52 protein-coding genes and 10 pseudogenes (1 of these 62 running past the window's edge) are annotated in these 57,671 nt (G+C 49.9%); 22 read left to right on the top strand and 40 right to left on the bottom strand.

From position 1 onward, the window contains the following. A protein-coding gene (locus DBR02_RS25580) for an MFS transporter (protein ID WP_001549953.1) crosses the window boundary here: on the top strand, nucleotides 1-432 show its end. The gene continues 765 nt to the left of window position 1, outside the view; 432 of the gene's 1,197 nt are visible here — the last part of the coding sequence; the start codon falls outside the window, past its left edge; the stop codon is at nucleotides 430-432. 71 nt (nucleotides 433-503) lie between these two features. Here the strand turns inward: DBR02_RS25580 and DBR02_RS25575 are convergent, their stop codons facing one another. Together DBR02_RS25575 and DBR02_RS25570 are read right to left on the bottom strand one after the other, a co-directional pair. Further along, nucleotides 504-1,331: a universal stress protein gene (locus tag DBR02_RS25575; RefSeq protein ID WP_004118529.1), complete on the bottom strand. Its 828-nt coding sequence runs from the start codon at nucleotides 1,329-1,331 to the stop codon at nucleotides 504-506. Between the two features lie 18 nt (nucleotides 1,332-1,349). Further along, nucleotides 1,350-2,828 carry a SulP family inorganic anion transporter gene (locus tag DBR02_RS25570; RefSeq protein ID WP_001549885.1) on the bottom strand — a complete coding sequence of 493 codons (1,479 nt, stop codon included), beginning with the start codon at nucleotides 2,826-2,828 and terminating at the stop codon, nucleotides 1,350-1,352. A gap of 483 nt (nucleotides 2,829-3,311) precedes the next feature. Here DBR02_RS25570 and DBR02_RS25565 point away from each other — a divergent pair, with 483 nt between their 5' ends. The 3 genes from DBR02_RS25565 (at nucleotide 3,312) to arsC (ending at nucleotide 5,522) form a co-directional block, all read left to right on the top strand. After that, the gene (locus tag DBR02_RS25565; RefSeq protein WP_001549886.1) at nucleotides 3,312-3,665 is read left to right on the top strand and encodes a metalloregulator ArsR/SmtB family transcription factor; all 354 of its coding nucleotides are present in this window, start codon (nucleotides 3,312-3,314) and stop codon (nucleotides 3,663-3,665) included. 95 nt (nucleotides 3,666-3,760) lie between these two features. Next, entirely contained in the window at nucleotides 3,761-5,044 is a 1,284-nt protein-coding gene (locus DBR02_RS25560) for an arsenic transporter (RefSeq protein WP_001549887.1), read from the top strand. Nucleotides 5,045-5,093: 49 nt separating this feature from the next. Then, nucleotides 5,094-5,522: a glutaredoxin-dependent arsenate reductase gene (gene arsC, locus DBR02_RS25555; protein WP_001549888.1), complete on the top strand. Its 429-nt coding sequence runs from the start codon at nucleotides 5,094-5,096 to the stop codon at nucleotides 5,520-5,522. A gap of 57 nt (nucleotides 5,523-5,579) precedes the next feature. Here arsC and arsH read toward each other — a convergent pair whose 3' ends face one another. From arsH to merT, 9 genes and pseudogenes are all read right to left on the bottom strand, one after another. Continuing rightward, on the bottom strand, nucleotides 5,580-6,293 hold the full coding sequence (gene arsH / locus DBR02_RS25550; RefSeq protein ID WP_025801347.1) for an arsenical resistance protein ArsH: 714 nt from the start codon (nucleotides 6,291-6,293) through the stop codon (nucleotides 5,580-5,582). 5 nt (nucleotides 6,294-6,298) lie between these two features. Further along, entirely contained in the window at nucleotides 6,299-6,631 is a 333-nt protein-coding gene (locus DBR02_RS25545; protein WP_001549890.1) for an ArsR/SmtB family transcription factor, read from the bottom strand. A gap of 334 nt (nucleotides 6,632-6,965) precedes the next feature. Further along, nucleotides 6,966-7,193: pseudogene (locus DBR02_RS25540) on the bottom strand (DUF3330 domain-containing protein); the annotation flags it as partial. Between the two features lie 50 nt (nucleotides 7,194-7,243). Then, on the bottom strand, nucleotides 7,244-7,480 hold the full coding sequence (gene merE / locus DBR02_RS25530; RefSeq protein WP_001087807.1) for a broad-spectrum mercury transporter MerE: 237 nt from the start codon (nucleotides 7,478-7,480) through the stop codon (nucleotides 7,244-7,246). Next, a complete protein-coding gene (gene merD / locus DBR02_RS25525; protein ID WP_001277466.1) occupies nucleotides 7,477-7,842 on the bottom strand; it encodes a mercury resistance co-regulator MerD in 366 nt (121 codons plus the stop codon). The genes merE and merD overlap by 4 nt, the downstream gene beginning before the upstream one ends. A 17-nt stretch (nucleotides 7,843-7,859) precedes the next feature. Then, complete coding sequence (gene merA / locus DBR02_RS25520) at nucleotides 7,860-9,545, bottom strand: mercury(II) reductase (protein ID WP_107535689.1); 1,686 nt, start codon at nucleotides 9,543-9,545, stop codon at nucleotides 7,860-7,862. Between the two features lie 38 nt (nucleotides 9,546-9,583). Continuing rightward, complete coding sequence (gene merC / locus DBR02_RS25515; RefSeq protein WP_000522996.1) at nucleotides 9,584-10,009, bottom strand: organomercurial transporter MerC; 426 nt, start codon at nucleotides 10,007-10,009, stop codon at nucleotides 9,584-9,586. Between the two features lie 27 nt (nucleotides 10,010-10,036). Further along, on the bottom strand, nucleotides 10,037-10,312 hold the full coding sequence (gene merP, locus DBR02_RS25510; protein WP_000732275.1) for a mercury resistance system periplasmic binding protein MerP: 276 nt from the start codon (nucleotides 10,310-10,312) through the stop codon (nucleotides 10,037-10,039). A 15-nt stretch (nucleotides 10,313-10,327) separates the two neighbouring features. Next, entirely contained in the window at nucleotides 10,328-10,723 is a 396-nt protein-coding gene (gene merT / locus DBR02_RS25505) for a mercuric ion transporter MerT (protein WP_001294653.1), read from the bottom strand. A gap of 71 nt (nucleotides 10,724-10,794) precedes the next feature. On the opposite strand from merT, the gene merR reads away from it, so the two are divergent. After that, a complete protein-coding gene (gene merR / locus DBR02_RS25500) occupies nucleotides 10,795-11,250 on the top strand; it encodes an Hg(II)-responsive transcriptional regulator (RefSeq protein ID WP_001166628.1) in 456 nt (151 codons plus the stop codon). A 32-nt stretch (nucleotides 11,251-11,282) separates the two neighbouring features. Here merR and DBR02_RS25495 read toward each other — a convergent pair. From DBR02_RS25495 to vapB, 7 genes and pseudogenes are all read right to left on the bottom strand, one after another. Beyond that, a pseudogene (locus DBR02_RS25495) lies at nucleotides 11,283-11,453 on the bottom strand (IS3 family transposase); the annotation flags it as partial. A gap of 16 nt (nucleotides 11,454-11,469) precedes the next feature. Further along, a complete protein-coding gene (locus DBR02_RS25490; protein ID WP_069219573.1) occupies nucleotides 11,470-12,552 on the bottom strand; it encodes an IS110 family transposase in 1,083 nt (360 codons plus the stop codon). 280 nt (nucleotides 12,553-12,832) lie between these two features. Beyond that, nucleotides 12,833-13,012: pseudogene (locus tag DBR02_RS25480) on the bottom strand (DDE-type integrase/transposase/recombinase); the annotation flags it as partial. Nucleotides 13,013-13,092: 80 nt separating this feature from the next. Beyond that, complete coding sequence (gene ltrA / locus DBR02_RS25475; protein WP_001189109.1) at nucleotides 13,093-14,601, bottom strand: group II intron reverse transcriptase/maturase; 1,509 nt, start codon at nucleotides 14,599-14,601, stop codon at nucleotides 13,093-13,095. Nucleotides 14,602-15,273: 672 nt separating this feature from the next. Then, nucleotides 15,274-15,959 (bottom strand): annotated as a pseudogene (locus DBR02_RS25465) (IS3 family transposase); the annotation flags it as partial. 203 nt (nucleotides 15,960-16,162) lie between these two features. Next, nucleotides 16,163-16,579, bottom strand: coding sequence for a type II toxin-antitoxin system VapC family toxin (locus DBR02_RS25460; protein ID WP_000754566.1), 417 nt, complete (start codon nucleotides 16,577-16,579; stop codon nucleotides 16,163-16,165). Next, a complete protein-coding gene (gene vapB / locus DBR02_RS25455) occupies nucleotides 16,576-16,806 on the bottom strand; it encodes a type II toxin-antitoxin system VapB family antitoxin (protein WP_001261276.1) in 231 nt (76 codons plus the stop codon). Before vapB ends, DBR02_RS25460 begins: the two co-directional genes overlap by 4 nt. Between vapB and DBR02_RS27075 the strand changes: the two are divergent. The 4 genes and pseudogenes from DBR02_RS27075 to DBR02_RS27070 all read left to right on the top strand — a co-directional run. Beyond that, nucleotides 16,763-17,017, top strand: a pseudogene (locus DBR02_RS27075) (hypothetical protein); the annotation flags it as partial. The gene vapB and the pseudogene DBR02_RS27075 overlap by 44 nt on opposite strands. A gap of 106 nt (nucleotides 17,018-17,123) precedes the next feature. Continuing rightward, nucleotides 17,124-17,303: a type II toxin-antitoxin system ParD family antitoxin gene (locus DBR02_RS25445; protein WP_004118349.1), complete on the top strand. Its 180-nt coding sequence runs from the start codon at nucleotides 17,124-17,126 to the stop codon at nucleotides 17,301-17,303. After that, nucleotides 17,269-17,388 carry a type II toxin-antitoxin system RelE/ParE family toxin gene (locus DBR02_RS27195; RefSeq protein WP_007374422.1) on the top strand — a complete coding sequence of 40 codons (120 nt, stop codon included), beginning with the start codon at nucleotides 17,269-17,271 and terminating at the stop codon, nucleotides 17,386-17,388. Before DBR02_RS25445 ends, DBR02_RS27195 begins: the two co-directional genes overlap by 35 nt. A 36-nt stretch (nucleotides 17,389-17,424) precedes the next feature. Continuing rightward, a pseudogene (locus DBR02_RS27070) lies at nucleotides 17,425-17,587 on the top strand (type II toxin-antitoxin system RelE/ParE family toxin). Nucleotides 17,588-17,765: 178 nt separating this feature from the next. Here the strand turns inward: DBR02_RS27070 and DBR02_RS25430 are convergent. The 7 genes from DBR02_RS25430 to pcoA form a co-directional block, all read right to left on the bottom strand. Continuing rightward, nucleotides 17,766-18,200, bottom strand: a complete 435-nt coding sequence (locus DBR02_RS25430) for a hypothetical protein (protein ID WP_004118347.1) — start codon at nucleotides 18,198-18,200, stop codon at nucleotides 17,766-17,768. 215 nt (nucleotides 18,201-18,415) lie between these two features. Next, complete coding sequence (gene pcoS, locus DBR02_RS25425; protein WP_004118346.1) at nucleotides 18,416-19,816, bottom strand: copper resistance membrane spanning protein PcoS; 1,401 nt, start codon at nucleotides 19,814-19,816, stop codon at nucleotides 18,416-18,418. After that, nucleotides 19,813-20,493: a copper response regulator transcription factor PcoR gene (gene pcoR, locus DBR02_RS25420; protein ID WP_001188930.1), complete on the bottom strand. Its 681-nt coding sequence runs from the start codon at nucleotides 20,491-20,493 to the stop codon at nucleotides 19,813-19,815. The genes pcoS and pcoR overlap by 4 nt, the downstream gene beginning before the upstream one ends. 54 nt (nucleotides 20,494-20,547) lie before the next feature. Continuing rightward, a complete protein-coding gene (pcoD, locus tag DBR02_RS25415) occupies nucleotides 20,548-21,426 on the bottom strand; it encodes a copper resistance inner membrane protein PcoD (protein WP_080821469.1) in 879 nt (292 codons plus the stop codon). A 55-nt stretch (nucleotides 21,427-21,481) separates the two neighbouring features. Then, entirely contained in the window at nucleotides 21,482-21,862 is a 381-nt protein-coding gene (gene pcoC / locus DBR02_RS25410; RefSeq protein WP_000025662.1) for a copper resistance system metallochaperone PcoC, read from the bottom strand. 39 nt (nucleotides 21,863-21,901) lie between these two features. After that, nucleotides 21,902-22,792: a copper resistance outer membrane transporter PcoB gene (pcoB, locus tag DBR02_RS25405; protein WP_001378118.1), complete on the bottom strand. Its 891-nt coding sequence runs from the start codon at nucleotides 22,790-22,792 to the stop codon at nucleotides 21,902-21,904. A gap of 5 nt (nucleotides 22,793-22,797) precedes the next feature. Next, complete coding sequence (pcoA, locus tag DBR02_RS25400; RefSeq protein ID WP_000925242.1) at nucleotides 22,798-24,615, bottom strand: multicopper oxidase PcoA; 1,818 nt, start codon at nucleotides 24,613-24,615, stop codon at nucleotides 22,798-22,800. Nucleotides 24,616-24,849: 234 nt separating this feature from the next. Between pcoA and DBR02_RS25395 the strand changes: the two genes are divergently transcribed. Together DBR02_RS25395 and DBR02_RS25390 are read left to right on the top strand one after the other, a co-directional pair. Next, entirely contained in the window at nucleotides 24,850-25,299 is a 450-nt protein-coding gene (locus tag DBR02_RS25395) for a hypothetical protein (protein WP_004118342.1), read from the top strand. Between the two features lie 288 nt (nucleotides 25,300-25,587). Then, entirely contained in the window at nucleotides 25,588-26,325 is a 738-nt protein-coding gene (locus tag DBR02_RS25390) for a peptidoglycan DD-metalloendopeptidase family protein (protein ID WP_004118340.1), read from the top strand. 33 nt (nucleotides 26,326-26,358) lie between these two features. On the opposite strand, the gene DBR02_RS25385 is transcribed toward DBR02_RS25390, so the two are convergent. The 7 genes from DBR02_RS25385 to silC all read right to left on the bottom strand — a co-directional run bounded on the left by DBR02_RS25385 (nucleotide 26,359) and on the right by silC (nucleotide 36,023). Next, complete coding sequence (locus tag DBR02_RS25385) at nucleotides 26,359-26,556, bottom strand: DUF2933 domain-containing protein (protein ID WP_000843497.1); 198 nt, start codon at nucleotides 26,554-26,556, stop codon at nucleotides 26,359-26,361. A gap of 40 nt (nucleotides 26,557-26,596) precedes the next feature. Beyond that, on the bottom strand, nucleotides 26,597-29,068 hold the full coding sequence (gene silP / locus DBR02_RS25380) for an Ag(+)-translocating P-type ATPase SilP (RefSeq protein ID WP_129244003.1): 2,472 nt from the start codon (nucleotides 29,066-29,068) through the stop codon (nucleotides 26,597-26,599). 97 nt (nucleotides 29,069-29,165) lie between these two features. Further along, nucleotides 29,166-29,606, bottom strand: a complete 441-nt coding sequence (locus DBR02_RS25375; RefSeq protein ID WP_002436620.1) for a DUF411 domain-containing protein — start codon at nucleotides 29,604-29,606, stop codon at nucleotides 29,166-29,168. A gap of 86 nt (nucleotides 29,607-29,692) precedes the next feature. Further along, a complete protein-coding gene (gene silA, locus DBR02_RS25370; RefSeq protein ID WP_070596103.1) occupies nucleotides 29,693-32,839 on the bottom strand; it encodes a Cu(+)/Ag(+) efflux RND transporter permease subunit SilA in 3,147 nt (1,048 codons plus the stop codon). A 10-nt stretch (nucleotides 32,840-32,849) separates the two neighbouring features. Next, the gene (gene silB / locus DBR02_RS25365) at nucleotides 32,850-34,142 is read right to left on the bottom strand and encodes a Cu(+)/Ag(+) efflux RND transporter periplasmic adaptor subunit SilB (RefSeq protein ID WP_107535703.1); all 1,293 of its coding nucleotides are present in this window, start codon (nucleotides 34,140-34,142) and stop codon (nucleotides 32,850-32,852) included. A 113-nt stretch (nucleotides 34,143-34,255) separates the two neighbouring features. After that, entirely contained in the window at nucleotides 34,256-34,609 is a 354-nt protein-coding gene (gene cusF, locus DBR02_RS25360; protein ID WP_004098961.1) for a cation efflux system protein CusF, read from the bottom strand. 28 nt (nucleotides 34,610-34,637) lie between these two features. Continuing rightward, the gene (gene silC / locus DBR02_RS25355) at nucleotides 34,638-36,023 is read right to left on the bottom strand and encodes a Cu(+)/Ag(+) efflux RND transporter outer membrane channel SilC (protein ID WP_000475515.1); all 1,386 of its coding nucleotides are present in this window, start codon (nucleotides 36,021-36,023) and stop codon (nucleotides 34,638-34,640) included. 189 nt (nucleotides 36,024-36,212) lie between these two features. On the opposite strand from silC, the gene silR reads away from it, so the two are divergent. The 4 genes from silR to copM all read left to right on the top strand — a co-directional run bounded on the left by silR (nucleotide 36,213) and on the right by copM (nucleotide 39,534). Next, nucleotides 36,213-36,893: a copper/silver response regulator transcription factor SilR gene (gene silR / locus DBR02_RS25350; RefSeq protein ID WP_004118020.1), complete on the top strand. Its 681-nt coding sequence runs from the start codon at nucleotides 36,213-36,215 to the stop codon at nucleotides 36,891-36,893. Continuing rightward, nucleotides 36,886-38,361 (top strand): copper/silver sensor histidine kinase SilS, encoded by a 1,476-nt coding sequence (silS, locus tag DBR02_RS25345; protein ID WP_070596105.1) that lies wholly within the window; start codon nucleotides 36,886-36,888, stop codon nucleotides 38,359-38,361. The genes silR and silS overlap by 8 nt, the downstream gene beginning before the upstream one ends. Nucleotides 38,362-38,606: 245 nt before the next feature. Continuing rightward, entirely contained in the window at nucleotides 38,607-39,038 is a 432-nt protein-coding gene (gene silE, locus DBR02_RS25340; RefSeq protein ID WP_007374411.1) for a silver-binding protein SilE, read from the top strand. Between the two features lie 145 nt (nucleotides 39,039-39,183). Then, on the top strand, nucleotides 39,184-39,534 hold the full coding sequence (copM, locus tag DBR02_RS25335) for a CopM family metallochaperone (protein ID WP_107535702.1): 351 nt from the start codon (nucleotides 39,184-39,186) through the stop codon (nucleotides 39,532-39,534). Between the two features lie 407 nt (nucleotides 39,535-39,941). Here the strand turns inward: copM and DBR02_RS25330 are convergent, their stop codons facing one another. From DBR02_RS25330 to DBR02_RS25320, 3 genes are all read right to left on the bottom strand, one after another. Next, nucleotides 39,942-40,850, bottom strand: a complete 909-nt coding sequence (locus DBR02_RS25330) for an HNH endonuclease (protein WP_107535757.1) — start codon at nucleotides 40,848-40,850, stop codon at nucleotides 39,942-39,944. A 552-nt stretch (nucleotides 40,851-41,402) separates the two neighbouring features. Continuing rightward, nucleotides 41,403-42,434 (bottom strand): Abi family protein, encoded by a 1,032-nt coding sequence (locus tag DBR02_RS25325; protein WP_004118274.1) that lies wholly within the window; start codon nucleotides 42,432-42,434, stop codon nucleotides 41,403-41,405. 147 nt (nucleotides 42,435-42,581) lie between these two features. Next, on the bottom strand, nucleotides 42,582-43,163 hold the full coding sequence (locus DBR02_RS25320) for a hypothetical protein (protein ID WP_004118277.1): 582 nt from the start codon (nucleotides 43,161-43,163) through the stop codon (nucleotides 42,582-42,584). Between the two features lie 1,157 nt (nucleotides 43,164-44,320). Between DBR02_RS25320 and relB the strand changes: the two genes are divergently transcribed. Beyond that, nucleotides 44,321-44,560 carry a type II toxin-antitoxin system antitoxin RelB gene (gene relB / locus DBR02_RS25310; protein WP_000534858.1) on the top strand — a complete coding sequence of 80 codons (240 nt, stop codon included), beginning with the start codon at nucleotides 44,321-44,323 and terminating at the stop codon, nucleotides 44,558-44,560. Beyond that, a complete protein-coding gene (relE, locus tag DBR02_RS25305; protein ID WP_107535700.1) occupies nucleotides 44,560-44,847 on the top strand; it encodes a type II toxin-antitoxin system mRNA interferase RelE in 288 nt (95 codons plus the stop codon). Before relB ends, relE begins: the two co-directional genes overlap by 1 nt. Nucleotides 44,848-45,037: 190 nt before the next feature. On the opposite strand, the gene DBR02_RS25300 is transcribed toward relE, so the two are convergent. Both DBR02_RS25300 and DBR02_RS25295 read right to left on the bottom strand, forming a co-directional pair. After that, on the bottom strand, nucleotides 45,038-46,027 hold the full coding sequence (locus tag DBR02_RS25300; protein ID WP_107535699.1) for a tyrosine-type recombinase/integrase: 990 nt from the start codon (nucleotides 46,025-46,027) through the stop codon (nucleotides 45,038-45,040). Nucleotides 46,028-46,209: 182 nt separating this feature from the next. Beyond that, nucleotides 46,210-50,073 (bottom strand): DUF4365 domain-containing protein, encoded by a 3,864-nt coding sequence (locus DBR02_RS25295; protein WP_107535698.1) that lies wholly within the window; start codon nucleotides 50,071-50,073, stop codon nucleotides 46,210-46,212. Between the two features lie 221 nt (nucleotides 50,074-50,294). Here DBR02_RS25295 and DBR02_RS25290 point away from each other — a divergent pair. From DBR02_RS25290 to DBR02_RS25270, 4 genes and pseudogenes are all read left to right on the top strand, one after another. Continuing rightward, nucleotides 50,295-51,442: pseudogene (locus tag DBR02_RS25290) on the top strand (IS3 family transposase). Between the two features lie 546 nt (nucleotides 51,443-51,988). Then, nucleotides 51,989-52,474, top strand: a complete 486-nt coding sequence (locus tag DBR02_RS25285) for an ImmA/IrrE family metallo-endopeptidase (RefSeq protein ID WP_107535697.1) — start codon at nucleotides 51,989-51,991, stop codon at nucleotides 52,472-52,474. Nucleotides 52,475-52,544: 70 nt separating this feature from the next. Continuing rightward, the gene (locus tag DBR02_RS26845) at nucleotides 52,545-53,162 is read left to right on the top strand and encodes a hypothetical protein (protein WP_233157832.1); all 618 of its coding nucleotides are present in this window, start codon (nucleotides 52,545-52,547) and stop codon (nucleotides 53,160-53,162) included. 44 nt (nucleotides 53,163-53,206) lie between these two features. After that, complete coding sequence (locus tag DBR02_RS25270; RefSeq protein WP_107535695.1) at nucleotides 53,207-54,121, top strand: hypothetical protein; 915 nt, start codon at nucleotides 53,207-53,209, stop codon at nucleotides 54,119-54,121. Nucleotides 54,122-55,256: 1,135 nt separating this feature from the next. Here the strand turns inward: DBR02_RS25270 and DBR02_RS25260 are convergent. Next, nucleotides 55,257-55,564, bottom strand: a pseudogene (locus DBR02_RS25260) (type II toxin-antitoxin system RelE family toxin). Further along, nucleotides 55,561-55,810 (bottom strand): annotated as a pseudogene (locus DBR02_RS25255) (type II toxin-antitoxin system Phd/YefM family antitoxin). Before DBR02_RS25255 ends, DBR02_RS25260 begins: the two co-directional pseudogenes overlap by 4 nt. 236 nt (nucleotides 55,811-56,046) lie before the next feature. Here DBR02_RS25255 and DBR02_RS27065 point away from each other — a divergent pair. Then, nucleotides 56,047-56,390: pseudogene (locus DBR02_RS27065) on the top strand (tyrosine-type recombinase/integrase); the annotation flags it as partial. A 303-nt stretch (nucleotides 56,391-56,693) separates the two neighbouring features. On the opposite strand, the gene DBR02_RS25245 reads toward DBR02_RS27065, so the two are convergent. Further along, nucleotides 56,694-57,671, bottom strand: a 978-nt coding sequence (locus DBR02_RS25245) for a RepB family plasmid replication initiator protein (RefSeq protein ID WP_254058673.1), incomplete at its 5' end; no start/stop codon positions are given.

The raw sequence follows: 57,671 nt of genomic DNA, 5'->3' as shown, positions 1-57,671 counted from the left end.
GTATGGTTTATTGCCTATGCCATTACCCAGGCGGTATCGCTGCTGTCGTTTGGCCCGCTGATTGACCGGCTCTCACCACGCAGGCTGCTGCCGTGGTTTCTGATGCCACAGGCCCTGGCCATGCTGGCGCTATGGCTCAGCAACGGTCAGTGGGTGACGCCTTTTTACCTGATTATGACCGGCGTATCGTCGGCCATTGCCTCAACGCTTGCCACCGCGCTCTGGGTACAGCTGTTTGGTCCGGCGCAGCTGGCCAGGGTGCGCTCGGCGGTTGAGGCAGGGACGGTGATTGCCAGCGGGGCATCCCCGGTAATCATGGGCGTGCTGATAGATAACCATGTCACCCTGCATCTTCAGGCCCTGTTCTGCCTGGTCTACATTCTTGGCGCCAGCCTGCTGGCCACCGGTATCAGGACGGATGCGCCGCAATAACGCGCCTTTACCTTCATACCCGTCATCCTCTTTCCCCTGTGAAGGCGGGCCTGATATCAGGCCCGCCTGTTTCATCGCAGCATCAGCAGGGGCTGACGGCTTTCAGACAGCATTTCCGTGGTGTGGCTGCCAATAAAGAATCGCCGTAACCGGGAGTGCCCGCAGGCCCCCATTACCGTGAGGTCGATATCATGGGCGTCCGCGTAGCGGCACAGCGCCCCGGTTACGGACTCGTCTTCCAGCAGGCGTGTCTCGGTCGTGATACCGGCTTCCTGAAGAACAGCCTGCGCATCCTGCAGGGCTGACATGTCACCGTTGACCATCACGATATGACAGCTCAGGCCGTGCAGCAGCGGGCTGACCGTCAGGCGCGTCAGGTTTTTACGGCTCTCACTGCTGCCGTCGTACGCAAACATCACCCGCGCCGGCGGCGTAAACGTCTCCGGCACAATCAGCACCGGGTTTTTCTGCAGGCGAATGACGCTTTCCAGATGGCTGCCTACCTGATTCTGCGTCCCGCGGCGCCCCAGCACCATCAGCCGGACTTCGCCCAGCTCCGCCAGGATTTCGTCCAGTGCGCCGTGCTTTTGCAGCAGCTGTGCGTCCGGCTGTCCGGTCTGCTTCAGGAGCTCCGCACAGCCGGCCAGCACGGCCTTGCCCTGCGCCATCAGCAGCCGGCTGCGCTCACCCTCGACGCGGACCAGCGCTTCGGTCAGCTGCTCCCGGCTGTCAATACCAATGCTCCCGGTCAGGTCAGACACGGCGGGAGTCTCACTCTTTTCGAGCACGTGCAGCAGCGCCAGCGGCGCGCCAAGTTTACCGGCTGCCCAGGCAGCATACTCACAGACCGGCCGGGTTGACGGCGAGCCGTCAACGCAGGCAATAACGGTGTTATTCATGATGCTTTCTCCAGTAAATTAATGGCCACCCATCAGCTTTTCCACTTCTTCAGGCTTGTCATGCACTCCGAAGCGGTCAACGAGGGTGCGGGTCGCGTCATTCATACCCTTGATCTCCACTTCCGTGCCTTCGCGACGGAACTTGATAACCACCCGGTCCAGCGCGCTCACGGAGGTGATATCCCAGAAGTGGGCGTGCGTTACGTCAATCACCACGCGCTCCACCGCTTCACGGAAGTCGAAGTGGCTCATAAAGCGATCGGATGAGGCAAAGAATACCTGGCCGGCTACGGTATAGGTGCGGGTGTCGTCCTTCAGCTCAGAGGAGACCGCCATAAAGCGGGCGACCTTGGTGGCGAAGTTCAGCGAGGCAATCAGCACGCCGGTGAGCACGCCAAACGCCAGGTTATCGGTCGCCACCACCACCACCACGGTGGCCAGCATCACCACGCTGGTTGACAGCGGATGGCTGCGCAGGTTGCTGATGGAGCGCCAGGAGAAGGTGCCGATGGAGACCATGATCATCACCGCCACCAGAGCCGCCATGGGTATCCGGGACACCCAGTCGCGCAGGAACACCACCATCAGCAGCAGCACCACGCCGGCGGTGAGCGTGGAAAGCCGCCCGCGCCCGCCCGATTTGACGTTGATCACCGACTGGCCAATCATCGCGCAGCCCGCCATGCCGCCGATAAAGGAGGTGCAGATGTTGGCCACGCCCTGCGCCTTGCACTCGCGGTTTTTATCGCTCGGCGTGTCGGTCATGTCGTCCACGATGGTGGCGGTCATCATCGACTCCAGCAGCCCCACCACGGCAAGTCCTGCCGAGTACGGCAGAATAATCATCAGCGTGTCGAGGTTAAGCGGGATATCCGGGATCAGAAACACCGGCAGGCTGTCCGGCAGTTTGCCCATGTCACCCACGGTGCGCACGTCCAGGTGCAGCCACATGGAAATGGCGGTCAGCACGATGATGCAGACCAGCGGCGAGGGAATGGTTTTGTTCAGATACGGGAAGAGATAAATGATGCCCAGGCCCGCAGCGGTCAGGGCATAAACGTGCCAGGTGACGTTGGTCAGCTCCGGCAGCTGCGCCATAAATATCAGGATGGCCAGCGCGTTCACGAAACCGGTGACCACCGAGCGGGAGACGTAGCGCATCAGGCTGCCCAGCTTCAGGTAGCCGGCCGCCAGCTGCAGTACGCCGGTCAGCGCCGAGGCCGCCAGCAGATACTGCAGGCCGTGGTCTTTTACAAGCGTGATCAGCAGCAGCGCCATCGCACCGGTGGCGGACGATATCATTGCCGGACGGCCGCCGAGGAAGGCCATAACCAGGGGAATACAGAACGCAGAGTAGAGCCCGACCTGCGGGTCGACTCCGGCGATGATGGAAAAGGCGATCGCTTCGGGAATAAGCGCGAGCGCGACCACAATACCGGCAAGGACGTCACCACGGACGTTACCCAGCCAGTCCTTACGCGTCGAGGACAGCAGCATAGTCATTTCTCAGTTTTTGATTACGGTCAGCCCGTGAGGGCAAAAATTTTACGTACGAAAAAGCACATCCGCAGACGGGATGTTTTTGAGTGCGCGCCGAAGTTTATTCAGTGCGACAGAGGAGGGGTACGACTCAGGGTGGCGTAAGACGCATGGTGGTGTTTATCACTCCTTCACGGCTGACAGAGCAGCGCGGGTAATCAGAAAGACCGGATGAACAGACGTTCAGTACCGGCCACAAATGCCCGCCGGGCAGATGAACCACGGCAAAAAGCGCTTTTTACTCTACACGAATTGTTAACGGGGTCAACGCGCAGGGCAAAAACGCTGTTCATGGAATGCCGGTCAGGCGCATCCGGACGGAAAGTCCTTCTGCATGCTCAGGCTCGTCCGGCGTTCGCACATACATATGATTAAGTGAATATAAATTTGACGGAGAAAGTTTCACAGGTACACTCAGGTCAGTCACAATAAGGAGTCACCATGCCACCCGTGTCCCCCCTGCAGCTTTTTAAAAGCCTTTCCGACGAAACCCGACTCAGCCTCGTGCTGCTGCTACGCGAAAAAGGGGAGCTCTGCGTCTGTGAACTTACGTCCGTGCTGAAAGAAACTCAGCCCAAAATCTCACGGCATCTGGCTCTGCTGAGAGAAAACGGGCTGCTTACCGACCGGCGGGACGGAAAATGGATCCACTATCGTCTGTCGCCTCATATGCCGGCGTGGGCAGCGGCGGTTATCGAACAGGCTTATCTCTGCCAGCGGGATGATATCCGCCAGCTCAGCCGGCAGGCTGAACGCGATAACGCCACCACCAACGGCAAGCCTGTCTGCATTTAAAAATTTACCGGTATATATCTGGATTATCGAATATATTACGCATCGAAAATTTATCAGTCCGGTTTAACAGGCATTTGTATTCAATAGGAGCGGGTATGTTTCTGGCAGGTGCGATTTTCATCCTGACGCTGGTACTGGTCATCTGGCAGCCGAAGGGGCTGAGCATTGGCTGGAGTGCCGTCATCGGTGCGGCGCTGGCGCTGCTGACCGGCGTGGTGCACATCGGTGATATTCCGGTGGTCTGGCAGATTGTCTGGAACGCCACGGGCACGTTCATTGCGGTCATCATTATCAGCCTGCTGCTCGATGAGTCCGGCTTTTTTGAGTGGGCCGCGCTGCACGTTTCCCGCTGGGGAGGCGGCAGGGGCCGGCTGCTGTTCACGTATATCGTTCTGCTGGGTGCCGCAGTGGCGGCGCTGTTTGCCAATGACGGAGCCGCGCTAATTCTGACGCCGATCGTTATTGCCATGCTGCTGGCGCTGGGATTCACTCCCGGCTCCACGCTGGCGTTTGTGATGGCAGCGGGCTTTATCGCTGACACCTCCAGCCTGCCGCTCATCGTATCGAACCTGGTGAACATCGTAACGGCTGACTTCTTTACGCTGGGCTTCAGCGAGTACGCATCCGTCATGGTGCCGGTGAACATTGCCTCCATTGCGGCCACGCTGGTGATGCTTCATCTCTTTTTCCGCAGGGACATCCCGGTCACCTATGACCTGGCGAAGCTGAAGGCACCGCGGGAAGCCATCCGGGATGCACGAACCTTTAAGGCTGGCTGGGTGGTTTTGGTTCTTCTGCTGGTTGGCTTTTTTGCTCTGGAGCCGCTCGGCGTGCCGGTCAGCCTGGTGGCGGCGGTGGCGGCGTTTATTCTCTGGCTGGTTGCCCGCAAAGGACACGTGATTGACGCCGGCAGGGTGCTGAAAGGCGCGCCCTGGCAGATCGTTATCTTTTCGCTGGGCATGTATCTGGTGGTATACGGACTGCGTAACGCCGGACTGACTGATTACCTTTCCGCCGCCCTGAACCGGTTTGCAGAGCACGGCGTATGGGGCGCAACGCTCGGCACCGGCTTCCTGACGGCGGCACTCTCGTCCGTCATGAACAACATGCCCACCGTGCTGGTTGGCGCGTTGTCGATTGACGGTAGTAGCGCACAGGGCGTGGTGAAGCAGGCGATGATTTACGCCAACGTCATCGGCTGTGACCTCGGCCCGAAAATAACCCCTATCGGCAGCCTCGCAACCCTGCTGTGGCTGCACGTGCTGGCACAGAAAAACATCACCATCAGCTGGGGCTATTACTTCCGCGTGGGCATCGTGATGACCCTGCCGGTGCTTTTTGTCACGCTGGCCGCGCTGGCCCTGCGCCTGTCTGTTTAACTTTAACCCCGGGGCTGCGCCCGTGCAGCCCCTTTACGGAGTACCGCTTATGACTGACATTACCATTTACCACAACCCGGCCTGCGGGACATCCCGCAATACCCTGGCGCTTATCCGTAACAGCGGCGCCGAACCCACGGTTATTCTGTATCTGGAAACGCCGCCGTCACGCGATGAGCTGAAGAAGCTGATTGCGGATATGGGCATCGGCGTGCGCGACCTGCTGCGCAAAAATACCGAACCGTACGAACAGCTCGGCCTGGCAGAAGACCGCTTCAGCAATGACGAACTGCTCGATGCCATGCTGGCTCATCCGATCCTCATTAATCGCCCGGTGGTAGTGACACCGCTCGGCACGAAGCTGTGCCGTCCCTCCGAAGTGGTTCTGGACATACTGCCGGACCCGCAGCAGGGCGCGTTTACCAAAGAGGACGGCGAAGCCGTCATTGATGAGCACGGGAACCGCGTCAGCCACTGATTTTTTACCAGGCTGCGGGCATAACAGTGTGGAAAAAGCCGGCATCTGCCGGCTTTTTTATATGCTGCGCTGGTTGACCCGCTCAGAAAGCTGCGCGGCACTCTCTTTCCTTTCGCTGTAGCGGTCGGTGAGATAATCACTGCGACCGCGCGTCAGCAGGGTGAACTTCATCAGTTCCTCCATGACGTCCACTATGCGGTCATAATACGAAGAAGGCTTCATGCGGCCATCCTCATCAAACTCGGCCCAGGCTTTTGCCACGGATGACTGATTCGGGATGGTGATCATCCGCATCCAGCGTCCAAGAATACGCATCTGATTTACAGCGTTGAACGACTGTGAGCCGCCGCTGACCTGCATGACGGCCAGGGTTTTTCCCTGTGACGGGCGGACCGCGCCTGACGTCAGCGGTATCCAGTCAATCTGGGCCTTCATGATGCCGGTCATGGCCCCGTGACGCTCCGGAGAGCACCAGACCATGCCTTCCGACCAGAGAACCAGCTCCCGCAGCTCAGCCACTTTCGGGTGCGTCTCCGGCGCATCATCGGGCAGTGGCAGGCCGGACGGGTTGAAAATTTTCACCTCCGCGCCCATGGCCGTCAGCAGCCGGGCACCTTCTTCCGTTGTCAGCCGGCTGTAAGAGCGCGCCCGCAGCGAGCCGTAGAGCATCAGGATGCGGGGCGGATGCGTTATCTCTCTGGCCTTCAGCTTATCTTCCGTCAGCGGCGCGTCCAGGAGGGCCGGATCGATATTTTTCAGGGCATCAGTCAGGTTGTTCACAATGGGGTCTCTTCGGGAGTCTTTGCGGGTGACAGACTGCAGCTGCCGCCTGCGCAGCATTCTTCTGTCAGAAAGGCCATCAATTGCTCAAGCTGCGCATAGCAGGGCCTGCAGAACAGGGTACGACTCTGCCGTTCCTGGCTTATGAGTCCAGCGGATATCAGCGCTGAAAGATGATGGCTGAGCGTGGAGGCAGGAATCTCAAGGTGCTTCTGCAGTTCGCCAACCGGCAGGCCTTCATGACCCGCCCTGACCAGCTCCCGGTATATGCTGAGACGTGTCGGGTGGCCCAGTTCTCGAAGTGCGTTTGCAGCAGTGTTTAAATCCATAATACCTCCTTTATCTATATTTCCAGAATAATAGAAATATAGCCTGCGTCAATCGTTTCTGCCGTGAGGGTACCGCTTTCCCAATCATGCTCTGTCCGCCAGGTTATGGGGGGCAGAGCCAGAGCACTACCGAAATCCTTGCGAATACCCGTGCAGGGAATAATTTCCGCCCCCTTTATGGCCGGAAAAAAAACTGATAAACGTCGCCTTTTCAGAAGGTTGCTTTCTTAACGTGGTTTTTCGCATGGTTGGACCTCAGACCCCATCAATAGGAAATTTAACTCTATTCTGACATCGTTTGCACATGGCATCTGACATCAAGTTAGGGTATGCCTCAATCTGACGGCTGCGAACCGCCAGGGACAGGCGCAATGTCAGATTCTGTCGCGGCCTTGGCGCGTGCCTGGAAGCGTTCATAGCAATCCAGCCCGCAGAAATGTTCGACGTATTCCGCGCCTTCCGGGGTGAAGGCGGCATCGAGCGGAATTTCTTTGCAGCATACGCAGCAGGTGGTGCAACTGGCAGTGTTCGGGGCGTTTGCGTTCATGGTGGTACTCCTCCAGATTGGTAGCGAAGCTCAAAGCTGCCCACTCTCGGCTGGCTGGGAAGCGGTCATGATCTTCCCTTGAAGGCCCGCAGCAGCCGCGTCACAGACAGGACAAACAAGCCGGTCAGCGTGAGGGCTGCAATACCCCAGTGCTCCCCGATGAACGCGCCGGCCGTCGTGCCGGCTAGCACAATGGCGAGAATCGGCAAATGGCAGGGACAGGTGAGCACGGCCAGCGCGCCCCACAAGTAGCCGGTGATCGGTTTGTGCGTCTCAGACGGCAAGTGCTCTGGGCTGTTCATGGCAGACTCTCCGCGTGCTGTGCCGGTTCGGTTGGCATGGCGGCCAGTTGCATTTCGAGGCTGGCCAGGGCCTCGCGCCGACGCTCGACGAGTTGCCGCAACACGGCAAGCTGCGCAGACGCACCGTCACCGTCCGCAGCATCCAGCGCCCGGCACAGCCGCGCCAGTGCGTCCAGGCCGATACCCGCTTCGAAGGCAGCCCGTACAAAGCGCAGCCGTTGCAACGCGGTGTCATCGAACAAGCCGTAGCCGCCCGTGGTGTACGCGACCGGCCGTAGCAATCCGCGCAGCAGGTAGTCGCGCACGATATGCACGCTCACCCCGGCATCAAGGGCCAGCCGGGACACTGTGTAGGCGCTCATTGAACACCTCCTTTTCCTCATCCGGCGCAGCACGAAAGCTGCTTCACGTCCTTGCTGAAGGTCTGCGCCGCGAGCTTCAGCCCTTCGACCATGGTCAGGTAGGGGAACAATTGGTCGGCCAGTTCCTGCACGGTCATACGGTTGCGAATGGCGAGCACCGCCGTCTGGATCAGTTCACCCGCTTCCGGGGCCACCGCTTGCACGCCGATGAGCCGTCCGCTACCTTCCTCGATGACCAGCTTGATGAAGCCGCGTGTGTCGAAGTTGGCAAGCGCACGCGGCACGTTATCCAGTGTTAGCAGGCGACTGTCGGTCTCGATCCCGTCGTGATGTGCTTCCGCCTCGCTGTAGCCCACGGTGGCGACCTGCGGGTCGGTGAACACCACGGCCGGCATTGCGGTCAGGTCCAGGGCCGCATCGCCGCCAGTCATGTTGATCGCCGCACGAGTGCCGGCCGCTGCCGCCACATAGACGAACTGCGGCTGGTCGGTGCAGTCGCCGGCCGCGTAGATGTTCGGGCTACTGGTGCGCATGCCCTTGTCGATGACGATGGCCCCCTGCGCATTGACGGCTACCCCCGCCGCTTCCAATGCCAGGCTGCGCGTGTTCGGTGTCCGGCCGGTGGCGACCAGCAGCTTGTCGGCGCGCAATTCACCGTGCGTGGTGGTCAGCACGAATTCACCGTCCATATGGGCGACCTGGCTGGCTTGCGTGTGCTCCAGCACCTCGATGCCCTCGGCACGGAAAGCGGCTGTCACCGCCTCGCCGATGGCCGGGTCTTCACGGAAGAACAAGGTATTGCGCGCCAGGGCCGTGACCTTGCTGCCCAGCCGGGCAAAGGCTTGCGCCAGCTCCAGCGCCACCACCGACGAGCCGATTACGGCAAGGCGTTCGGGAATGGTGTCGCTCGCCAGGGCCTCGGTGGAAGTCCAGTAGGGTGACTCTTTCAAGCCCGGAATCGGCGGGACCGCCGGGCTGGCACCCGTGGCGACCAGGCAGCGGTCGAACATCACGACGCGCTCGCCACCCTCGTTCAAACTAACGATAAGGCTCTGGTCGTCCTTGAAACGCGCTTCACCGTGCAGAACGGTGATGGCTGAATTGCCGTCCAGGATGCTTTCGTACTTGGCATGACGGAGTTCTTCGACACGGGCCTGCTGCTGGGCCAGCAGCCGCTCGCGCAAGATCGTCGGCGGTGTGGGTGGCATGCCGCCGTCGAATGGGCTTTCCCGGCGCAGATGGGCGATGTGGGCGGCGCGGATCATGATCTTGGACGGCACACAACCGACGTTGACGCAGGTGCCGCCGATGGTGCCGCGCTCAATCAGCGTGACCTGCGCGCCTTGCTCGACGGCCTTCAGTGCTGCCGCCATCGCGGCTCCACCGCTACCAATGACGACGACCTGCAACGGGCGTTCGTTGCCACTGGGCTTATCAGCGGCCCCTATCCAGCCGCGCATCTTGTCGAGCAGGCCGGCGCGGTTGTCCGTCGGTGGCGCATCGGCAAGCGTTGCCTCGTAGCCCAGTCCGGCCACGGCGGTAGTCAGCGCATCCGATGACGTGCCCGCCTCAATGGCGAGTTGCGCTGTGCCCTTCGGATAGGACACCAGCGCCGATTGCACGCCGGGCACTTTCTCCAAGGCTTCCTTGACGTGAGCCGCGCACGAGTCGCAGGTCATCCCGGTGATTTTCAGGGTGGTCATGTATTTTTCCTTTTCTGTGGTGGCTACGGCTGTTGCCGTCAGCCACGTTGTTCTGGCAATTCACAGCTGTCCGGCCCGCAGCGGCGATGTGCTGGCGAGATGAAATCCCAGACCGACACCCCAACCATCAAGGCCAGGCCGACATAGAGCAGTCCACCGCTCTGCCAGCCGTAAGCCCGCATTAAAAACACCGCTGCCAGCACCAAGATCGGGCCTATCGTGCCGAGCGCCGTGCGTCGCCACTGTCGATGATTGAGCCAAGCGATAGCATTGGCGAGTAACGCGATGCCGGCGAACATCGGCAGCAGGATGCCAATGAATAGCCCCTCGTACTGGCTCAAGAAGCCCAGTCCGATGGCCGCGCCAAAGCTGGCGATGGCAGGAAAACAGGCGGCGCAGCCCATCGCGGAAACGACGCTGCCGAGCGCGCCGGTTTTGCCAGCGATGCGCGTGATGAGTCCCATGTGTCGCTCCCGAGTTCGGTTAACGGATCAGCGTTTGAGGCTGGACGGATAGCCCGCGTCCTCGGTCGCCTTGGTCAACTTCTGGACGTTGGTCTTGGCATCGTCGAAGGTGACGACGGCCTGGCGCTTGTCGAAACTTACGTCGGTCTTGCTCACGCCCTCAACCTTGGAAAGCGCGTGCTTGACAGTGATCGGGCAAGAGGCGCAGGTCATGCCAGGCACGGACAGCGTGACGGTCTGGGTGGCGGCCCACACGGGGGCAACAACGGCAGCGAGGGCGAGGGCGGCAAACAGTTTTTTCATGATGAACTCCTGTGATTAATAGAAAAATGGCATGACGTAGGGAAATCCGAGCGAGACCAGGACCAGCGCGGCCACGATCCAGAAAATGAGCTTGTAAGTAGCTCGCACTTGGGGAATCGCGCAGACCTCACCCGGTTTGCAGGCTTGCGCCGGGCGGTAGATGCGCCGCCAGGCGAAAAACAGCGCGACCAGCGCTGCGCCGATGAAGATCGGGCGATAGGGTTCCAGCACCGTCAGGTTGCCGATCCATGCCCCGCTGAACCCCAAGGCGATCAAAACCAGCGGCCCCAGGCAGCAGGCCGACGCAAGAATGGCGGCCAGCCCACCGGCGAAGAGCGCGCCGCGCCCGTTTTGTGGTTCAGACTTTTGTGGTTCAGACTTTTGTGGTTCAGACTTTTGTGGTTCAGACATACGCTTGTCCTTTCAAATTTGGTTTGGATAGCTTAAGCTTACTTCCGTAGTTATGTACGGAGTCAAGCGATATGCAAATTAATTTTGAGAATCTGACCATTGGCGTTTTTGCCAAGGCGGCCGGGGTCAATGTGGAGACCATCCGGTTCTACCAGCGCAAGGGCCTGCTGCCGGAGCCAGACAAGCCCTATGGCAGCATTCGCCGCTATGGCGAGGCGGATGTAACACGAGTGCGGTTCGTGAAATCGGCCCAGCGGCTGGGCTTTAGCCTGGACGAAATCGCCGAGCTACTGCGGCTGGAGGATGGCACCCATTGCGAGGAAGCCAGCGGCCTGGCCGAGCACAAGCTCAAGGATGTGCGCGAGAAGATGGCCGACTTGGCACGCATGGAGGCCGTGCTGTCTGAACTGGTGTGCGCCTGCCATGCGCGGAAAGGGAACGTTTCCTGCCCGCTGATTGCGTCACTGCAAGACGGAACGAAGCTCGCTGCATCGGCGCGGGGGAGTCACGGGGTGACTACGCCTTAGCGTGCTTTATTTTCCGAATTCTGAGACGACCCCAGATCCCGGGTTTTGTATATTCTCTTCCTGATGCGCTCTTTTTTCAGTGAACTGAAGAACGATTCGGCCACCGCATTATCCCAGCAGTTGCCACGCCGGCTCATGCTCGGGACCAGGTTATTAGCCCGGCAGAAGCGCTGCCAGTCGTCACTGCCGTACTGGCTTCCCTGGACGCCCTTCTAAGTGTCAAGTTGTTATTTGAGTGCTGTTGATCTGCCGATTTTGATTTCGAAGCAGTGTAAAGACCTCGCGTGCGATGTAACGTTTCAGGCAGCGCAGTGCTTCCATTTTTGAGTGTCCCTCTGAGACTCTTTTCGCTACATACTCCTGTGTTTTCGTGTCCGTGCGTAATCTGCCTATAGCGATGATATGTAGCGCGCTATTAGCTGCACGATCGCCACCACGGTTCAGTCTGTGGCGATTTGTTTTGCCTGATGAGACGGGAACGGGGCTGACTCCGCATAAGGCCGCGAAGCCAGACTCAGACTGAAGCCGTTGAGGGTTATCACCGGCTGTGATCAGCAACTGCGAAGCCGATTCATAGCCGATTGCGTTACGCTTAATCAGATCAGGTGCCAGCTCATCAACGATTGATGCGATCATAATATCGAGGTCTGCTATTTCATCGTGCAGTTCAAGATATCGCCTAGCCAGCGATTTCAGGGCAATACGATAAGCATCCTGAACATTGCGATATGCCGTAACATCCGGTCGCCATGCGGCCAGGGTGCGAATCAGTTGCATCCGGGTCAGACTGCGTATTTGATCACGTAGTTCGTCCGGTGCAGAAACGATATTCATCTGGATCATTTGCAGCGCAATTCGACGCGCCGCAACGGCCGTTTTTCGGCAAACTTTCAAAACGCGAAGTGCTTCAATCATCCCGCTTCGTGTTTTAGGTGTGACAGTGCGTATAAATGAGAAAGCTGCGTGAGCGGCACTTTCAGCATCAATTGTGTCACTTTTACCACGCCTGCGACGCTCCATCTTATCCGGAGCAGTCACTTCCAGAACGGTGATCCCGGCATTCTGCAGGTAGCGCAGCAAGCCAGCGCCGTATGAGCCGGTACATTCAACGCCGATGCGGGCAACAGTTCCAAAAGATGTCATCCATGTCAGCATCTGACGATATCCCTGTCGGGTTGTCGCGAAAAACTTACTGCCTAAAACGCGGTTATTTTCATCAACCACTGCAGCAACGTGCAGATCCTTGTGCGTATCAACTCCACCCACGACAGACGGTGTGAGAACTGACTTAATTTTCGCCATGATCTAATCCTGCTCTGAAACTTATCGTCATTTCTCCTGACGATAACCCGGACAGGACAGTAATAAGACAAGCCGTCAGGCCCTTCTTGAGTCACGCGCATCGGTGAGGAGAAGCCTCGCATGAAGTACTTTCCGTCAACCGACGGGTCCAGGGAAAGACACATTTCTGGTCGATCAGAGTGTGAGTCAGGGAGCCGGAAAGTCTTCACTGCATCAGTGATCTCACCGGGCTGAGAAAACAGCAAGCATGATGATGAAAACTGACACCGACATTCTTACTGTCTGAGTGCACGATGACCTCGCCGTCGGGTTTACGTCGCCAGACCGCCATCATCAGTGCATCCAGCGCCAGTTCGCGTGAGAGAGTGGGCTTCATCGACCAGCCCACCACGTTACGGGCGAAGAGATCGATAACCACCGCCAGATACAGCCAGCCCTGCCAGGTGCGGAGTAGAGTAAGAGGCAGGGCGTAGTCGGACTATTTCCCTGCCTCTCCTCCCCGAACCGGACGTGCACCTTTCAGCGCATCCGGCTCTCCATTTAAATGCTGGCGAACGCCATTGCCACTTCTGTAAAGCGCGATGTATACGTGTTTCTGGTCTCCGTCCTCAGATAGGGATTACCTTCGGGTAGCCGCCAGCGGAACAGCTTCTTGCCTTGCCCCACCAACCGGTACAGTATTTCGCCGCTGAGCTTGCCGTGATTGGTTTTACCAAATAAAACCCACGTTTTGCTCTGACCCGGTTTCGGTGATTTACACCACCACCTCATCAGGGAAGCGATACCTGTACGGTATTTGCGGGCCAGCCAGTGAGCCAGCTTCCAGAACACGACACGGTCGATATAACTGAAGACTTTGGCCTTAAAATCAACGAACTTATAGAACATGGCCCAGCCTTTCAGTTTTCGGTTGAGTTGTTCAGCCATATCGACTTTGCTTTCACTGTAGTTGCCTGATAACAGTGCTGTCAGCGATGCGGCGAAGTTTCTGGCTTTCTCCTGCGGGATCGTTGAGACCACTCGCATCTCGCCATAACGACTGCGTTTGCGAATGATCCTGTGCCCCAGAAAGATAAAGCCGTCATTAACATGGGTGATTTTAGTCTTATCCATGTTCAGCCTGAGTTTCAGACTGCCTTCGAGCACACCCCGACACTCCTCCCTGATGGCTTCCGCCTGTGCTTTGGTGCCTTTGACGATGAGGACAAAATCATCGGCATAGCGGCAGTACGCCACCGCGGGTTTCCACTGCCAGTTTTCTCTGACCGCCGTACTTCGGCCCCGTTGGATACTGTTATTCCAGTACCACCGATCTTTTCTGGCTTTCCCGCTCAGGTAGCGCTCATGCAGGTATTGATCGAACTCATTCAGCATGATGTTCGATAATAGCGGCGATATAACACCGCCCTGTGGCACACCTTCACTGGCCGCCCGAAAGAGACCGACATCGATATGTCCCGCCTTGATGGTTTTCCACAGCAGAGTCATGAAACGTGCGTCACTGATCCTGCGGCGTACAGCCTTCATCAGCAGTCGATGATGTACGGTGTCGAAGTAACTGGACAGGTCGCCTTCAATCACCCAGCGTCCCCGGGTTTCACCGCAGTCTGTGAGCTGTAATTTCACCGTGCGGATCGCGTGGTGGACACTGCGCTCAGGCCGGAAGCCATATGAGAGCGTATGAAAATCACTCTCCCATATCGGCTCCATCGCCATCAGCATGGCCCGCTGAACAATACGATCCCGCAACGCGGGGATACCCAGTGGTCGCAGTTTGCCGTTGCTTTTAGGGATGTAAACCCGTCTGGCGGGCAAGGGCTGGTAGTGGCCTGAGAGTAATTCATCCCTGAGGATTTGCAGCTCAACAGCCAGTCTGGCCTGTAGCATTGTTTTGTTCACGCCATCAACGCCGGGGGTATGCGCCCCCTTTGATGAAAGCGTGATCCGCGCCGCTTCAGCCAGCCATTCTGGTTGTGTTATCAGACGCAGCAGCCGTTGAATCCGTAGGGACGGATCGGTGGCCGCCCATGTGGCAAGCTTGCGTTGCATTTCGCTGATTATCAAAGGTCTTCACCTCGTTAGGTCAGTTAATTCACGTCGCAAACACATTCAAACTGCTTCCCTTCGCCATGTAATGGGCTTTCCCCATCGCGGACTACTACGGAAGCTCCGCCAGCCAGCGCGTCATCGGAGCCATGCCCCCTTAACATCCGTCGCTGACCTTCCCCGGTTTACCTGCCTGGACTCAGGCATACTGAGGAGGCTGCCCGTCGCACTCTTTATCCTTGCTTGCCGCAAGTTGGCAGAAGTCAGCAACGCAAGCGTGATAGACGCTGCTGCCCCGGTGTTTCGCATACATGTCAAAACACCTTCGACCGGCAGTGCTTACGTATCACTGCCAGTTCCTCCTGCACGGCCTGTCAGATCACGTAGGCCGTGGTGACGTTTTCAACCCACAGAGGCGGATTAACGGGTTCATGTTCTTCAGCCTTTCAGTACTTAACCTTGAGGATCATCTCGGCTTAGTGATCTCGCCTCAATCCCCGTTGTCAGCGGGTTACATCACCCTGCGGGCATGCCGCAGGTCACTGCCGCTCAGGTTCTCCACCGTCACACCCGGTGGGATTGTTGGGTTTCTCATCGTGAGTTACCGGTTCAATATTCCAGACAGACTCGCGGTTCATTTAAGCATCCATGCCCGCCCTGAACTCCGGGCACACTGTAGGTGATGTCGGTGACCCACACCTGATTGGGCTTCACTACAGTAAATTCACGCCGCACGTGATTAGGCGCTATCAGTGACGGTCGTCCCCGGCTCCCGCGTGGCACTTTATAACCATGTATAGCCTGAATCCTGTTTTTCCTCATGATTTTGGCAACCCGGTTTCTGCTGCACACTTCGCCAATTTCGCGAAGATCGCCATGAACCCTGCGATAACCGTAAACTCCACCACTCAGCGTATAGGAGTCGCGGATGAGTTCCAGCAGTCGCTGGTTATCCTTTTCTCCGGCAGATACAGGGTTATGGAGCCAGACATAAAATCCGGCACGGGCAACCTTAAGGACCCGACACATTGTAACGATCGACCAGATTTCACGGTGATCGTTGATAAAGCGATACTTCAGTCGGGCTCCCTTGCAAAGTACCGCGCGGCCTTTTTCAGGATATCCCGTTCTTCTTCGGTACGTTTTAGCTGCGCCCGTAGTTTCAGGATCTCGCTTTTGGCTTCCAGTAAATCCCGGGCATGCTGCTCGCTGTTATCCGGTTTGATAGCCCGTAGCCACTTGTAGAGGCTGTGGGCAGAAACGCCCAGACGGTCAGATACTTCGGCAACGGAATAACCGCGTTCCGTTATCTGTCGGACGGCTTCTTCCTTAAATTCAGGTGTAAATCGTGGTGTGCCCATATGCTCCCCCTATACTCAAACTATAGGGCAGATTTGTCTACGGGCTCGGGGTCACTCCATTAAGTGATAACAGGTGTCTGGAAATATAGGGGCAAATCCAGTCGGGAGGATGCGTGATCTGATCCTTCAACTCAGCAAAAGTTCGATTTATTCAACAAAGCCCATTCATGTCTGTCGTCTCCGTCACGGAAATTATTACGGGATTATTTCACCCAGTCTTCCAGCACCAGGCCCGGGACCCGCGCAAACTCTCTCACATTGTTCGTCACCAGGATGGCGCCCGCCGCGATGGCGTGCCCGGCAATGGCCGTGTCATTCGGGCCGATCGGCGTCCCGGCTAGGCGCAGCGCCACCCGGATGTCCGTCGTGGCGTCCACCGCGGCGCGGTCCCAGGGCAGGACGGCATCGAGGCGCGCGCAGAACGCGTCGACCAGCTGAATATGGCGCGGCGAGGCCTTCGGGCCGGTGGCGCCGAAGCGCATCTCGGCATACGTCACGGCCGAGACCACAATGCGATCACCGCGCAGCACCGCCTGCTCCAGGCGCTTCAGCACCGCTGCCGGCTGCTCGCGCATGATGAACGAGCAGATGTTGGTGTCGAGCATCCAGGTTTTCTTCATGGCTCAAAGCGTCCTTCATCGCTGACCACATCCTCACGCTCCGCCATAAAGTCCGGATCGGCCCTGTCCAGCTGCGCGAACGAGCCCCAGGTCGGCCGGACGGGACGCAGAATGATGCTGTCCCCTTCCCGGACGATCTCCAGCTCGCTGACGCCATCAAAATCCAGGTCCCGGGGCAGACGGATGGCGCGGTTATTGCCGTTTTTAAATATCGAAACTGTGCGCATGGTTTTTCCTCATATGCTGAGTGTGCCAGGGAGTATTCCCGCATAGGTGAAGTATATGCCTGCAAGCCCGGCTTGTATAGGTGTTACATATGCAGATGGTAGGTATATGCGTATGCTTTGCCTATGCAGATGCCCGGCATATGGATATGTTACACCTATGTTGGTTTCTCACTTTTCCCGCTCAGATCCGAAAAAAGGCAAAGTCGGATCTCCAGACTGCAGCAGGGTTGTTTTGAAAAAATGCCGGAGATGGAAGCAGCGTAGTAAGCTGATTTAATGATGTAAGAATAAATCTTACATTAAGATATGGAGGGGTTATGGCTCGTACGATGACGGTGGACGTGGGTGATGAGCTGCATGAAAAGCAGGCTGAATCCAGACTTCAGGAATTGCGCGATCTGCTGGCCGAAGGGATCAGCAGCGGCGAGGCGAAACCATGGAACAAGAATGCATTCCTGAGGAATGTCAGGGCCAGGGTGGCAAATGAAAGAGATTGAGCTGACACCCAAAGCAGAAGAGGATCTGGAGGCCATCTGGGACTACAGCTTCAGACAGATCGGGGTTGTTCAGGCGGATGCATAGATCGGTCGTATAGCTGCAGTATTTGATGTGCTGGCCATGCATGATATCGGCACGCATTGTGCAGAGCTGGGAGACGATATCTGCACACTGCCGGTAGAACCGGCATACGATCTATTTTGTATCATCACATTCTATGGTTACGGTCATTCGTATTCTCAGCCAGTCTCAGGATACGGCGCGACATGCACCCTGGAGATGACCGGGGAACAGGATTCTCAAACAATATAAGTTAATTGTGAGGTCGACATGACCAAAAAAAACATTGTGTATGGACTCTTTCATTATTATTCATTTCGCTTATAAAAAAACGCTCCCGGACGGGAGCGTAAGCCAGTGACTTCGGCGTCAAATGAGGGTCTGACAAGTGGAGCTGCGGGTTAATTCTGGGTGATCTGGCTGCGATGCTTTTCCGCCTGTTGCTGATGAATAACGGAAGACTGGCCATTATTCGCCTTCTCATGCACAACAGCGGCTTTCTCATGCTCGCTCATTTCGGAAAATGGCTTAGCAGTTTCTTGGGTGTTCTCAGGTTTGGCTTTCATCATTTTTTTATGCATTTCAGCCATGTCCTGATGGGCGGCAGAATTGCCGTTTTGCATCATTTCATGGGACATAGCGGCCTGATCGTGACCGCTCATATCCATCATTTTCATGCTCTCCCCCTGAACTGCACTTTTTTCAGCGGATGACTGCATCTGATGGGCAGGCGCCTGGGCATTATTTACCTGGTCATGCATGTTCATTGTCTCTGCAGCCCAGGCAGATGAAGCGACAGCCATCATGGCAATAAAGGATACAAGGATCTTTTTCATGGTTGGGTCTCCGGTGTTTTCATACCCGAACAATCAATGCTTATAACAGAGAAAGCATTTGATCTCAGGGCTGGTTAATCATCACGCCAGGAACCGGGCGATTGAATTATCACGCTGTCCTGATTTATGACTGATTATAAAAAACCGCCTCTGTTTATCGCGTGACTGAATGATGACATTTTTGTCACCTTCCGGGTTTCTCCTGAATAACGGGATTAATCCATTAACAGACGCACACTGAACACAATTTTCCGCCCCTGCTGTTCTGCTGACAGCTCGCCGCCGTGAGCATGAATGATCGACCTTGTAATTGATAATCCCAGCCCCGCGCCTTCCGTGTTGTGAACCCTTGATGAGTCTGCGCGATAGAACCGGTCAAACAAACGCTCCAGATTAGCGGGAACCGGGCCAGACATCGTATTCGTAATCATCACGTTCACACAGTCACTGTCACGCTCAAGGTGTATCGCTGTACAGGTGTTATCGGGAGAATACTTGATTGCATTGGAAAGCAGGTTACTGAAAGCACGTCGCAGCATATCGCTGTCTCCGGCAACAACGCCCTCTCCTTCAACCGTGATTGTCTTTCCTGTTTCGTCTGCCAGGGGCTCGAATAACTCACGTAATTCATTCAGTTCGGCTGCCAGATCCACATCATGTTTATCCAGCTGCAGCAGACCATGCTCTGAACGTGCCAGAAAAAGCATGTCACTGGTCATTCGTGACAACCTTTTCAGTTCTTCCAGGTTAGCGAATAAAATTTCGCGGTAATGCGAAACATCCCTTTCCTTAGCCAGTGCAAACTGCGTCTGCATCATCAGATTACTGACTGGCGTGCGCAGCTCATGCGCGATGTCAGACGAGAAATCTGACAGTTTCCGGAATGACCCCTCCAGGCGATCGAACATATTATTGAACTCCTGCATGGTCTCAGAGATTTCCGGCGGAGCCAGATCGGGATTAAGACGCTGATCCAGGCTGTGTACGGTCATGGAGGAAGCCAGACTGGTCATTTCCCGTAACGGTTTCAGACCAATACGTGTGGTCAGCCAGCCCAGAAAAACAGAAATAAAGACCAGACCGATATTGAACCAGAACAGCCAGGTACTGAGTTTGTCCATAAACAGGGTGTGATACCCAGTATCCGTGGCAACCGTAATGATGAAATGTTTGCTTTTACCCTGTTCCGGCGTCACGGCAACCCGCCGCGAGATACTGCGGTACACGGTGTTATTTTCTTCCGTCTGGATCATATAGTCGAGAATATCACCCGACTTGTTAAGCAGGACCGCTGGAACAACAGAATTTTTGGCATAGAGTTCAACAATTTTTTCATTTTCCATGTTTTTTATAGAAATGAATAAGCCATTGTGCCCCACCATCGCATCGTTTATTTTTTCTGATAATGACTTAATATCCGTTTTGTTCCTGAACGTCTCTGTTTTAAGAAACTCTTCGGTGAGCTGAAGTTTACCTGTCAGAAAATCGCGGTCCTGATTATCGAAATAGCCATTCAGGGTGCTAATCAGGGTAAAACTTGATAACCACCATACCGTAAGCATCACCGCAGAAAAAATCAGGCTCAGGCGTGTGGTCAGGGAAATTTTGAACCTCACTCTTCTCTGATCTCCAGGACATATCCGGCACCGCGAACGGTATGGATCAGTTTTGGCTCAAAGTCATCATCAATTTTACTTCTCAGACGTCTCACGGCGACATCAATCACATTCGTATCACTGTCAAAATTCATGTTCCAGACCAGGGACGAGATAAGACTCCTGGGTAACACTTCTCCGGTGCGTTGCAGCAGCAACTCAAGCAGAACGTATTCTTTACCGGTGAGATGGATCTTCTTCCCCGAACGGATCACGGTCCGGCGCACCATATCAACGGTCATATCGGCGATGGTGCAGACTGTTGCGGCCTGCGAGCGTGCCCGGCGCAGTAGGGTTCTTACACGTGCAACCAGCTCCGTAAAATCAAAGGGCTTAATCAGGTAGTCATCTGCGCCAAGCTCCAGTCCTTTCACTTTGTCCCGCACGTTGTCCTTTGCGGTTAAAAACAGGACCGGTTCTTCGTGCCCGGACTCCCTCAGTGCGCTGATGATTTGCCACCCGTCGAGGAAAGGCAGCATCACGTCCAGTATTATCAAATCATACTGTCCCTTCGACGCGGCCCCGAGACCATCGCGGCCATTATTAAAGAGATCGGCCTGATAGCCTTCCTCAACCAGTCCCTGCTGCAGGTAACGACCTGTTTTTTGTTCGTCTTCAACGATTAAAATACGCTGCATGGTCAACTCGCTGATATGAAAGTAAAAATCTCACGCATGAGCTTTGGCTGTCCCCTAGCTGATCTGAGACGGAGCAAGCATTCCAAGCCACGCTACGGCGCCCAGAATGATAATCGCAACAACGAATTCTGTCAGGATGCTGTTTCGCATCAGGGCAACGCTGCGATCATAATTCCCTTCCCTGACCATAACTTCAAGCCGGGGACCCAGGTGAAACCGGTTTGCTGCAGCCAGAAGAAGCATCAGAACAAACAGAGCCGTCTTGGCAAGCAATATCCTCCCCCAGGAACTGTTGAATAAGGGAGTTAAGTTACCCTCAGCAATATACAGATAGTTGACCAGCGCACTCAGGATCAGGGCTACAACAATCACCGTTCCTGCCGTGGCAAATTTTGCCAGGGAGTCAGATATCACAATGACGCTCTGTGCATTATGCTCGTTTCTGCGCATCAGCAGGATAGCAAATGCAACCAGAGCACCTGTCCAGGCACCTGCAGCGCCGAGATGGGTCAGATCGCTCAGTAAATGGAGATAGTAATGCAGACCGTCATGCATAACGGCGTGTCCTCCCCAGGCAAGTGTAGCCAGCGCCACGCCCCCACTCATCGTCATCAGCAGGCAGGACAATACTCTCTTATTAGTGTAAAGGAACAAAGCACCGAGTGTGGTAAACAGGGCACAGAGCCTGACAATCCAGCTAATACCCACATCAGTTTCTTCTATCACCATCTCGATAACATGGATGGATAATTCTCTGAGGTCAGTTACTCCACTCATGGCATTAGATACCAGGAGCATATTAATGCCAGTAAGAATGATGCCTGTAACAACAGCAAAGGTTATAAACGACCTGAAATTAGTCAGGTTATAGGTTTCATGTCTGACACCGCTTATTCCATATATCTGAAAAAATGGCAATCCAAATATTACCATCAAATCCAGATAAAGAAGAAAACGAATAACAATCATAATCAGGTCGTTCATAATATTACTTCACTGTAAAGGTGTAATTACCGGTAATAGGGTGCGTATCTGAAGAAACCGCGCGCCAGTCAACACGATAAGTGCCAGCGGGTAAAGGCTCTCGCGGAATAATGACCATCGATTTAGGGTCAGCGCCTGGCGCCACTTTTGCCGCGACCGGCATCGGAGAATGTGATGACATGCCTTTCATACCCGTCATCGTTAATTTTGCACCTGAGAATTTCACGGTCAGATTTTCCGAGAAATTAAGCTGAATCTTTTCCGGAGCCGCTACGGCTGAATCAGCCTGTGGCACAGAGCTTTTTAATTCCGGATGGGCCATAGCAGAGAAAGCAACGCCCATAACGAGGCCACCTGTAAGAATGGCTTTATTTAAAATCGACATTTTATTTACCTGTTTAGTTGAGTGTTTTATATCAGTGCGTTAAAACCAGATTCTGGCTCCCGCCAGGAATACTACCTGATGGTCTTTCTCACCTTCTCTTTTCGCCATATCGGATGTTTTCCCGTAAAGTTGATTCCAGGAAACGCCTATATAGGGTGCAAACTCACGGCGTATTTCATAGCGCAGCCGGAGCCCCAGCTCTGTGTCAGTCAGTCCCCTGCCGCGACCCCGCGATTCATCATCCTGACTGTAGAAATTCACCTCATAGGATGGCTGGAGTATGAGCCGGTTAGTCAGTAAAACGTCGTATTCTCCTCCCAGACGAAGGGCTGCTTTTCCGCCATTACTGACAAAACCCGTAATTTCAGACTCAAAATTATAGAGTGCCAGCCCCTGAAAACCGACAGCAGCCCAGGTCCGGGCAGAAGCAGGTCTGAAATCCTGCCTGACACCCGCAACCAAATCCCACCATGGGCCAACCGCATGTCCCCAGAGTAACTGCGCTTCAGCCGCCTCCGTTTCCCCATTGCTTCGTTCACCTTCACTCTTTAGCCAAATCCGATCTGTGTCGCCTCCAATCCAGCTGTTAACACTCCAGCTGAAATTGTTGGTGTTATCCGACCGTTGCCATTCCAGTTGATCCAGCAGAACCAGATAATTAATCGCACTGTCGTGAATCGCATGCCCCTGTAAATTGCCGAATGCAGCCTTCCGGTCGGCATCGGTAACAGGCGGAATTGGCGTTCTGCTCTCAGTTACAATGGGCTCCATTGACGTCATCTCAGTGAAATTCTCATCTGCTGGCATCTGCATGGCAGACATGTCGTGCCCGGCGTGGGGATCTGCAGAGACGGAGCCCGCCGCAATAGAAAGCTGTGAGGTAAACAAACCGGCGACCAGAACAGGTATGGCCTTCAAATTTCTCTTCATTCGCATCATTCCTCCACCCGGACTTCACGAAACATTCCCATTTCCATGTGATAGAGCAAATGGCAGTGATACGCCCAGCGGCCAAGCGCATCTGCTGTCACTCTGTAACTGCGTTTTGTACCAGGGGGAACATCTATTGTGTGTTTACGAACCATGAAATTACCGTTTTCATCTTCCAGATCGCTCCACATACCATGCAGGTGAATGGGGTGAGTCATCATGGTATCGTTGATCAGCGTGATCCTGAGCCGCTCACCGTATTTCAGCAGCACCGGTGCGGCATCTGAAAACTTGATTCCGTTAAATGACCAGGCAAACTTTTCCATGTGGCCGGTTAAATGCAGTTCTATGGTACGGCCAGGTTCACGTCCGTCAGGATCCTCAAAGCGGCTTTTCAAATCCGCGTACGTGAGAACCTTTCTTCCGTTATTTCGAAGACCAATACCCGGATCATTTAATTTCGGAGAGACGCTCATCGCCTGCATATCAACCAGTGGGTTATCCGTTTCTGACGCAGGATGACTTTGCATACCCGGCATTCCGGCCATCCGGGAATGATCCATACCGGCCATGCTGCTGTGATCCATGGGCGCGGAGGATGTCCCGCTATCCGGAAGGTCAGCACCGTCCATAGACATCATCTCTCCGCTGTTATCCATGCCTCCCATCTGGCTGTGGTCCATTCCTGCCATATCATGTCCCATTCCCCCCATACCCATATCTTCCATGGTCAACAGAGGACGGGGATCGAGGGGGGGAACGGCAGCACTTAACCCCTCTCTCGTGGCCAGTGTCCCTCGAGCGTAACCGGTCCTGTCCATGGATTGTGCGAAGATGGTATAGGCCTCACCCTGAGGCTCCACAATGACATCATAGGTTTCGGCAACGGCAATCCTGAATTCGTCAACGGTAACCGGGTTTACATACTGGCCATCTGCAGCCACGACCGTCATTTTCAGCCCGGGGATACGGATATCGAAATAGGTCATTGCCGAGCCGTTGATAAACCGTAAGCGTATCTTTTCACCGGGACGGAACAGTCCGGTCCAGTTTTTCAGCGGGGCCTGCCCGTTCATGAGATAGGTGTAGGTGTAGCCACTGACATCCGCGAGGTCAGTCGGATTCATTTTCATTTCAGCCCACATTTTCCGATCGGCAATGGTGGCTGACAGCCCCCTGGTATTCACGTCGCGGAAAAAAGAGCCAACGGTTGGTTTATTGAAATTGTAGTAATCCGACTGTTTTTTTAATTTTTTCAGCAGGCTGTGAGGATTTTCATCGGTCCAGTCAGACAACATGACCACATGCTCACGATCGTAAGCAAACGGTTCTGGCTCCCTGGCATCGATGATAATGGCACCGTATACCCCCTCCTGTTCCTGCAGACCGGAATGGCTGTGGTACCAGTAAGTCCCGTTCTGCTTAACCTTAAAGGTGTAAACGTAGGTATCATCAGGCTCTATGCCCATAAAACTCAGCCCCGGAACACCATCCATATTGGCCGGAAGAATAATGCCGTGCCAGTGAATGGACGTCTGTTCATTAAGACGGTTTTTGACCTTCAGGGTAATGGTGTCACCTTCTTTCCAGCGAAGAACGGGCCCCGGCAGGCCTCCATTGATTGTTTTGGCCTGACGCTCACTGCCCGTGATATTGACGGCCGTTTCACCAATGGTCAGGTCAAACTGAGTACCCTGCAGGGATGCGGCAACTGGCAGGCTCAGACTGGAACGCGCATTGAAACTCCATACGCCAAGACTTCCGGCTACGCCAGAGAGGGTTAACCCCTTCAGGAAAGTTCGTCGAGACGTTTTCAACAGCATGCGCATTCCCTTATTTAAAGTATGGTTACTGACAGAGTTCGAGAACCGATTTAAATTAAATTACTGGTTCATCCACTTACAATGAAATGAAGCTAGCACACCTTAAGAAACAAATTCATTACAATCGTGTAATGTACATAGCTATATTACATTTACGTCATCTTCCCCACAGGTTGATTATTTTTATATATGATCATAAGGACATCTTTTATGTACCTCAGAAGGTAATTACACATGAATATATTAATCACGACCACTGCGTTTACAGCTTTATTTTGTGGGGCAGCTTTTGCTCAGTCCAGTGATATTGCCCATGAAGCACATCGATTTGTTAATAATGCCTCAGCCGTCAGTCATGTGAATTCCTCGACGCATGAAAATTTACCGGACAGGGTTAATAAAAACAACACGCCCTCATTCTCTGAAATGAATGAACATGAAAGGGCCATTGTTGCTCATTCATTTATGAACAACAGCGCGTCCTATGCGCATCAGAAAATGATTGAGGAACATAAAAAAATGCTGTCCGGCAGTGATGCAAATTCAAAGACCTCGTATTCTTCTTTTAACGAACTGAATGCCGGAGAAAAAGCCGCTCTCGTGCATGAGCAGGTCAATAATGCCGGTGCGGAAGCACATCAGACGCAGGCAAGAAAGCTTCGCGGGCTGTACTCGACCAGGTAACTGCAGGCGGGTTAGTGCTTAGCGTCAGGTGCGCTGCAGGGCTTTACTGACGGGTTACGTAGCAGGACATGAGCCCCATATTGCTCTGCCGTAACCTGTTTCAGTCCCGTTAATCATCACCGTCGGGCTGGTCATACAGTTCCCAGAGCTTCAGGAGCAAACGGGAAACAAGATATGTTACAAAAATGACGACCATCAACGGTGCTCCCGATTAACTGACAGATGACACGCCTCCTGAAAACCCCTAGCATACGCCGCAGTGTTCATGCTAACGGCGAATTCCAGTAAATGTATTCTACCGATGTCGTAAAAGAAAATGCCTACCTTTCAGCCACCCGCTCGGGGCTGGAATCGAACGAGATCGCTACTCTTCAGCGCTCCTTGCCTTCCCGGTTTAATCTGCGGCATTTGAAAAAAAATGAATCATTAAAACTCGTACTGCAAAAGAAAGCGGGAAAATCACGTGTCGTGGCCTATAAATTTACGTCCGGTTCATTTAATTACACGGCGTATCGTATATCAGATAAAAAGTTCTATAACCTTTCCGATACTTCCGGGAAAGGCAGTCTCGATTATCCGTTACCGGCCACAGCAAGACTCAGTTCGCCTTTCAATCCTGCAAGACTTAACCCGGTATCGGGAAAAGTGAGTCCCCATAATGGCATTGATTATTCCATGCCCATGAACACGAAAATAGTCAGCGTCATCGACGGAAAAATCACCCGGGCCGAATACAACAGTACCATGGGATATTTTGTTGAAGTAACGGGAAAAGCCGGTGTTAAAACTCGCTATCTCCACCTCAATAAAATACTCGTTACTAAAGGGGCCTGGGTTACCCGGGGAGGCGCTATTGCGTTATCCGGTAACAGCGGACGTTCATCCGGTCCTCATCTGCATTACGAGCTGGTCATCAATAACAATCCTGTTAACTCACTGGCGTTCCGGGCAGCGGCACCCGCTGATAACAAACTTGAACAGCATGCCTTTGCGCATGCCAGAGACTACGAACGATACCTGGACTGATAACGGGGCCGCGACGCGGCCCCGTCTGCCGGATTAATTTTTTTTATCGTTTTCACTTCCTTGATGTTGATGATCTCCATGCCCTCCGTGGCCGTGGAAAAGATGCATTAGCGGGCAGACCAGCAATAACAGATATGGCCAGTAACCTGCCACATGTGACCAGTGTTCGCGCAGGAGGGCAAATGCCGCGATCGCGGCGACAGCAATAAGCGCATAGGTGGTACTTTTCATACTGGACTCCTTCTGTTCGTAACAGCCCCTTCACTCAGTGTTATTTCCCGAGCCTGACACTTTTCAGACGCAACGCATTCACAATGACGCTGACGGAGGAAAGAGCCATGGCCGCCGCCGCAATAACTGGCGACAGCAGTATTCCATACACAGGATAAAGCAGGCCTGCAGCCACAGGCACGCCAAGTGCGTTGTAGATAAATGCAAAAAACAGATTCTGTCGGATATTTTTCATGGTGATTTCTGACAGATGACGGGCCCTGTTCAGTATCATCAAGTCGCCTTTGAGAAGGGTGACTCCGGCACTTTCAATTGCCACATCTGTACCCGTTCCCATGGCTATTCCCACGTCAGCCGCTGCCAGCGCCGGGGCATCATTCACACCGTCTCCGGCCATCGCAACCACATGGCCAGACGCTTTCAGTCGGGTTATCACTGCTTTTTTGCCATCCGGCAGAATCCCGGCTTCAACCTCATCTATTCCCAGTTTCCGTGCGACTGCTTCAGCGGTAAGCTGGTTATCCCCGGTGAGCATAACGATGCGGATCCCCGCCTGACGCAAAGCTTTAAGCGCATCCGGCGTGGTTGCTTTCACGGGATCCGAGATAGCTATCAGGCCTGCAAGGTGCCCGTCTGTGGCCACATAGATAACGGTAGCGCCTTCCATCCGCAACGTATCCGCAACGGCCTTTTGATTATCAATAACGATACTGTTTTCCTGCATAGCCAGTTCATTACCAATAACAACCCGTTGACCTTCGACATCGCCTGAGACACCTTTACCCGACGGCGCATTGAAATGAGTGACTGCGGGTATTGCGATCCCCTTTTCCTGTGCTGCTTTAACTACTGCCATACCCAGCGGATGCTGCGAGCCTTTTTCCACTGCGGCCGTTACACGCAAAAGAGATGTTTCCCCACCCGGATTGAGACTGATAATCCCTGTCACCGTCGGCGAACCTTCCGTGAGCGTGCCTGTTTTGTCGACAACCAGCGTGTCCACTTTTTCAAGACGCTCAAGGGCTTCGGCATTCTTGATTAACACCCCGGCCTGGGCGCCTTTGCCCACCCCCACCATTATCGACATCGGCGTGGCCAGCCCCAGCGCGCAGGGACAGGCAATAATCAGGACCGACACAGCCGCAATGAGACCGTGCGCCATCCTGGGCTCGGGCCCCCAGACAGACCAGATCATGAAAGCAACAACCGCGATAAGTATCACCAGAGGAACAAACCAGCCTGAAACGCTGTCAGCCATTCTCTGGATGGGGGCCCGCGAACGCTGTGCATCAGCGACCATCTGAACAATTCGTGAGAGCATCGTTTCATCACCGACTTTCTCTGCACGGATGATAAGACTACCTGTCTGATTAATGGTCCCCCCGATGACAGGGTCACCCTCCGTTTTGGTAACAGGCATAGATTCCCCGGTCACCATCGATTCATCAACGGTTGTTTTGCCTTCGACCACGATACCGTCGACCGGAATACTCTCTCCAGGTCTGATGCGGAGCTTATCGCCAGGCAGGACATCTTCCGCATTAATATCCGTTTCATGACCGTCTTGATCCAGCCGCCTGGCGGTTTTGGGGGCAAGGTTAAGAAGCGCAGTAATGGCACCTGAGGTTTGTTCCCTTGCCCGCAATTCAAGGACCTGTCCCAGCAGAACAAGCACCGTAATAACAGCTGCGGCTTCAAAATAAATGGCCACCAGGCCATCCATGTTTCTGAACGATGCAGGAAACCAGGAGGGGAAGACGGTTGCAATGACGCTGTAAACCCAGGCTACGCCGGTCCCCATTGCAACAAGGGTAAACATATTCAGGGAGCGGTTACGTAACGACATTCCGGCCCGGGCGAAGAATGGCCAGCCACACCACAAAACGACAGGAGAGGCCAGAAGTAACTGCAGCCATGTGTTGTACTGTGGCGGTACTGTATTCCTCAAAGCGGGAAACAGATGAGAACCCATTTCGAGTATCAGAACCGGAAACGCCAGCAACAACCCCAGCCAGAAGCGTCTTGTCATGTCGCGAAGTTCATCACTCGTCCCCGTGGATGCCGTAGCTACGAGCGGCTCCAGTGCCATTCCACAGACAGGACAGCTTCCGGGACCACTACGGCGTATCTCCGGATGCATCGGACATGTCCACACACCTTCAGAAATCTCTTTCTCCGCCTGGCGGTGAGACTGTTTTATCTTATCAGGGCTGACTTCATGGTGGTCGTGGTGATGGTGATGTTCACTGGCATCTTCGGTAAAATAATGATCGGGATGGGCTTTAAATTTGCTCTCACAGCTGGCGGAGCAGAAATAAAGCTGATGGTCCTGGTATCGAATGCTGCTGTGCGCCTTGTCAGGCAGGATGACCATCCCGCACACGGGATCTCTCACCTTATGCAATGCGTGACTCTCGTCCGGGGATGATGTCTGCTCAGAAGCAGTCTGGTTGTTATGTTCCACTGCATTGTCATTTTTCACAGTAACTCTCCTTATGCATATCTGAAGCATTTTCTGTCTTCAGGATATGTCATGGATGCGATTACCACGAATGCCGCCGGCATAAGAGTGCCTGCTGCCGGCGTCCCGTTATCAGCCGTTCCGCTGACTATTCGATTCGCTGGAAGACTTTTTTACTGCCCTCCGGTGAGAATGCGATAACATCGTAAGCCTCTTTTCGGGCCCCCATCTCCATTCCCGGACTTCCTGCTGGCATACCGGGGGTGGCGAGACCGTATATACCCGAACCAGACTGCATGGCCTTATGTATCGTTGCCGCAGGCACATGGCCTTCAATGATCAAATTACCTACAACCGCGGTATGACAACTTCGTAGTCCAGCAGGAACAGCATGCTTTTCTTTCAGGGCTGACAGCGCCTGATCATTCATGACGTGAGTTCGCACTTCAAACCCGTCTTTTTCCATCGCCTTGCCCCACAGGGAGCAACAGCCACAGTTTTCAGATTTGTACATATCAATCACTTTTTCACTCGCCATCGCAGGCAGTGAAAGGCCGAGAGCCAGGGCCATAAGAACCACTTTTTTCATACTCACCTCTGTATATTAGCGATATAAACCCTGACGTCAGGGTGAATCAGTACAGAAGGACACCCACAGGGGGTGCCCTTTCAGGGTTATGACACGCTTTTTTTATGTCTGCGCAGCCAGATTAATTTATAGGCGGCAGGAATAATGAACAGGGACAGCAGCGGTGCCGTGATCATTCCACCAATCATGGGCGCTGCAATCCGACTCATGACTTCAGAGCCCGCGCCAGTTCCCCAGAGTATGGGCAACAGACCCGCTATAATAACCGCTACGGTCATGGCTTTTGGCCGGACACGAAGCACGGCACCATGGTAAAGGGCTTCATCAAGGCCTTTCTGCGTGAACGTCTCCTTACGGGACAATTCCGGATGCGCTTCAATGGCATGACGGAGATACATCAGCATGACCACACCAAACTCTGCCGCCACCCCGGCCAGGGCGATAAATCCGGTTCCGGTCGCCACAGACATATGGAAGCCCTGCCAGTACAGGAACCATATCCCGCCAATCAACGCAAACGGCAGACTCATCAGAATCAGCAGGGCCTCGTCAACACGGCGAAATGCCAGATATAACAGGATGAAAATGATCATCACCGTCATCGGTACCATCAGTTTTAATTTCTTGTTGGCGTGCTCGAGTAATTCAAACTGTCCTGAGAATGCCACACTGGTCCCCGGTCTCAGTTTCACTTGCTCGCTGATGGCCGTCTTAATATCGTTAACCACCGACACCATGTCCCTGCCGCGGGCATCAACATAAATCCAGCTGGCTGGCCGGGCATTTTCGGTTTTCAGCATGGTTGGTCCGGAAACGACTTTAATATCGGCAACATCGCCCAGCGTGATCTGCTGCTTCATTGGGGTCAGGATTGGCATCTCTCTCAACGCCTGCGGACTGTTACGGTAATCCTGTGGGTAGCGAATGTTAATAGGGTACCGGGCCACGCCTTCAACCGTCTCACCCACCATAGCCCCACCGATTGCTGAAGAGACGAACAGCTGGACGTCGCCAACAGTCATCCCGTACCGGGAAGCTTTTTCCCGGTTAATATCCACATCAATGTAACGCCCACCTTCCAGTCGTTCAGCCAGTGCGGAAACCACACCCGGTACGGTTTTAGCGACTGCTTCGATACTCTGTGCTGTTGCATCGATATCCGACAGAACAGTACCCGATACCTTAATACCTATCGGACTTTTAATGCCGGTTGAGAGCATGTCAATACGGTTACGGATAGGCGGCACCCAGAGGTTGGCCAGACCCGGTAAGCGAACTGTTTTATCAAGCTCCTCAATAATCTTGTCGATCGTCATGCCGGGTCGCCACTCATCTTCTGGTTTCAGTTGGATGGTGGTTTCCATCATTTCGAGCGGAGCAGAATCCGTGGCGGTCTCAGCCTTACCGGTCTTGCCAAAAACTGAGGCCACTTCAGGCACAGTTTTGATTAGTTTGTCCGTGGTCTGTAAGAGCGCAGCAGCTTCTCCAGGAGACACGCCAGGTAACGTTGACGGCATATACAACAGGTCACCTTCGTTAATCTTCGGTAAAAACTCGCCGCCCACCTGACTCAGTGGCCAGATAACAGTGAAAATGGATAAGGCCGCAACCAGCAGGGTTGTTTTTGGCCAGTGTAGTACCCTGAGCAGTAACGGGTGATACGCTTTAATCAGCAACCGGTTCAGTGGGTTACTGGTCTCAGCAGGAATTTTCCCGCGGATCCAGAACCCCATCAGAATAGGGATAACAATGATTGCCAGTATGGCTGCACCCGCCATGGAATACGTTTTTGTAAAGGCCAGCGGACCAAACAGACGCCCTTCCTGCCCTTCCAGAGTAAAAATCGGAATGAACGATAATGTGATAATCAGCAGGCTGATAAACAGCGCTGGACCAACTTCAACGGAGGCGTCAGTGATAACCTTCCAGCGTGTGGCATTATCAATCTGTTCCCCGGGATGCTGATGGTCCCACTCCTCAAGCCGTTTATGCGCGTTTTCGATCATGACGATGGCGGCATCCACCATCGCTCCGACGGCTATTGCAATCCCTCCCAGCGACATAATGTTGGCATTCAGCCCCTGGAAGTGCATAACAATGAAGGCGATACACAGGCCAAGTGGCAGAGAAATAATCGCCACCAGGGCAGAACGGACATGCCAGAGGAACAGTGCGCAAACGACAGCAACAACGATAAACTCTTCAAGAAGCTTGTAACTGAGGTTGTCAATCGCGCGATCGATTAACTGGCTGCGATCGTATGTCGTTACGATCTCCACTCCTTCAGGCAGGCTGGCCTTCAGCGTGTCCAGTTTATCCCTCACCGCCGTGATGACTTCGCGTGCATTTTTGCCCGAACGCAGGATCACCACGCCGCCAGCGACTTCGCCCTGACCATTAAGCTCAGCGATACCACGCCGCATTTCCGGCCCCATTTGTACGCGGGCAACATCACGGAGGTAAACAGGTACTCCGTTTTCCCCCGTTTTCAGGACGATATTTTTAAAATCATCAATAGTCTGAAGATAACCGCTGGCCCGGACCATATACTCTGACTCAGCAATTTCAACAGATGAGCCACCGGCTTCCTGGTTAGATGAGCTAAGAGCTTGTTTTACTTCTGGCAGGCTGATGCCGTACTGCGTCAGTTTTACCGGGTCAAGCTGGATCTGATACTGCTTAACCACGCCGCCTACGGATGCAACTTCAGCGACATTAGGAATGGTTTTCAGTTCAAATTTCAGGAACCAGTCCTGCAGAGAACGAAGTTCTGACAGATCGTGTTTTCCGCTGTGATCGACCAGGGCATATTCAAATATCCAGCCCACCCCCGTGGCATCAGGGCCAATCTCAGAACTTACGCCGGCAGGCAGTTTTCCCTGAACCTGATTCAGGTATTCCAGGACTCGGGACCGGGCCCAGTACAGATCAGTGCCATCTTCAAAAATGACATACACATACGAATCCCCGAACTGTGAAAAACCACGCACGGTTTTTGCGCCAGGCACGGATAGCATGGTGGTGGTAAGTGGATAGGTGACCTGGTTTTCTACAATCTGCGGGGCCTGGCCGGGATAGCTGGTTTTGATAATGACCTGTACATCTGACAGGTCAGGCAAGGCATCGACCGGCGTGTTAATAATCGTCCATGTACCCCAGATGCTGAGAAACAAGGCCCCCATCATGACCAGGAAACGGTTGGCGACAGAGCGCCGGATAATCCATTCAATCATCGTCGTCTCCTCAGTGCCCTGAATGCATATTTACAGGCTGGTCAGACACTGCTGGCATACTGCTTTCTGTTTTTTCAGGGTGGCGCATACGTTCCAGCGCGCCCGTAATATTGGCTTCGGAGTCAATGAGGAACAGGCCACTGACCACCACGATATCGCCTTCATTCAGGCCGGAACCGATGCCGGACTGTTGCTGTGATTCATGCAGAACGTGGATCTGTTTCGGCACAAACTTGCCTTCATCATCAACAGTAATCACACGCTGTTCTTTGCCAGTATCGATAACGGCCTGGCTTGGTATCAGCAGCATCTCCTGGCTCTTGGTATTCAGTTTCAGATAGGCATTCATGCCCGGTTTCAGGAGTTCATCTTTGTTAGTGACCTGCAGACGAACCTGCAGCGTGCGGGTTGTCTGGTCCACACTCGGCAGAATGTTCCATTTTTCGACATGAAACGTTTTATCCGGATATGCCGGGACCGAGATTTCAAATTGCGACGTATCTTTCAGCAGATAGGCAATTGATTCAGGAACTGCGGCACTGATCCAGACCGGATCCATCCCCTGAATCTGAGCCACTACTTTATCTTTCGAAATATTCATTCCGGTGCGCAGGTCAAACGCAGTAATGACACCATCAATAGGTGCTTTAATGGTAAAACGGGTCTGGATTGTGCGGGTTGAACGCAGCCTTTGAATATCCTCTTCCGGCATACCAGCCAGACGAAGTCGCTCCAGAACCCCTTTTATCTGGGTTGACGTACCGCCTGTACCGGATAACAGCAGGAACTCACTTTGTGCCTCAACCCATTCAGGAATGGTGATATCGATAAGCGGAGTGCCTTTCTTCACATGATCGCCAATCGTCAGGGGATACACTTTTTCGACGAAACCGTCAGAGCGCGCCTGCACAATGACAAACTGATACTCGTTGTAACTGACATTAGCCGGGATTGTCTGAGAATAATTCAGCATTCCTCGCGTGACTTTTTGCGTTTTTAATCCCAGATTCTGAACCTGCGTTGGATCGATACGGATCCCGCCACTGCTTTTATCGCCGCTTTCATCAGCATATTTTGGCACCAGGTCCATATCCATAAAGGGAGATTTTCCGGGTTTATCAAATTTGGTATCCGGTTTCATCGGGTCATACCAGAAAAGTACCTTTCGCTCCGGTGCCTTTTGTTCGGTTTGTACTGTTTTTTGTGATGAGTTTACATACTGCCAGGCAGTAACCGATATCAGCCCTCCTGCTATGAGGCTGCTGATAATTATTGCAGCATATTTTATCTTTAAAGAAGCCATACAATTTCTCGCTGAAAAATCAAAACACCTGGCATATGCGCCCGATCATTCATTCACAGTAATCCCATAATGAATGTTCAGGCGCACTGGATGTATTCGCTCCGGAGTGTCAATCAGGATTGCGTAACGTTAATGCTTTTGAGTAAGGAGATATTGCCCTGCTGAATAAACGAGAAATCGACATGGTTGCCGGTTTTCAGGGCATTGATAGCGTCGTCTGCATTAACAAAAGTGAAGCGCATGGTCATTGCAGGCCAGCCCACCGCCGGGATTGCTTCGTGCGAAATGGTGATCTTTTTACTATTCATATCAATTTCTTTAACGATACCGGTGCCCTTGATAACCTGCTGTACCGAAGCATCACTGGCAGCATTCATATCGCCATGCTGATGTGTTTCAGCATGAAGACCGGCAGAAAACATGACAGAGAAGGCACCAAATAAAACGGCTTTAAGTGAATTACGCATTTTTAATTTCCTGATTAATTGAATAAATTTACTCTACCCAACCGCCACCCAGCGCGGTAAACAGATTAATTTCGTTAACCTGTCGGGAATAGGTAAGATCGAGAATGGTTTGCTGCGTCGCGAAGAGGGAACGTTCTGCATCCAGCACTTCGATGTAACTGACAGCACCACTTGCATACAATCCTCTGGCACGCTGTAGAGTTATCTGTAGTGAATCAAGATAACGCTGCTGTGACTCAAGTTGCTGGCTAAGGCTGTCGCGCAGCGCAAGCGTGTCGGAAACATCCTTAAAGGCTGACTGAATTTTTTGTTCGTAATTAACCACCGACTGTTGCTGGCGAATTTCAGCCAGCTTCAGATTGGCTTTGTTCCTGCCAGCATTAAATATAGGAATTTCAATTTTAGGAATAAAATTCCACATTCCACTTCCTGACGTAAAGAGGCTGGACAGCTCCGTACTGCTTGAGGAGAGACCACTGGTCAGGGTAATGGACGGGAAAAAAGCCGCTCGCGCTGCGCCAATATTGGCATCAGCCGCTTTCAACTGGTATTCCGCTTCCATAATATCCGGACGCTGCAGCAATATTTGTGACGACAGATTTGGTGGCAATTTTACTGGTGCGATCTCCCCACCTTTCATCCCTTTTTCTGACGGAACTGCGCGGTACGTTCCAAGCACCAGTTGCAGGGCATTGTTTGCCTGAGCCAGATCGCCTTCTCGTTTGGCTATTTCGGCGCGGGTACTTTCGATTTGCCCCCTGGCTTGTTCAAGCGCCAGAACGTTCGTACTCCCGGTCACCAGTTGTTGCTCAACGAATGCATAAGACTGTTCATAATTTTTCAGCGTTTCCCGCGCAATACGGAGTTGTTCGTACGCCAGTTGCTGGCTGAAATAGCTCTGTGAAACGTTGGAGACCAGCAGGATGTGTACGGCACGACGGGCTTCTTCGCTGGCAAAGTAGTTCTGGCGATCAGCCTCACTCATGTTCTTCAGTTTGCCAAAAAAATCGAGCTCATAGCTGAGCTCCAGACCCGCGTCGTACTCCTGCGTGGTCGGCTTGTCACCTTTCAGACCACCGCTGTATGTAATCCCGGATGAGGCATTCAGTTGGGGATAACGATCTGCATCCGTGACGTTGAACTGGGCCCGGGCCTCTTCAACCTTCAGGGCAGCCATTCTCAAATCACGGTTATTATTCAGGGCTTCACCGATCAGCCTGCTGACCTGGGGATCGACAAAAAAGTTTCGCCAGCCCGTATCCTGATAGCTGTTTACCGCAGGCGTCAGACTGTTTTTAGACAATGAAAACTGCTGGGGAACCGGAGCTGGCGGACGCTGATATTCAGGTGCCAGAGAAACACAACCTGCCAGGATGAATATGGTACTGATGCTAAGTAATTTTAATTTGAACATAACGCTTCTCGTACAGGCAGACCTGGTAAATGGTTCAATCGAAGTCCAGAGTATTGATAGGGATACTTTACCGAACGCTCTCTGTTTGCCGGGTGACAGGATAATGACAATGTTGTCATTTTTGCTGTAATCCGTTGATAACGATCGTGGGCGCAATAGAATGACATTAGCAGCCAGCCGGGGAGCAAGATGAAAATATTGATCGTCGAAGACGAAATTAAAACAGGTGAATATCTCAGCAAAGGGCTTACAGAAGCAGGGTTCGTAGTGGATCACGCTGATAATGGTCTTACCGGATATCATCTCGCCATGACCGCCGAGTATGATTTAGTCATTCTGGATATCATGCTACCTGATGTGAACGGCTGGGATATCATCCGTATGCTGCGCACTGCCGGAAAGGGTATGCCGGTCTTACTGCTGACGGCCCTGGGCACGATCGAACACAGGGTCAAAGGACTGGAGCTGGGTGCGGACGATTATCTGGTTAAACCCTTTGCGTTTGCCGAACTGCTCGCCCGGGTGAGAACTCTTCTGAGGCGGGGAAACACGATGATCACGGAAAGCCAGTTTAAGGTGGCTGACCTCTCTATTGATCTCGTATCCAGAAAAGTCAGCCGCGCCGGGAACCGCATTGTGCTCACCAGTAAAGAGTTCAGCCTGCTGGAATTCTTCATTCGCCATCAGGGAGAAGTTCTTCCCCGCTCCCTGATTGCCTCTCAGGTCTGGGACATGAATTTTGACAGCGACACTAACGCGATTGATGTCGCAGTAAAGCGACTCCGCGCTAAAATAGACAACGATTACGAGACAAAACTGATCCAGACAGTGCGGGGCGTGGGCTACATGCTGGAGATCCCGGATGCATAGCAAACCGTCCAGACGACCTTTCTCACTCGCTCTGCGGCTGACCTTTTTTATCAGCCTGTCCACAATACTGGCGTTTATCGCCTTCACCTGGTTTATGCTGCATTCTGTTGATAAGCATTTTGCCGAGCAGGATGTCAGCGATCTGCACCAAATCAGCACCACACTAAACCGTATCCTGCAGTCTCCGGTTGATCCGGATGAAAAGAAAATAAGCAAAATAAAGGAATCGATCGCCAGCTACCGTAACGTTGCTCTTTTGCTACTTAATCCCCGGGGAGAGGTGCTGTACAGCTCTGTGCAGGGGGCTGCTTTACGCTCTGCTGTGAATTCAGCCGATTTTAGCGAGCATAGCCGTGCACGTGATGTCTTTCTCTGGACGGTGGAGGATCCTGCGAGACCGATGGATACCGGGTCCGGAATGAAGATGGAAACATACAGAATTATCGCTTCCTCTGGTCAGGCGATATTTCAGGGCAAACAGCAGAACTATGTCATGCTGACTGGCCTCTCCATTAATTTCCATCTCCATTACCTCGATGCGCTGAAAAAAAATCTGATTGCGATCGCTGTCGTGATAAGTCTGCTAATTGTTCTGATCATTCGCATTGCTGTCCGTCAGGGGCACCTGCCACTTCGTAATGTCAGCAATGCTATTAAAAACATCACCTCCGAGAATCTTGATGCGCGACTGGAACCGACACGCGTTCCCATTGAGCTGGAGCAACTGGTTATCTCGTTCAATCATATGATTGGAAAGATTGAGGATGTCTTTACCCGCCAGGCCAATTTCTCTGCCGATATCGCGCATGAGATCAGAACGCCCATCACCAATCTGGTGACGCAGACTGAAATCGCACTGAGTCAGGATCGAACACAGAGGGAACTTGAGGATGTCCTCTATTCCAGTCTTGAAGAGTATAACCGGATGACCAAAATGGTCAGCGATATGCTGTTCCTGGCACAGGCAGATAATAATCAGCTGATACCTGACAGGGTCATGTTTGACCTCAGAGCGGAAGTCATGAAAGTCTTCGAGTTTTTCGAAGCCTGGGCCGAAGAACGCAATATCACGCTCAAATTTAACGGGATGCCCTGCCTGGTTGAGGGAGATCCACAAATGTTCAGAAGGGCGATCAATAATCTGTTATCCAATGCCCTGCGTTATACCCCGGAGGGACAGGCAATCACCGTCTCAATAAGAGAGCAGGAGAGCTTTTTTGACCTTGTGATTGAAAATCCGGGGAAACCAATCCCTGAAGAGCATTTATCAAGGCTGTTTGACCGTTTTTATCGGGTAGATCCGTCCAGACAACGAAAAGGAGAAGGCAGCGGCATCGGCCTTGCGATTGTGAAGTCCATCGTGGAAGCACATCACGGAAGAGTGCAGGTGGAATCGGACGTACGTTCAACTCGTTTTATCCTATCCGTGCCCAGACTGGAGAAAATGATTCCGGAAACCCAGTACTGAGAATAAAGATTTAAATGACAAAGATGTCATTAGCCTGTCATGCAGCAAACAGAAGCCATTCGATATAATTAGTGCAACTTATCAGGAAGGCATTATTACTTCATCCATACACGGCATCAGCACAAGCCAGGAGTTGTATTAAAGCCTCATCCCGGCGGAATAAGGTCTGTAGAGTTGTCAGTTGTACTACTGAGGACACAGATCGAAATTCACGGACATCACTAATTCAGAAATGGAGAGTTACCATGAAAAATATCGTCTTAGCATCAGTGTTAGGTTTGAGCTTAATTTCTACGGCCTGGGCCACTGAAACTGTAAATATCCATGAGCGTGTCAATAATGCTCAGGCTCCGGCCCATCAGATGCAGTCTTCTTCAACTCCAGCCGCCATCCAGGGGGCAGCTCCACGGATGGCCGGTATGGATCAGCATGAACAGGCTATTATTGTTCATGAAACCATGAACAATGGTTCAGCAGATGCACATAAAAAAATGGCGGAAAGTCATCAGAAGATGATGGGAACTGGCACCGTTAACGCTTCCCGTCCGGCGACTTCGTTTGCGGCGATGAATGAACATGAAAGAGCAGCTGTTGCCCATGAATTTACGAATAACGGTCAGTCCGGCCCCCATCAGGCTATGGCTGATGCACACCGCCGCATGATCAATGCGGGCTGATGACAACTGAAGTTTCCGTGCGGTTACCCTTTCCTTGATAGATTGTCCCTTATACGGATATGTTGTTATTTTTTGCCCCCTTCAGGGGGCTTTTTTGTCTGACTCAGCTAAACTTATCCGGTAACCATCTGAAAGGGTTTATTATATGAAAATCACAAATTCGCTTTTTGTTATACTGATGTTATCCCTGCCAGCGATTTCCGCAGAACATTCAGAAATGAAAATGTCAGATATATCCTCATCGGCATCGTCACAGGAATATATGTCCGGCATGAAAGGTATGCATGACAAAATGATGGCCGCTGTAAAAGATTCCGATCCCGACAAGGCTTTTGCGAAAGGCATGGTAGCACACCATGAAGGGGCAATAGCAATGGTTGAGACCGAGCTAAAATACGGAAAAGATCCGGAAATGAGAAAGCTCGCGCAGGACATCATTAAAGCTCAAAAAGGTGAAATTGAGCAGATGAATAAATGGCTTGGTAATCAAAAATAATGATTGCGGAAATAATATATTGCGCGTACAGTCAGAGTGTTCCCGGGCACGGGAACCTGTTAATCGTTAATTAATCAAAACCCGATTCATTTCGGGTTTTTCCTTTAAAAACCCCCAACGCATGCACTGCACCGAGTGAAATTCACCTGAGCCAATTCTGCTTGCTTATTATTTCGATGGGAATTGCTTATTTTAATTAAGTCTATGTTTTAAAAGCGTTTCTCATGCCTTGGTTTGGCAGGGGTTCGTCCTGTTCTCTGGTCATGCGCAATGGCAATTCGCAGTCAGGGCTCAAGACTACTTTTACCTCTTTTTTAACAGAAAGTTTCTGGATCCGATACTTGCCGGAAACATCATCTGCTGTTCATCCCGACCAATAAAACGAAGGTATCACTCTCGTTTGAATCTCACTTACTTTCCATTTTGTAATAAAGAATCAAGTTTTCCAGTGATATATCAATACCAACTTTTTTTAATAACCTTTTTCGCGCAGTGTATATTTCTTTCAGCATATCTTCATAACCCTGACCAAGGTGAATTTGTTTATGGCAATTGCAACACAGAGATATGATATTTTCTTCAACATCAAGATATGTGTCAAAAGCATCTTGCCTGGACATAGGTACAATGTGATGAGGTTCTGTGTAATTTAAGGATGAATTTCGCCTTCTGAATGTTGGGTGGTCACTATCGACTTCACATCTGTAACCTGCTTTATTCAGCGCATTTTGGGATACGCCTTTACTCCTGGGATACGAGAGGCCATTTTTTACTTCTATTGCATTTTTCTTTGGTTTGGCTTCCCCTGTATATTCAAACGTCTGAACGTTGTCAAAGATATTACTTTTCTCTATGGCATTGATCAACTCATCGTCAGAGTAATACTCACTGCTGGCCATTTCTGTTGTACCAAAAAAATCCAGTTCGTTAATTGCCTGAACAAGTTCCTCACGAATTGTCCATAAGTTTCTTTTGGGTTTTCCGCCGATTTCTTTACTCTTCATTACGGTAATGAATTTTGTACCGGATGCGATATTTCCGACACCTTTAACCTCGAATCTACCAAGTTCTTTTTGAACTCTGCCACCCAGTCCGTTTATGACTCCATTAGCACTCATGCTGTGCAGGTCGTACTTCTTACCAATATCGAAGCATGTGCAGGAATGATTTGGCTCAATAAACCATTTTTTTAACGCTGCAATACTTTTTGTGTCAAAAACTTTATCATTTGTTAATAAAGTTTTCCATTCTTCCACACTGATATCAATGTCACAGACATACTCTCCATCAATCACTTCGCATATTTTTTTAATCACATTCATTCCCCTGTTATACAGATAGTCATAATGAAAATATAAAGCTTGCTAACCGGTATGGTTGCGTAAGGACCGTAGTCTCTCAGAGACCGTGCTTTCTTTTTTTTCAGGCCTGGACACTAAAGGGTCTGTTGCACCCCGAAAAAATTTGTTGCGGGGATTGCTCATTGAGATGAGCCTCTGCTCGATCATACCAGATCAGCAGGCTGCCCCCAATGCTATGGCTTCTTAGTTTGGCCATTATCCGGCCTTCCTCACGACCAATAAAATAGAGACATTACCCGTGACGCTGCCACCGTCTCAGCCCGGAACGATCAGTGAGCGCTTCTGATGACCTTCGGTTTTTTTAACGAAGCGGGTGGGATACGGTTTGTTGCTGAAATCTTAATAATAACCAACAACTGATGCTAATTTCGCACTTTTAACATATATGAATATAAATGTTATGAATAATTGCATTTACAGGAAATATCATGCGTTTTGTCATCCGGGATCCGAAAACCTTCAAACCCGGAAGGACTCCGGGTTTGTAGGGGAAAGAGAACGCAGCGATCAGAGAAGGGAAAAGGAGTTGTCAGTGCCGATGGTGAGTATCGTTTGCTCCTCCTTCACAAGCCGTATGAATTCATTTTTTCCGAGGACGTTGATTAATCTGTTAATGTCTTCATTATCATCGTTTGAAACCTCAATTTGTTCCTTGATTTTTTCCGGGGCAATATAGCTGTTCAGCCCGTCCACAGAGCACAGGGCATAGAATCGCAGATTGGCAGAATGATTCAGGAAATTGTCTTTTCGTTCAGTGCTCATCCAGCCAACCATCTCAATGATGTCGTCATAATGTTTCCTCAACAAGCTGCAGCTTGCCTGTGTTCCGTATACCGGTTTGGAGTAGTCTGTCTTACCGGTGGCCGGATTTTTTTGATGAAATTTCCATACGGCCTCATGATGTGACAGACGGTTTCTCAGTTCTTTTATCTGAAAGAAGGCAGCGCAGATATCACGTCGTGAATACCCTGCGGGGGCATTCGGAAATACCTGCGAGGTCAGAGTCGGCCAGAGCAACCGGTCCCCGTGGGGATCTTCATATGGGTCCGTCAAAAGGGTGGTCCAGAATCCAAACGTCAGTCCGGCTATGATCCGGTCAGGTGTAGGTTTTTTTCCTTCCTTACTTATCTGGCTTTTGGCCTGGTCTACTAAATTTTCTTCAATCAGTGTTCTTGCCAGGAGTCTGTTCCCCCACTTATCCAGTAAATAGCCTGCCGCATCCTGACGATCTTTAGGATTTCGTGCTCGCTTGTAGCGTTCGGAAGGCTTGACTCGGTTATCGCCCATGTATTTCGGTAGGCTGGTCACCCAGTTAGTGTTGGTATCCCAGAGGCCTTTGGCCCCAGCAGGTGGAAAAGACTGTATGGCTGTGTTGATGGCATTGCGAAGAGTGACTTCAAGACACTGCATAGCAGGAAGCAATGCGCCAGCCAGTGCTTTGTTCCAGTGATATGCTGCCATAACCTGAGCGGGTTTAACCTTAAGGTGCTTTCTGTAGATATCCAGCCTTGCTGTGGTGATGTAATGTTGTGCCGTCATGAATCAGGTCCTGAAAATGTTTGACATACGTGGCGTGTATCTGGCTTAATAGTTCCATCAAGGCGGAGTCGCCTCCTCAGGAGGTCTCTCGCGGAAAAAGTAGTTCGGAAAAGCCACCCTCGCGGTGGCTTTTCTCGTTCCAGAACGTCAGAAAACCGGCCGTTCCGTGGGCGGCAGGCGCAGCGCTTGCCGTATCTGATCGACCATGTCCAGAAAATCCCCTTCTTTCTGCAGGAAGAACAGTTCTTTATGCACCTTGATTAATGTCGGCAAATCACGACGCGCGGCCTCGATGAAGAGGGCAAACGCCAGTGAGGTGCCATGCGGGATATGCGTGATGTCAGGCAGCTGCGCGGCGCGCAGTTCAAGCAGGGGAACGCCGTTACGCATGATCTGCTGCAGATCTTCTTCTTTATAAATGCCCAGCAAGCGACACCAGGTCCGGTTCTCGGCCAGCGTCTGGGCACTGTCATACCAGTAATCGGCGAGGCCTGCGTTCATCATTGTGGCCACGTCTTTGTCCATCAGCGCCACCAGGCCATTCCCGCGCATAAAGTTACCGATCAGATCTCCGAAGGATGCTGAAAGGAATTCTTTAACAAAATCGCTTTTTGACTTGCCGGCCGCCTTCGCCTGTTCCGTGATCTCAATATCCACATCAAGAGGCATGTTCCGCACGGTCAGTGTGCGGGTGAATCCTTTTTCAGTATTTTCGTTCTGTTCAGCCATGTGTGTCTCCAGAGGGGAAGGATTTACCAAAATCGACAGTAATCACCACAGATTTATTCTGTTGCATTTAAACTATTCCATATAATTGCAGATATCAACAATGTTTGCAGTTTTAGTGTTGTGGTGCTGTTGGTGGCATATTTTAATCAGGTGTAAACGGCGTTGCTTTCCGTCGACGCTGAGATCCGAAAAAAGCTAGTTCCGGATCTTCTTCCTTCCCACCGGCGCGCAGCGGCCGCCATAGGCCATATTCTGTGGTCAGTGTCGATTTTCTCCTGGGTTACACACCATACGTTGTGTCTTACCTTTCCCCTTCCTCTCCGGTGCTGCACACCGGAAAACGCCGCGTTGTTTATTTCATGTGCATGGTCTACTTCCGGAAACCGTGAAATAGCCGAAAAGTCGGATCACCATGAAACAGCCATCCGATAATTTAATTGCGTGGTTATATGGTTACTGATTATCAGCCGGATAATGATAACAGTATTGGAAAATCATCCGGGTGACAGACGCGGGGTTGTGCGCAGTGGATTGTGCTGCGCGTTATAATTACTTTTAAAAATTATAAGTTTGACAAGGAAAAGTTGCGTTATGAGGACGTGATCGATGGACTCATCGATGAGGGCAAAAAAGTGACCTCTTGATTGCAGATGCTGATTACAGATGGTGACAATAATCTTCAGCAATTATTCCTTCTCAGCGAAAATGGTCATATGGTTGCCTGGAAGCTCAGGCTTCCACAGGCTGTTACGGATGGACCATACTGCACAGGCCGGTCGCGCCGTCACGCAATTCTGGTTTTAAGGAAATATGGGCATCGACCTGACTCAAAGGGATGAGGCCGTGGCGAGATTGTGTCTCTTCAGTTAACCGGTGACGGGATTTTTCAATAAAGGAACAAACATGGCTGACTGGTTTATTGCGACCGATGGCGTGAAGGTGGTGAAGGACAGCGCCAGCTTTGGCACTAATAATTTTCCAGTTCCGGTGTATTTTGTTGTAAGAACACTGAGTCGTTAGCAACATCCGCTTCTGGCACAAAGAGGACTATGATCAGTCTCTTTACAACTAGTTTTCTGACTTTCTTCGTGGCTTGCCCTAAGTATGTTGTAGTGCGATAATTGTAATGACATCTGTAATTACAAGAGGAATAAGAAATGGGTAGCATTAACTTGCGTATTGACGATGAACTTAAAGCTCGTTCCTACGCTGCGCTTGAAAAAATGGGTGTTACTCCCTCTGAAGCGCTTCGTCTCATGCTTGAATATATCGCAGACAATGAACGCTTGCCGTTCAAACAGACACTCCTTAGTGATGAAGATGCTGAACTCGTGGAGATAGTTAAAGAACGTCTTCGCAATCCTAAGCCAGTACGTGTAACACTGGATGAGCTCTGATGACGTATTTTCTGGATTTTGACGAGCGAGCTCTCAAGGAATGGCGAAAGCTGGGCTCAACGGTGCGAGAACAGTTGAAAAAGAAGCTAGCTGAAGTACTTGAGTCACCTCGTATAGAAGCGAACAAGCTTCGTGGTATGCCTGACTGTTACAAGATCAAGCTCCGGTCTTCAGGCTATCGTCTTGTATATCAAGTCATAGACGAGAAGGTAATCGTCTTCGTGATTTCTGTTGGTAAAAGAGAGCGCTCGGAAGTTTATAGCGAAGCGGTCAAACGCATTCTTTAAAACAAAGCAGGACATCTTTTGTATCGCAGTAAAGGTGCCACTTCTACTTTACGCTGACATCCGGAATCTAGAGCATAAAATGGACAGCATTGTGACTAAGAACTACCTCAATCTGATTGCTAAACTCACGTGCGTGACTCTGTCATCATTCTCTCGGCCATCAATCATCAGCTAAATTCAGGCTGCGGGACTAGAGCAAATTAAGACGATCGCGTGCCGTTCGCAGGCGTGCTTCCCCGCGGCGATCGTACTGCTGGGTGGTGGTGACGCTGGCGTGACCCATCGCATCCTTTACTGTTATTAAATCCTCACCATTATCCAGCATGGCCGTGGCAAAGGTTCGACGCAGGTCATGTGGGGCACATTTCTCTATACCGGCCTGGCGCTGGCGCACCTGCAGAATATGATAAACCGCCTGGTCAGTCAGTCGGTCATTCGTCAGGGCGTCAAAGCGCCGGATGCGGGTAAACAGCGGACCCGGATGCTCGCCCCGGACCTGGTCAATCCATAACAACAGACGTTGCCAGGTCCCAGCCGGCATATAGGACAGCCTTTCCTTATTGCCTTTCCCTAACACCCGTAGCGCCCGCTCTTCTGTAACCACGTCATGCAAATCCAGTCCCACGGCCTCCGACCGACGCAGGCCACAGCCGAGAAGGACGGCAAGCATCGCCGCATCGCGGACTCCGAGACTGGATTTATCAGTCTCGCAGGCTTCAAACAGGGCCCGGATTTCTTCCGGTGGCAGGGCCCGACCTCGGGGTAGTCTGCTGCCGCGCAGGTTGCGCATCGCCCGGATGTGCTGGAAGCTTTCGACGTCCATCAGCCTGAGCATCCAGGCTTCCTTCGCCACCCCCTTCAGTGCCGAGAGATAGGTGTTGACCGTCGCCGTGGCCCGGCCGGTGTCACGCAGCAGCTCGGTCACGGCCATCACGTGATGGCGACGCAGGCTGCCCCAGCTACAGGTATCCACAGAGGCGGCTCCGAGCATGTCGGCAACGATGCCGAGAAATGAAGCCATGGTCTGCCGGCTGCGGGGAGAATTCAGCGAGAGCAGGTAGGCCCGAGCGGGACTGACCGGCGCATCACTGGCGGACAGCGCAGGCAGGAAATCCTCACCGGGCGGAATGCGCGCCGGTGACAGGATCAGCTCCGGCTCATCATCAGGCAGCAATGTCATCAGGGGCTCCGGCCAGGCCGGAAACCGTCCGGCGCGCTGTGTGAAAAATCGGGGTAAACGGTACTGTCAGAGCGTACCGCAGGTAGTCTACTTTTTCAAACGTACATTTTAATAAGTAGAAATTTAACATTATTAAACGTACCAACTTAAGGGATTTTGTTAAGTTGGTACTGTTTTAAGTATCAAGAAATATATTGGTCATTAAAAAGCATGGACTGGTATTTGGCCTCTAAGGTAAGGGCTGTATGGGTTAGCGGGGTGAAGCATTCTTTTATAGCAGAGAATAGCTGTGGACGTTTGTCTCGTTCAACGCTCCTTAGGGCATCAATGATAAATGTTAATAGGTACTCTTCATCTTGAAAGTCAGATGAGATACTGCACATTGATTCTTTATAAAGATCATAGGTTGAAGAATTATTTACCAATGATTCATGTGCGTTTTGTATATCAACTGCAACGGTATTATATGTGCATTGTTGTATAAACCAAAGCGTTAAGAAACGCTCTGTGGTAGTAAAAGGATGTACCTCAATAAAGGTACGTAATAGCATTAGTAGTACATTAGAAGTTGGTAACGTTCGCGCAAATGAAGACGCGTTGAACAACATGCGAAGAAGTAAAGATGCTGCTTCATGTGTTGGGCGTAATGATAAAAAAATACTTGAGAATATTTTAATGAAATCGGTTCCTAAGATATTATCACCTTTGCTTAGATTAAAGAAATGTTGATATACTTCAGATAATAACTGAGTGCTCATATTGGGTTGATATATACCGAGAGAACAAAACTTGGCAACAAGATGGCATACATCAGCATGATTCAACTTCCCTCTGTCCATAAGAAAAAGTAAAATATTAATACTATTAACCGGTGTTTTATTATTTGTCGAGGAAAGAATAAAGCTTTGCATGTAGAAATCATCAGAAATGAAAAAGTCATTACTTACATTAACGGATAAGGTATAAGATTCAATTATATTATCTTTGTTATCATCTATTATTTTCAGTTTATCCCGGTGGCTATTTATAGCTGACAGGATTTTCATGGCTATACGAGATTTATCATGATGTATGAAACTTTGCGCGTACATACTGATATTATTAAAAACTGAACTCAAAATTGAAAACTTATCAACTAAACTTAAAAAATCAGTTAGAACGTCTAATTCAGATAATATTAATAGAGTTGTTTCCTCCAAAATACACGACGACCTTTCATCAAAGTATTTATTAAAAAGATCCTGAGGGCAAAAACTAGAATGGCGTATTTTAAACTCGATGTTTTCATCTGGTTCTGATTGAGATAACAGCCAAGATGTAAATATATCACGCGTTTCTGAAAGAAAGTATCCCAGCAAAGCAAAAGGCACTTTCAGTGATCCGTTACGGATTTCCTGCTTGTTTTTATTCCATATTTCAATCTGTTCAGGAGTAACTCCAGTCAATTTATTGAGCGATTCAACAAACTCTTCTGCTGGACCTTCAGGATTCACTATAGCTCTTCTTAAACGAGTGGAATCTGGAAATTTCTCAGTATAGGTTAATAACCGTTTTCGCCACTCCGAAAACTCAACCTCATCATCATTTTTTTCAGATGTTAAGACTAGCATGAGAAAGTTTCCTTCTTCGTCAGGATCATCTTGGTTAACATGGCGTGCAATCTGTCTTAGTACTGGTAGTCGTTTATCCTTATAAATGTCATCCTTACTATAAAGATGAAATAACTGAACTAAAAATTGAACTTTTATATTAGATTCCGTGGTTTTGGATATTAATTCAATAACTATCTTTTCAACTTCATTTGTCATGCCAAATTTATTACATAACTGAATGTAAAACTTGAGAGTTTCATCGGATAATTGTGAACTATCCAAAGCAAGACGAATACTATCGATGGCCAAGCCAGACTCGCCGTTATAATGAAGAGCTAAAGCTTTGAGAAAATGCCAATTTGGATCAATCTGTTCCTTCTGGACAGATGTGTCAATAAGTTCAAGAGCTTTGCTGTAAAAACCCTTAGCTATCATTGCATTAGCGTATTGAAAATTATCTTTTTCACTTAAACCATGATATTCTAAAATCTTTGATGCAACATCGATTATTTTCTCTGCTTCATCCAAATCTTTCATCTGAAGATGATTCATCAACTGCTCAGCAAGATAAAGGGGTCTGCCCAAGCTAATGTATTTTGCATATAGTGCATTTAAACTTGTTCTAATGTCATTTTTATTTTGTTCTATTTCGTCTAAAAAATCAGAGAATGCAATTACAATGTCTGCATCTGGGAATAACTTTACTTGGGACATATAGTGTTCAGAAAGAGAAATTTCAAACAATTCTCTCGCAACTTTTGAAGCTATGCAAAAAAGTGTTGTCTTATTTATCAAAGCTGAATTCAAAATATCCTTATCCATTGCTTTGAAAACGGATAATGCTTTGGAAAGTTTATTGGTATTATAATAAGATAAAAACAGTAACACTTGATCGTCCAAATCAAGTTCACACTTTTTATTTTCCAATAATAAAATTACTTTTTGGTAATTTTGTAGATTGAACAACAGACGGGTATAAATATAGACAACTTCAGCATGTTGAGGTCTTTCTCTTAGGATATTGTCAAAATGTCTAAAGAGCTCTGACATATTATTAAAAAAACTAAAAGCTAAAGGACTAATATCTAGTAATAAAGTAAAATCTTGTGGGTAGCCAAGCTCTTCTGTTAAAATCCATGCTGATTTATAATGTTCATAGGATTGCATTAGGTGTGTTAAATTTGCGTTCGGAAGACCGTGGATAGGTATAACTGTATCATATTCAATGTTTTCATTGTTTGCTTTAAAATATGCTCTTCGACCAGCAATGAAATGGATAGCGAGCTTTTCTCGTGTGGTTTTTAACGAATCTATATCAATTGAGTCAATGAGTTTATCCAAACCATCGGTGTCATCGATTATAGTGTATACCACTAATTTAGCTGCAATATATTCTGGGTGCTTTTCGTTTATTAATTCTATTGCATCCTGTGCACAGCCGAGAAGCGCCATACATTTTACCTTGATAAATAAAATTCTCTTATCGCTATCATCGTAGTTTTTTAATTTTTCCAAGATTATTGGTGCTTGACTGTAAAAATCATATCTTAGGTCTGATTCCAATTCACCTATTAAATATCTTACCTTATCTGATGCTTTAGACGCAGCCCTGTATAATTCTCGAGATTCATTGATATTATCTAAAAGTACCATTAAGTTTGCTTTCTGATACCATAACTCTGCTACCTCGTGCGGATTCATTTTATCAATTTTCTTCTCAAGATTTGAGATTACATCGCTAGCAGGTTTGAGTTTATTAATCTTAATGTGATTTTCTATGATTTTAAGTTCTGTTGGGTAGTAGCCCTCAGGATTTTCTATCCAAGGTTCATCGCCGTTATGCTCAATAGCTTTCAAATAAAACGGTTTATCAGTTATACTATTTGCAATGTTACTAATTGTACTGACCACATCATCTGTATATGGCTTAATTTCACGACTTAAGTCTGTTAAAGCCATTCTTTCTTCGAACCTAATTCTATGAAATTGATATATATCCAACTTAGTAGTTATCAACTGATTCGTTGGTATTCGCAATGTAATTGAATCTTGTGTCTGCAACTTTAGGTTGTGCTCATTGAACCATACATCATCAAGCCATAAGTAATATATGGGGCATTCATGAAGCTGATCGATATTATCTTTTAAATTAACAATTGCGACCATAACCAAGGAATCTTGGGAATGATAATAATTTAAAGTAGAGCATTTAAATGCATAGCTAAGGGTTCCATCAAGATTTAATGATGGCTCTGTCGTTCCTTTTAGCTGTAGGTAGAAATTATATTCAACTTGGTCTAACGAATTTTTTAGTTGTATTTGATAATCAATTCCATAATCCGAATCGCCAGACATCGCCGTCTCTATCCATGCGCGTGGCATTTTAGTTACTAGGGCTCTTTGTGCCAATCGACCAATTTCTTGGCTATAGCTATCATTTGGAAGTTGAGACATTCGTAATCCTCATAACGCTTACTTTTAGTTAGTAACTAATCATACATACTGCGGCCATTATGAATGGAGTACGTACAGTGATTAAGTTCTAGTTACGCGATTTATCTATTATATGTATTTTATTTGATTTTTTATATTTTAGACTTATGTCAAGTATGTGAAACGCTACAGGTTTAACAGACACCTCGGAGTCATTTAAGATGACTTAAAGAGAGGTGCCCATGAGCGGTAAGCGTTATCCTGAAGAGTTTAAAATTGAAGCAGTCAAACAGGTTGTTGATCGTGGTCATTCTGTTTCCAGCGTTGCAACACGTCTCGATGTCACCTCCCACAGCCTTTACGCCTGGATAAAAAAGTACGGTCCGGATTCTTCCACTCATAATGAACAGTCAGATGCTCAGGCAGAGATCCGCCGCCTCCAAAATGAGCTGAAGCGGGTTACCGACGAACGGGACATATTAAAAAAAGCCGCGGCGTACTTCGCAAAGCTGTCCGACTGAGGTACGCCTTTATCCGCGACAACTGCTGTTGCTGGTCTGTTCGTTTGCTCTGTCGGGTGCTGGATGTTTATCCCAGTGGCTTTTACGGCTGGCTTCAGCAGCCATATTCACAGCGTCACCAGGCAGACCAGATGTTGACCGGGCAGATCAAACAGTTCTGGCTTGAGTCTGGCTGCGTCTATGGCAATCGCAAGATCCATCTCGATCTGCGTGATACCGGGCAGCAGTGCGGAGTGAAACGAGTCTGGGGACTGATGAAGTGTGCCGGAATAAAAGCTCAGGTTGGGTACCATGACCCACGGGCACGTAAAGGCGAAGCCAGCATCGTTGCACCCAACAGGCTCCAGCGGCAGTTCAATCCGGACTCGCCGGATGTTAGTTGGGTGACGGATATAACCCACATCTGAACCCACGAAGGCTGGCTGTATCTGGCCGTGGTGGTTGACCTGTTCTCCCGAAAAATTATCGGCTGGTCAATGCAACCCCGCATGACAAAAGAGATTGTCCTGAACGCATTACTTATGGCGGTGTGGAGGCGTAATCCTCAAAAGCAGGTACTGGTTCACTCTGATCAGGGCAGTCAGTACACGAGCCATGAGAGGCAGTCGTTCCTGAAATCATACGGTCTGGAAGGCAGCATGAGTCGTCGCGGTAACTGCCACGACAACGCGGTTGCGAAAAGCTTTTTCCAGCTACTGAAACGCGAACGGATTAAGAAAAGGATCTACGGAACGAGAGACGAAGCCAGAAGCGATATTTTTGATTATATTGAAATGTTTTATAACAGTAAGCGTTGGCATGGTTCGAGCGAGCAGATGCCACCGGCTGAATATGAAAACCTATATTATCAACGGCTCAGAAGTGTCTAGATTATCCGTGGCGATTCAGTAGTCCTACTACCAGCACTTTCGAGTTTAGCTGAGAAGACCGCGAATCCGATCAGCATGATAAGACCGCATTTCGGCGTTTTTTTGTTTGGAGGGCGCTAATCTCTTAATCCAGTTCCCAGACTCGTATCTTTTCCAGTGTCTATATCGTGCTTACAAAGACGTTCAGGCATAATCCTGCGCACATAGATTTTAAAGCGCCCTATGAGGCTTTTTCTGCAATGAGCCGCATACAGGATGGTTGAAGGATGCTATGGACACCCTCAGGTTAAGGCAGTTGGATCGCGCCTATAGTGACGAAAGGGATCAAATGCTGAAGACCAGCCAACAACATAAGACCTGCAATCAGCGTTTTTTCGCCTATATTTAGAGCATAGGTCTTGACAAAGGCTTAAATTGTAAAGAAAAAAAACTACAGATTGTAGTAACTGATTATGTTAATATTGCTTTCTAATAGAATTGAACGGTGGTGTTCTTCATTTTGAAGTAACCACGTTTTCTGAAACCCGCTAAACGTAGGAGGCAACCATGAACAACGCAGTTGAATCTGTGCTCAATCGTTATTGGGATCGCCTGCTGCCAGTAGATCCCCAGAAAATCGCTGAAGCATGGGGTGCCCGTGTAGAAGCAATTGAGGACTCTGAGTTCGATAACTCCGGGTTCAGTGGTATTGCTGTGCTTAAAAATGAAGTACCGCGTATCTACTTTAACCCTAAAGACCATCCTAATCGTCAGCGCTTCACCATCGCGCATGAGTTAGCCCACCATATTCTTGGCCATACCCAAGACGGTGAAAAGCATCGCGACATCGTTGAGAACTACTCAAGCGGTACAATGGATATTCGTGAAATCCATGCCAACAAGTTTGCTGCTCAATTGTTGATGCCGGAACAGGCGATACGGTTCTACATTACGCGTAAAGGCGTAACCACAGCTCTTGGTCTGGCTAAAATTTTCAACGTCTCTGAAGCTGCTATGCAATGGAGACTGAGAGAGATTGGACTAACTCACTAATCTTTTCCCACTTTAATGATTTAGTGTTATAAATCACCATCATAAACTTATAAATGATGGTGATTTTTTTATGCCTGGTCCAACCGATCCCTTTGATTACTCAGCGCCAGGGGCGCAGGAGCCGCAACCATCTCCAACAAAACCAGCAGATAAAGAAGAAGAGAAAGCAGTTGTTCCGACTTCCCCCTCCCCACCTTCAGATGAATATCTGCGGCAAGAGGAAAGGAATGATTTAGAACGTCGAGTAATGCGTTACTGCTTGTTTGCAGTCATGATGTTCTTTGCCGTTTTCTTCTTATGTTGTGGGCTTTTCTTTGCCTTGAAAGTTGGAGATGGGCTACTGCTTGCCAAGCAAAATATTGTTACCGCGCTCACTTCAACTTCACCTGATGTTTCGCATTGCGTCATCCCAGTAAAATGTGTCCCAGGGCCTTCAAGAGGAATAACTGAGGCTGTCGCCAACCTCAATGCTGATTGGCTTTCCGCTAGCTCCCTGATAATGCTAGTGGCGTTCATTTTGGGTGTAGGCTTAACGCTCATACTCACTTTGCTGAAATCAGCATTCCGCCATCCAACTGATAACACATCTAAAGATGAGTCAAACCAGACCTCTTTAGAATTGGCTACTCCCCTGAGCGAATTAATTTCGGGTATAGCGTCATATCTTAAAGATAAGTTTTCTAAATAAAATACAAACTCCCCCGCTTCGGCGGGGTTTCATGAGGTGTGTTAATGGCCGAATCTAACTTAGTGCAACTAGTTCAAGAGATTAAAAACAAAAGTACTGATATAAAACAAACACATGATATATTTAAATTTCATAGTGCACAAATCACTTTTGAGTTATTAAATCAAAATCATTGGTGCCATTATGCATTTCAAGATTCTTTAGATAAACTTATTTCGATGATTGAAATGAATTTCAATTCTATCGAAACATTTGGTTTGGTATCAACTACAAGATATCTTTTTGAGTTAAACATCAGATTGACTCTTATTGAGCAAGATCCACGTTATGGCTTGGCATACTATGGGCAGCTACTAAGAGACCAAGTTTCATATTGGAAAAGTCTTAAAGAACAATTGGATAGAGAAGTTGAATTTCTAAAGGCATTGGATTTAGAGGAAAAAGTGTTACATGATGCCAAACTGCTTGAGTTATTAAAAGTTGAAGAACCAAAGTTACAAGAAGCAATGGCAGCAAAATTAACCACTGATACTTTCAATATTATTGATAGTAAAGCTGCACGTAAATTTTCTATACATGCAGAACAAGCACGTACAAATGGTTATGCTTTTCAGTCGTTTTTAATTCAAAAGAATCAACTCCCAGAAGTTACATCCTCATTGGCAGAAGTTGAACGTGAATATGACAGCTACAAGAGTGCAGTTCAGCAAGACATATTGAAAATTATTAAAAATTGGAACTGGAAACAAAAAGCCATAGAAACAAATCACTTTTTTGAATATGATTACATTTATAGCTTTACCAGCAGAATGCTACATGCAACACCTGCAAACATAACAACAAATTATAAGTTTTTAAGTCGTGATGAAATACTCATATTTTTGAAATATATCAATGTAAAACTTACTGACATTGTTGAGTTAAGCAATAAATTTATAACGAACCCTATGAAGTTATAGCTGCGTCTCTTAAATCCCAGCCGGTGCAAGGTTTGAATTTTTGGTAACATAGCCTTGCTACCAGCACTTACGAGTTTAGCTGTGAAAACGCGAATTTGATCCGCTTTTCGGTGGGTATCTTACCTTTAATAGGATCCATGATACCGCAATTCGCCTCATCGGCAGCTCGTCCCCGTGTAGCCATCTACCGTTAACCATTGGCTGCTAAGCTTTGCATTGCCGATGGACAACAAATACTGGGTATATGAGCCTCCCATTTCTGCGTATAGCCTGAAGTTTGCAACAGCTCCATTGCGTAACTCTACGGATCTCTAAATCATCAATTCGACGGATATCGCTTATTAGTAGTCGTATAACTTAAGTTAATCGCTCTCGTTTCAGCCATGTTTAAATTGGCACGCTTAGGTATGTTCTGCGCATTGTTCAACTTTCAGATAATTCAAAACGTTATCCACATATACAGTGACTAGATCCAATAATATGATAATGTCACTTTCGAAATGAGAAAAAGTTTTATATAAGAGGTGCCTGATGGGCATAGAAAGATACAGACGCTCGCTACAGATATCAGTGAGGCAGATTATAACTGGCGAGAAATTTATTTCTCTTCAAACTGATTTATAAGTTTCTGTGTTATGTGGATAAGATATTTATCTTATTTTAACTTATTTGGAAATTACTTTTATAAGTCTTATTACCTTAGCTAGCATCTGGACAGGTTAACCAGTGTGTCTTGCTGCCGAAGAGATTAAATGCATCGTGTAAGAAAGGCCGATGGCGCGACCTTAGTTGTTTTTTATAATTAGATAATAAGCAACTATGTCTACACTTAAAATTTAACTGCATAAAACAAAAAATCATTCCAGGAGAGATCCTGCGCAGCCAGCAGAACTAGACAAAATTACCTGACTATTCAGGCTGTTATGCTTCTGATACTACGCAGCATTTTGTCCCACTGTAATCATTATCTCCGGTGGCGATGAAGATGTGATTCTCATTATCAATGGCATACGAACCGGGCAGTTCATGTTTTGGATTACGAAGTTTATCTTTCCAGCCATAAGCTTCATTATTCTACACCATAACAACTCCGCTGACGTGTTCAGAAGTTCTTCTAACCATTTTATGGCAGCACTTAATATCTTCGACATTTTGGCCATCTCATTCGCTCACTCGCCAGAGTGTAAACATCACTACGTTCACGTTTACCCTCAGCAACTACAGCGGTAATTAACTGATTAACAATCACCTGATAGACCGGACGAAAACCGGACGCACGTAGTTTTATTTTTTATCAGTCTTTTATCCCGCGCAGTTTTGCTGAAGGAATATGAGGATTATCACAGCATTTCTTTATTTTTTTGCAAACTGCTGTTGAATAGCTTTATCCAGTTTATGCCACTCTTTTAGCGCATCATCCCTGAATTTGACAGTGTAAGTCATAGATAACTATCCAGGTTTACATCATGCAACTGCTGGTTGCTGCGTTCGGCTACCAGTTTCACCAGTTCCTGATCGTCCAGCGCATCAAGCATTTTTTCGTACAGTTCTGCCGTAACACAATAAAAGTAGACTGATTGCGGTTCAGGATGGCGACTGGATAGTCATCACCGGCGCTGAGTGTCGCCATTGGTTTTTTTTGAGTTCACTGACACTGGCGCTTGTGTCGCTGAGAATGATATTTGGCATAGGCCACCTTTTAAGACTGTTTAATCAGTCTTAAAAATAATTCCAATAAGACCTGCTAACAAGTCTTTTTCGATTTTGGTGCATATGGGAAGAATAATCTTTATGTCCAGAAGGCAAGCGAGGTACGCACAAGAGGAAGGGATACCATTCACAATGGAATCTACCTCGTTGTGACGGGCCGAAGCTCTTCCAGGAGACCGTCAGGCAACATAAGCTATGTCAGGCAGACATAAAGATGGACGATGACCACACATCTCCGCCAGCACGAAGCGCAGTGGGTTGTCAGCGATTGAACATGCATAACTGGCTGAAGCAGGCTGTTTAGCGAGCCAAGGCTGATGGAGTACATACCTCATTTCTGGTGACTCTCCATATTTTCCGGCACATCTATATCATGCACATACACTACCACCGCCAGCCGAGGTGGTCATTCAGGCCTTTGCTGGCCACAAGGATCCACGTTTGATTGAAGTTTATAGCCAGTGTTTGCATCGGATATGGGGCAACGCTGGCTGTACCGTTCACCGTGGACGGGCATGATGCAGCGCAATTCCTCCGGTCAATTACCCCACTAAAGTGACAAACTACTCACCATAGTTTATATAAGCTGTGGTGAGTAATACTTACTGAAATAAAATGCAGTGAGTAACATAAGCTGTAGTGAGAAGTTGGCGAATTACGTGAGTCAGTTAAGACTGGAGCGAAGAGCTACGGTAGCAGAAACCTGTTCTCAAGGAGCAGTTCATCAGCGAAGAACACGTTTTTCAGCATGGGTCGTTCTCACTACTAACTATATAAGCTGTAGTGAGTAAATCACTCGTCAGAGACATAAATATAAGCTGTAGTAAGTAAACTGTGGTGCATTTCTTACTACAGCTTATATTCAGCGAGTTTTGAAGAGTTTTTCCAGGTCATCAAGAGTGATGCCCAGCTTCGCGAGTAGGGCCAGTTTCTCAGCCATCTCTGGACTGACATCACCAGGTGTGGCAGGCAGCTTCGGGTTCTCTGCGCTTGCATCATGAGGTGGCTGTAATTTGGGCCTGCGATAGTGAATGCAGAAGAGTTTTGTACGTCCCCGCTGGATCTCAGTGTAATCCAGATAGCCAATCTCCCGGAGCTGCTCCATAGCACGCCTTACCGTCTGGTTCTGCGAGAATATAGGGGACTTCAGGTTCAGTCGTGCCCGAAGACGTGCAAGAGATATTGGCGCAGGATCCCGTGGCAGGCTCTCTATAAAAGTATATAAAGCCTGCGCGGACTCCCTGCGCTTCAGAGCATTGATGGCTTTCAGCTGCAAAAGTACTTTACGGTCGAACTGATAAAGCTCAAACAGGCGTGGGTCAGCCTGCAACTGGACGATATCTTTCTCAGTATCGTAGTAAGCAGACTGCACCAGATGTGTGATGTACTCTTTGGTGTGCTTTTCATTAGTGCGTGAAAACGAGATAACGGTACCCGCAATTCGTTTAAGCGAAGGGCTGATACGCTCCCGGAGCCTGCGTGAAGACTGACTTGAAGGGATCCCGCATAGTTTTGCGAACTCGACAAACGGCAGTTCAACTTTATCACCGATAACTTTATGACGGGCAAAGGAATGAATCACCCCTACCCAAGTCTTAAAGTCATTATCCATGTCCAGGCGGGGACCAGTGATCTCCACCTTATCAAATCCTTCAGCTCTGGCGAGAGACAGGCGCGTTAGTTCTTCCGTAGCATCAGTACGGGAAAGTGTGTTTTTTTTGCTGTTTTTCAGCGATTTAAGCGTAGGAACAAACACTCCAAGCCTCATCAATGCCACAGGTTGCACTGTATTACTGGCATTAGGCGTCAGGGTTACGACTTCACCGGAGGATTTATCCAC

The organism is Enterobacter cloacae complex sp., from assembly GCF_900322725.1.
GTDB lineage: Bacteria > Pseudomonadota > Gammaproteobacteria > Enterobacterales > Enterobacteriaceae > Enterobacter > Enterobacter quasihormaechei.
The sequence above is the reverse complement of the archived record's forward strand: the minus strand, read 5'-3'. Positions and strand labels throughout refer to the sequence as shown.

Coding starts and splice junctions, on each gene's coding strand:
- DBR02_RS25295 (WP_107535698.1), bottom strand. CDS start 50,073: ATGTCTCAACTTCCAAATGATAGCTATAGCCAAGAAATTGGTCGATTG.
- silE (WP_007374411.1), top strand. CDS start 38,607: ATGAAAAATATCGTCTTAGCATCAGTGTTAGGTTTGAGCTTAATTTCT.
- ltrA (WP_001189109.1), bottom strand. CDS start 14,601: ATGCAACGCAAGCTTGCCACATGGGCGGCCACCGATCCGTCCCTACGG.
- pcoB (WP_001378118.1), bottom strand. CDS start 22,792: ATGAAGAGAAATTTGAAGGCCATACCTGTTCTGGTCGCCGGTTTGTTT.
- cusF (WP_004098961.1), bottom strand. CDS start 34,609: ATGCGTAATTCACTTAAAGCCGTTTTATTTGGTGCCTTCTCTGTCATG.
- DBR02_RS25395 (WP_004118342.1), top strand. CDS start 24,850: ATGAATATATTAATCACGACCACTGCGTTTACAGCTTTATTTTGTGGG.
- merE (WP_001087807.1), bottom strand. CDS start 7,480: ATGAACAGCCCAGAGCACTTGCCGTCTGAGACGCACAAACCGATCACC.
- DBR02_RS25375 (WP_002436620.1), bottom strand. CDS start 29,606: ATGAAAAAAGTGGTTCTTATGGCCCTGGCTCTCGGCCTTTCACTGCCT.
- silC (WP_000475515.1), bottom strand. CDS start 36,023: ATGTTCAAATTAAAATTACTTAGCATCAGTACCATATTCATCCTGGCA.
- relB (WP_000534858.1), top strand. CDS start 44,321: ATGGGTAGCATTAACTTGCGTATTGACGATGAACTTAAAGCTCGTTCC.
- DBR02_RS26845 (WP_233157832.1), top strand. CDS start 52,545: ATGCCTGGTCCAACCGATCCCTTTGATTACTCAGCGCCAGGGGCGCAG.
- pcoD (WP_080821469.1), bottom strand. CDS start 21,426: ATGGTAATATTTGGATTGCCATTTTTTCAGATATATGGAATAAGCGGT.
- merP (WP_000732275.1), bottom strand. CDS start 10,312: ATGAAAAAACTGTTTGCCGCCCTCGCCCTCGCTGCCGTTGTTGCCCCC.
- pcoR (WP_001188930.1), bottom strand. CDS start 20,493: ATGCAGCGTATTTTAATCGTTGAAGACGAACAAAAAACAGGTCGTTAC.
- DBR02_RS25285 (WP_107535697.1), top strand. CDS start 51,989: ATGAACAACGCAGTTGAATCTGTGCTCAATCGTTATTGGGATCGCCTG.
- relE (WP_107535700.1), top strand. CDS start 44,560: ATGACGTATTTTCTGGATTTTGACGAGCGAGCTCTCAAGGAATGGCGA.
- copM (WP_107535702.1), top strand. CDS start 39,184: ATGAAAATCACAAATTCGCTTTTTGTTATACTGATGTTATCCCTGCCA.
- DBR02_RS25270 (WP_107535695.1), top strand. CDS start 53,207: ATGGCCGAATCTAACTTAGTGCAACTAGTTCAAGAGATTAAAAACAAA.
- DBR02_RS25570 (WP_001549885.1), bottom strand. CDS start 2,828: ATGCTGCTGTCCTCGACGCGTAAGGACTGGCTGGGTAACGTCCGTGGT.
- DBR02_RS25430 (WP_004118347.1), bottom strand. CDS start 18,200: ATGAAAAAGATCCTTGTATCCTTTATTGCCATGATGGCTGTCGCTTCA.
- DBR02_RS25565 (WP_001549886.1), top strand. CDS start 3,312: ATGCCACCCGTGTCCCCCCTGCAGCTTTTTAAAAGCCTTTCCGACGAA.
- silA (WP_070596103.1), bottom strand. CDS start 32,839: ATGATTGAATGGATTATCCGGCGCTCTGTCGCCAACCGTTTCCTGGTC.
- silB (WP_107535703.1), bottom strand. CDS start 34,142: ATGGCTTCTTTAAAGATAAAATATGCTGCAATAATTATCAGCAGCCTC.
- pcoA (WP_000925242.1), bottom strand. CDS start 24,615: ATGCTGTTGAAAACGTCTCGACGAACTTTCCTGAAGGGGTTAACCCTC.
- merR (WP_001166628.1), top strand. CDS start 10,795: ATGCAAATTAATTTTGAGAATCTGACCATTGGCGTTTTTGCCAAGGCG.
- merC (WP_000522996.1), bottom strand. CDS start 10,009: ATGGGACTCATCACGCGCATCGCTGGCAAAACCGGCGCGCTCGGCAGC.
- merA (WP_107535689.1), bottom strand. CDS start 9,545: ATGACCACCCTGAAAATCACCGGGATGACCTGCGACTCGTGCGCGGCT.
- merD (WP_001277466.1), bottom strand. CDS start 7,842: ATGAGCGCCTACACAGTGTCCCGGCTGGCCCTTGATGCCGGGGTGAGC.
- vapB (WP_001261276.1), bottom strand. CDS start 16,806: ATGCGCACAGTTTCGATATTTAAAAACGGCAATAACCGCGCCATCCGT.
- arsC (WP_001549888.1), top strand. CDS start 5,094: ATGACTGACATTACCATTTACCACAACCCGGCCTGCGGGACATCCCGC.
- DBR02_RS25300 (WP_107535699.1), bottom strand. CDS start 46,027: ATGACATTGCTGCCTGATGATGAGCCGGAGCTGATCCTGTCACCGGCG.
- DBR02_RS25390 (WP_004118340.1), top strand. CDS start 25,588: ATGTATTCTACCGATGTCGTAAAAGAAAATGCCTACCTTTCAGCCACC.
- DBR02_RS25385 (WP_000843497.1), bottom strand. CDS start 26,556: ATGAAAAGTACCACCTATGCGCTTATTGCTGTCGCCGCGATCGCGGCA.
- DBR02_RS25320 (WP_004118277.1), bottom strand. CDS start 43,163: ATGGCTGAACAGAACGAAAATACTGAAAAAGGATTCACCCGCACACTG.
- DBR02_RS25325 (WP_004118274.1), bottom strand. CDS start 42,434: ATGACGGCACAACATTACATCACCACAGCAAGGCTGGATATCTACAGA.
- DBR02_RS25560 (WP_001549887.1), top strand. CDS start 3,761: ATGTTTCTGGCAGGTGCGATTTTCATCCTGACGCTGGTACTGGTCATC.
- DBR02_RS25460 (WP_000754566.1), bottom strand. CDS start 16,579: ATGAAGAAAACCTGGATGCTCGACACCAACATCTGCTCGTTCATCATG.
- DBR02_RS27195 (WP_007374422.1), top strand. CDS start 17,269: ATGTCAGGGCCAGGGTGGCAAATGAAAGAGATTGAGCTGACACCCAAA.
- DBR02_RS25445 (WP_004118349.1), top strand. CDS start 17,124: ATGGCTCGTACGATGACGGTGGACGTGGGTGATGAGCTGCATGAAAAG.
- silR (WP_004118020.1), top strand. CDS start 36,213: ATGAAAATATTGATCGTCGAAGACGAAATTAAAACAGGTGAATATCTC.
- DBR02_RS25490 (WP_069219573.1), bottom strand. CDS start 12,552: ATGGCGAAAATTAAGTCAGTTCTCACACCGTCTGTCGTGGGTGGAGTT.
- merT (WP_001294653.1), bottom strand. CDS start 10,723: ATGTCTGAACCACAAAAGTCTGAACCACAAAAGTCTGAACCACAAAAG.
- DBR02_RS25575 (WP_004118529.1), bottom strand. CDS start 1,331: ATGAATAACACCGTTATTGCCTGCGTTGACGGCTCGCCGTCAACCCGG.
- DBR02_RS25545 (WP_001549890.1), bottom strand. CDS start 6,631: ATGGATTTAAACACTGCTGCAAACGCACTTCGAGAACTGGGCCACCCG.
- silS (WP_070596105.1), top strand. CDS start 36,886: ATGCATAGCAAACCGTCCAGACGACCTTTCTCACTCGCTCTGCGGCTG.
- pcoC (WP_000025662.1), bottom strand. CDS start 21,862: ATGTCGATTTTAAATAAAGCCATTCTTACAGGTGGCCTCGTTATGGGC.
- silP (WP_129244003.1), bottom strand. CDS start 29,068: ATGCTTCAGATATGCATAAGGAGAGTTACTGTGAAAAATGACAATGCA.